This is a genomic window from Anaerotignum sp. (genome assembly GCF_030625865.1).
In the GTDB taxonomy this organism is placed as follows: domain Bacteria; phylum Bacillota; class Clostridia; order Lachnospirales; family Anaerotignaceae; genus Chakrabartyella.
In genome coordinates this window covers 1-57671 of the sequence record NZ_DAOUQB010000017.1, presented here as the reverse complement: position 1 = coordinate 57671, position 57671 = coordinate 1, and the positions used below count along the sequence as shown (strand labels likewise).

Here is a 57671-nt window from a genome sequence, read left to right as displayed (position 1 = left end):
TATCGTAAGCGTTTTATTCCAAATGAAACAATCTGCTTAAAGGATGATGAAATTCTTTATCAAGATGACGAAAAGATTATTACAAAATGGTATGCTTTTCGCCCAAAGGATAACTTTAACCATGGGTTCTCCTGCTATTATTTGAAACAGGGATATAAAGTAAGCAAATTTTTAACTAAAAAAAATGAACTGGCTTATTACTATTGCGATATTATTGATACAGTGTATAATGAAGAGGAAAATTCGTATGTTTTCAGTGACTTATTGGCAGATGTCATTGTTTTTGAAAACGGTTTTGTGAAGGTAGTTGATTTGGCAGAGCTGGCTGATTGCCTTGAAAACGGGACTATTTCCGAAAAAAATGTTAAGGATGCCTTAAGACGCCTAGATGCCCTTTTACAAATCATCTATAATAATGGCTTTGCTGCGTTAATACGATTTTTGGAAATTGAGGGGTAGTTTATGGAAGCGGATATCCATGTGGGACATCGGGAACGAATGAGACAGCGCTTTTTACAAGAGGGCGGCGAAGGCTTTCAGGATCATGAGCTTTTAGAAATGCTTCTCTATTATGCTGTGCCCAGAGGAGATACCAACCCCCTTGCCCATAAAATGATTCAAGAATTTGGGTCTTTACCCACTTTGGTGGAGGCAGAGCCTATTGATATTTCCCGCCTTTGCGGCGTAGGCAAGAATACAGCAATATTGATTTCTTTGCAAAAGGAATTGAGCAGACGCTGCATTCAAGCCCGGTGGCGTGATCGGCCTATGCTAAATTCATTAAGCCTTGCGGTTGAATACTGCAAATCCCTAATGGCATACAAAAACAGGGAGTTTTTCTATGTAGTTTGCCTAGATAACAAGCGTCGGGTAATCAATACGGTGCAAATTGCAGAGGGTACGGTAAATTCTGCGGCAATCCACCCGAGGGTTGTGATTGAGGCTGCTTTAAAATTACAAGCTTCGGCGGTGATTTTTACCCATAACCACCCCGGGGGTAGCAGCAAACCTACCTTTGAGGATATAGAAACTACCACAAAGCTGGGCAAGCTTTTGTATGCAATAGAGGTTCAACTGATTGACCATATTATTGTAGCAGACAGCACAACTTTTAGCTTTTTGGAGAATAAATTATTAAACAGAGAAATTATGGAGGGAAAGTTATGACAAAAAGATTATATCGTTCCAGTACAAATGTAAAAATTTCCGGTGTATGTGGCGGGATTGGAGAGTATTTTGATATTGATCCTACACTGGTTCGTTTGCTTTGGGTGTTGGCAAGTTTATTTACGGTGGTTTTCTTTGGTGTTTTGGCATATGTCATTTGTGTATGTATTATCCCTGTGGATACAGGCTATATTGATGGTGAATATAAAGAAAAAGAGTAAAATAAAGGTGGCACTGGGGAGTTTCCACAGGCCACCTTTTTCATTGTAATGCAGAGAGGAGAAAAATACATGGCAGATGTGAAAAAAAGAATTTTTAGCGGTATGCAGCCTTCTGGGCTGATTACTTTAGGGAATTATTTGGGGGCACTCAATAACTGGACAAAGCTCCAGGACGACTATGATTGCTTATATTGCATTGTAGATATGCATGCAATTACAGTACGTCAGGATCCCGCAAAGTTACGCAAACAAGCAAGGGATCTTTTGACTCAATACCTCGCAGTTGGATTAGATCCCGAAAAAAATATTATTTACTATCAGTCTCATGTGTCTCAACATGCAGAATTAGGCTGGATTTTGAATTGCTATACCTATATGGGTGAATTAAGCAGAATGACTCAGTTTAAAGATAAGTCTGCTAAGCATGCCGATAATATTAATTCGGGGCTATTTACTTACCCTGTTTTGATGGCGGCAGATATTTTGTTGTATCAGACGGACTTGGTGCCTGTTGGTGAGGATCAGCGTCAACATTTGGAAATCACCAGAGATATTGCCACACGTTTTAATGGTATATATGGTGATGTTTTTAAAGTTCCAGAGGCGTACATCGGGAAGGTTGGGGCAAGAATTATGGCATTACAGGAGCCAACCAAGAAAATGTCCAAATCCGATGAAAACAAGAATAATACCATTGCACTGCTGGACGAACCTGCAGTTATTATGAATAAATTCAAACGTGCAATGACAGATTCAGACAATCAGGTGCGTTTTGGTGAAGACAAGCCTGGCATTTCCAATCTTTTGGGTATTTACTGTGCAGTAACAGGGAATTCTCCTGAGGCAGCAGAGAGAGAATTTGCCAATGCCGGCTACGGCTCCTTTAAAATGGCGGTAGGTGAAGCAGTGGTGGCAAAGCTGGAGCCGATACAAAAGCGTGTGAAAGAATTGGAGGCAAACAAGGATTATCTGGATGGTGTGATTAAAAACGGTGCAGAAAAGGCAGGTCGTATTGCCGAAAGAACCTTAACAAAGGTACAAAAAAAGGTTGGTTTTCCCGCTAAAATCCGTTAACCTATGGTTAGAGTGTGACCTTTTCAGGTATACTTTCCGGAAAATAACCATAAAAACATCTATAAAATTATAATATTCGGTTTTCATATTAACGGGGAAGAGGCCTGTTTATCAGTAAAATGCAAAGCCGTTTAGAAATATCCTTTTCTTGATGGCAAAAATTTCTTTCTATAATTCGTTAAATTAACCAATTATTTATTTCTCGTTCATATTTTGTTCAAAAGGATGCGTTATACTCATATCTATAAAAAATGAACGGAGGTTTTTGATATGTTTGAAAATGAAGAAGAGAATTTATACAATAAAAATAAAGAAGTTGAATATTCCAATATGGAAGATGAACAAAGGGAAAGGGAAACAGCGCCTGAAATAATAGATGGTTCTGCAGAGGAGACAACATTTGCAGAAGAAGAACCGGTTATGGCAAACGAGACAGTTGGACAGGAAAGTTCTTTTGAGAATGAGAAGGAAACGGAAGGAACGGGGGATGGCCCCTCTGTTCGGGAGTACCGCTACGAGGAGCAGGTGAAAAAAACACCGAAAAAGAAGAAATACAATTGGAGCAAATTTATTGCTGCTTGTCTAGTTGTCAGTGTTGCAGGTGGTGCAAGTATAGGTGCAGGCTATGGGGCGGCAAAGTATTATTTTGATGATGAACCTACGGTAACGAAAACGCCGGTTGTGGCGCAAACGGTTTCTTCCAGTGTTGCGGGATCATCTGCAGTGGATATTATAAAAAGCGTGAAACCATCTGTAGTCAGCATTTCCACGAAAGTTTCAGGTACAGCAGAATATTTTGGCTCCTTTAGCGTACCCTATGAGTCCAACGGTATGGGTAGCGGCGTTATTTTTTATTCTGATGATGAAAAGATTGCCATTGCTACAAATAACCATGTAGTTGATGGGGCAACGTCCATTTATGTCACCTTTGAAGACGGTGCAAACGTTCCTGCAAAAGTAGTGGGAACAAAGAGCGAGTCTGACTTGGCGGTTATCACCGTTTCTTGGGATGATTTGAAAAGTGCAGGCGTGAAGGACGTCAGCGTTGCTTCTTTTGGTGATTCTGATAGCCTTGAAGTGGGAGATAGCGTAATTGCCATTGGAAATGCAATGGGCATGGGGCTTTCTGCAACGGATGGTATGATTAGTATGACAGAGCAAACCATTACTGTTGAGGGAAATGAACTTACCGTTTTACAGACCAGTGCTGCAATTAACGGTGGCAACAGTGGTGGTCCTTTAGTAAATAGTACAGGCGAAGTAATTGGTATTAATACGGCAAAGTATAACTCTTCCATGGCAGAGGGCATGGGCTATGCCATTCCCAGCAACGTCATTGCACCTATTGTAGAGGATCTATTGGAAAACGGAACCCAGCCGAAACCTTATATCGGTATTAAAGGCACAAGCATTACTACTGACAATGCTGACCTATATAAACTGCCTGTAGGTGCTTTGATTATGGAGGTTACGGAAGGTGGACCTGCTGAAACAGCCGGAATTATGGTAGGCGATATTATTACCAGCTTCAACGGAAATACTGTTATGGATATGGATTCCTTGGTGAAAGTTGTTGGCGAAACGAAGGTAGGGGATACCGTAGATGTCCATGTTGTTAGAGATGGTAAAACGGGTCATGATTTAAAGCTGACGATTGCAGATAAAAATGGTGTAAACTGATAGAGATTTTAGGTATTTGTTTCATTAGTACTTTTTGAGAAAAACCTTATTGCAATGATTTTTTGGAAAACTTGCAATAAGGCTTTTTTTTCATTTCAATTTTTTTGCAAGTCAAAAAAATAGGTTGTTTTAAAAAATTACATTTTGTGTAAAAATAGTGTGATATGATCTTTATTTTTTAACCTTAAGAGAATTTATTTTGTTATAGCACTTTGTAAAAATATCTCGCCTATTGAAAGGAGGGGGACGTAGTGTTAAAATTGAAAAAAGAGGGAAAAAGGGAGGCTGCTTATGAAGAAAAAACGAGGTGCAGCAATATATAAAGGGCTTTTCACAGCCCTAACCAATAAAGATTTTCTTAGAAAGACATTAATTAAAAAAAAGACAATGATTTCATTTTTGGATAAGGAATATTGGCTTGAGGCAATTGGTGAAATTATAAAGGACGAGGAAATTTCCTGTCAGAAAGTCCTTTCCTATTGTGAAAAAGCACTGACCGCTTTGGCTAGAGAAGTGCCCAAAGAGGGGTGGTTGACGTATTGTTTCCGTTTTTTAATCAAAGAGATTTATCCCCATCGAAATGATATTGTCCTTGAAACAAACGAGCGACGGGCAGTGCTTTTTTATTTAGAGGTTTTACGTGTTTTTTTGGTATGTGAAAGAGAAAATTTACCTTTTGGCATTCATAGGGATTTTGCTTTTGCAACAGCGGAGGAAATGGAAAACAGTCCCTACGAAACCCAATATGAAAGGTTTATTCGTTGTTTCCAAGAACAGTATGTTTATGAAATTATGCGAATCGGCCGTGAGGCGACGCCTTTTGATACCCTTGCCCATGTTGCAGGGGTGCATTATATTTCTATGCACATTGGGCGGCAGCTGGCAAAGGCGAAGATTCCTGTTGATTTGGGCTTGATTTCCGGTGCCGCGGCAGGTCACGATATAGGAAAGTACGGCTGCAAGGATAATGAAGTTAAGCGGATTCCTTATTTACATTATTATTATACGGATGTTTGGTTTAAGGACAACAATCTTTCGGATATTGGACATATTGCCGCAAACCATTCCACATGGGATTTAGAGCTGGAAAATCTACCGGTGGAATCTTTGATTTTAATCTATGCCGATTTTCGTGTAAAGAGCAAAGGCTTTGAAAACGGGAAAGAAATTATGGGGATGTATTCCCTGGAAGAGTCCTTTCGTGTTATTTTGGACAAGCTGGATAATGTGGATCAAGCAAAGGAAAATCGTTATCGACATGTGTACTCCCGTTTGATGGACTTTGAACAATACATGCATTCCATTGGTGTGAATACCGATTTAACCCAAGATACGTTAAGTGAAGTTTGCCATAAGGAATTAGCGCTATTGGATATTAATGAAATGGTAGATGTATTTAAAAATATTGCTGTAGATCATAATATTCGCCTGATGCATAAATTAAGCCGAGAGGCATCCTTCGGAGTAATTTTGGAGACGGCAAGAAGTGCCAGAGATTGGAAAAATTCCAGGGCATATTTGAACATTTTCTCTGAATACTTTACTTATATGAATCAAAAACAGAAGCAGATGTCCATTAGTTTTCTTTATGAATTGATGGTGCATAGAGAGGGAGACATTCGTCGTCAAGCGGGAGATTTATTGGGAAATATGATTGCCCGTTACGATATTGAGTATGGCAAGGAGCTGCCTGCGGATGTAGATATTGTTCTTGACGAGGTTTCCAGCTTCGATATGTGGGAAAAATATTTGCATATGATTATTATACCTGATCATAAAATGATTGACAGGCATCGCCGCTGGCTGGGCTATGGTTTGAAAAGGGTAGTTACTTCTTTGTTGGAAAATTGTAAGGAAGAGGCAAGAGACAAATATATTGCCTCTGTTTTAGATTATTATAGAACCACTGATTGGACTGATGATACGGCGTTTATCCTCATTGACACTTTGCCTTCTGTGCCCCAGAGCCTATTGGGGGAGGAGGAACAGGAAATTTTGCTTTCCTTTATGCTAAAATATGCGCATAATGATTCTTTGGAAATTCGTGCAGCGATTCTTCAAAATTTAAAGGATATGTCTGGGGATTTTTCTAAAAATTCCACGCAGATTGACTGTGTAATGCAAATTGTAGAGCGGGTAACAATCAAAGGCAACGTAAGCCTTGAGTTTTTGCTGTATATGATTGGAGAGGCATACGGAATTAAGGATAGTATCAGAGGGGTTTCCTTCCACCGTATTTTTGAGGACGAACGAGTGGTTTCCGATATTTTCTTGGAAAATTTGAAATCTGCAACGCCATGGAAAATAAAGATCGTTAACATGGAACTTTTATATGAGCGCATTCGTTTGGGTATCACTATGCCAAAGCTACATGTGGCAACACATCTTTCCAATCTTTTAAAGGTGAGTGAACAGGTGACCGTTCGCCATTTTGCAGGGGAAACCTTAGTAAAGCTTGCACCGTTACTCTCTTGGGATCAACGAAATGAGGTGGCCATAGAGTTGACAAAGGGCCTTGAAGTTGGTGAGTTTGAATTTTCAAAATATATTCCTCAATATTTGGGGGAATATGTGATGTATTTACACCCTAAGGAATTAAATGAATTTTTGTTGGATATTCACCGTTTGCAATGCAGTACCAACGAGCGCATTGCCAGTGTTGCCTTGGACACTTTAGGCGTTATGGTTCGCCATTATGAAAAATACAGTGCAAGGTTTCCTGAGTATATTTCTATTTATGAAGAAAGAAAGAAGAAGATATTGGGGATGATATTAAGCGGGTTTGCCAGCTATCATACCAACGTAAACCGAGAAGCTTTTTGGGTGGTGGGCCATGAATTGTTCGGCAATAATGAGCTTACCTTGCGAGAAAAGAAAAATATTTTTGCTTTTATCAGTAAGAAGTTGGTTACTTTAACGGAAAAGGTTGAAAACTCGGAACTGGGATTTTTTAATGATACGGCAGGATGGAATGCTATTTATCGTTTTATTAGCCATTATTTGTTTATAAAAGGTAGTTTTTCCTTCAAAGAACCCAATAAGGTTGCTTTTTTTCCAGGCAGTTTTGATCCTTTTTCTTTAGGGCATAAGGAAATTGCTAAGGAAATTCGGGACTTGGGCTTTATCGTTTATTTGGCGATTGATGAATTTTCTTGGTCCAAAAAAACACAGCCCCATATGGTTAGACGGCGGATTATCAATATGTCTGTAGCCAACGAGGAAAATATATATCTTTTCCCCGAAAATGTGCCTGTAAATATTGCAAATCCTGAGGATTTGAAGCGTTTGCGAGATCTGTTTCCCGGGAAAGAGGTGTATATGGTTGCAGGCAGTGATGTGGTACAAAATGCATCTTCCTACAAAATTGAGCCTGCGGAAGACTCCATACAAACATTCCCCCATATCCTTTTCTTAAGGGAAACAGATGATGAAGTTGAAGAAAAGGGGAAAAATTCCTATGATTCTATTCAAAATGAGGTTTTGGAGTTGAAGCTACCTACCCATTTTGAAGATGTCAGTTCCACCAGGATCCGAGAAAATATTGACCATAACCGTGATATTTCTAACCTCATTGATACAGTGGCACAGAATTATATTTATGAAAACAGCCTTTATCTAAGAGAACCTCAATACAAACAGCTTTTGGAAACAAAGGCGGTGGAAATTTCCCATTATTCTCAGGTGGAGGAAGCTGAGGGTGTGATTTTTGGAAGCAGCATTCACCCTGAAGCGGTAACTGCCCTTTTGGATGCACTGCATAGACCGGGAAGTGGCATGACCGTTGTTTTCGACAAATTTGGCTGGGGAAAACCCGATGGAATTATGGTTTACCGCCATATTGCCACCTCCGAACTTTACAGTGAATTTGAAAATATTGACACGGCAAGCTATGTTCGGGAAAATACTTCGGGGAAAATTATTTTGTTTGAGGCTTGCTATACCAGAGATAACTCTAAAATCACGGATTTGGAACAGATTCTAATTACTGAATCCATAGCCAAGGCCTTAAAAGAGGACTATACCTATGGTGTTTTCAGTCTAAGATCGGGTGTTATCACAGAAAAGGTTCGGGATGTATTAGAGCGGCAGGGATTTTTAAAGCTTTTGAAAAATACAGGCAGAGATATTTATGTCGTGGATATGAAAAGCCCCATTACTCTTTATCATAATATTCAAACCGCAATCAAAGAACCCTTTAACAGCAACGAGAGAGTTTTAAAAACCATTCAGGAAACCCATTACCGTTTCCAAAGGGCACTTACAAAGCTGAGACCGGGAGAATTGGTGATTTCCTTTGATGCAGGTATGATGCACAATCGTCTGATTGAGTTAATTACTAAGGCAAACGGCGTGCCCAAGGAGCCTACTTATAAACGTAGCCTGGGGCCTAATATGTGCGTTCCTTTTGGTAAGATTTTAAAGGGAATTATTATTCCTAATACAGTGACAAAAGTTTTGCATACGGAAAAAGAGTTTGACAGAGAGATAAAATCTTTTAAAATCAAAGAGTTTCCTCAATATCTGCCTCTGGATTGTCAGGTGCGTATGATTAAATCTTTCCGCCGTCCTGTTATTTTGGTAGATGACCTTTTGCACAAGGGCTATCGTATTCGTGAGCTAAACCCTCTATTTGAAGAGGAAGCTGTGAGTATTGATCGCATTGTTGTGGGGGTACTTTCAGGGAGAGGAAGAGATTTAATGGAAATCCAAGGTAGGCAGGTGGAAAGTGCCTATTTTATCCCTTGCCTAAAAGCATGGTTCGTGGAGACTTCCATGTATCCATTTATTGGCGGAGACGGCGTGGAAAAGTTAAGAGGTAAAGTCAGCAATATGATAGATTCGGTAAACTTAATTTTACCATATGTGATGCCTGGATTTATTGCAGGTGCATCCAAGGAGGCAATTTACGATTTATCTATGACTTGTCTGCAAAACTCTAGGGACATTCTTCAGGCTTTAGAGATGGAATATCAAAGGGCATTCGAGCGCAGTTTAACCTTAGATAGATTAAATGAAGTAGTCATTTCACCAAGATGCCCTGATCACGGAAGCAGTATCAAATATGATTATCATTTGCCGGCATCGGTTTATGTGGAAAACGATATCGAGCGATTGGTACGACTGAAACATTTGGTGAAGTAAAGAAGGGGTGAAGAAGATGGAAAGATATGAGTTACAACAAGGCGTGATGATTCCGGTGTTATTCCCCGGGGAGAAAAATAAAGGCTGTTTTAAATTTACCCATATGGGTCAGCTTGCCTGCGGAGAGGGTTTGTTTTGCCTTGATCGCAACGCTTTGGAGGAGAAAAGCCAAACCCTTTCCAAAGAAATAAAAGAAAAATTTTCCGCGGATTTGGAAAAAGGAAATGCAACCATTGTAAACTTAAATTGGGGAACGGTATCACAGTGGAAGGATCGTCTGGAAAAAGCTGCTAAAAAGAAAAAAAGGGTACACCTTTTAGCCCTTGGGGATGTGGGGAGTACAGTTTTAACAGCACTAAAGCTATTAGGCGGTGACTGTATTCATACCTTGGGTATTTATGATGTGAATGAGAATGTATGCAAAAGATGGGAAAGTGAGCTGAATCAGGCAGCGTTTCCTTGGGACTATGCTAGACTGCCTGAGGTAGTTATTTTAAAAGAGGAAGAACTTTTTGATTGCGATATGTTCGTTTTTTGTGCCTCAAAAGGGATTCCTCCTGTGGGTTCCCAGGTAAAGGATGTCCGTATGGTACAATTTGAAGCAAACAAAGGGATTGTTTCTATTTTTGCAAAAAAAGCCAGAGAAAGTCGATTTGAAGGATTGTTTGCTGTGGTTTCAGATCCGGTGGACCCATTATGCAAGGCTGCATTTTTGGCAAGCAATACCGATGAGAAAGGCGAGTTTGATGGGAAAGGGTTGCGCCCTGAACAGATCCAAGGTTATGGTTTGGGCGTTATGAATGCCCGTGCTGCCTATTATGCAAAAAAAGAGGAACGTTTTTCTTCCTTTTTAAAAGAGGGCAGAGCCTATGGCCCCCATGGACAGGATTTGGTTATTGCCAATAGCATAGAGGATTATGATGATGTTCTTTCAAGGGAATTAACTCAATTAGCCATTGATGCGAATTTGCGTACCAGAGAGCTGGGGTTTAAACCGTATGTGGCTCCGGCAATTTCTTCGGCGGCAATTTCCTTAATTTTAACCCTGAGGGGGGAATGGCATTACAGCTCAAACTATCTGGGCGGGGTATATATGGGATGTAAAAACCGCACAACACCTTGGGGATTGGAAATGGAAAGTCTGCCGTTACCCAAAGAATTGTATGCTCGGCTGGAAAAAGCCTTCCACGGACTGGAGGGGATTAAATGAAACAAAGGTTGACCTTGGTCTATCCCCGTTGTGAGGATGCCATCAGAACGAAACGTCTTTTTGCCTTGCTGAAAGAAGTTTTGGAGCCCTATGAAGTAGAGGTTATTCAAACAGTAGATGACTTTGGTTCGTTGCAAAACCGTCGTATTATTTTCGCAATCCCTTTGGGTATTTCCGGAATCAACTTGGAATATTATCGTTTTCTAAAGAAAATGCGAACAGACCCTACTTTTTTTGAAGGAAGTGTGGGGGGAATTATTGTTGATGGAGAAAGCGAGTTATATACAAAATCCGTTGCCAGAGTGCTTATGTTTACGGCAAACAAAGGTGGTTGCTCTTTTCCTGGGCGAGCCATGGTGGAGGGAACAAAAGACTTGCTTAACTATAATATTCAGGCCATGAGATTAGAAACGGATAATCTCTCGGCATACCATATTTCCGCAAAAGAAATGGTGAATCGGGTGATGGAGTATGGGTCTTTGCCGAAAAAACAGGCCAAAATCCTTGTACTGCATGCCAGCAATTACAGCACCTCCAATACAGCAGGCCTTTGGAATATGATAAAAGGGCGTTTGGAGCACTGTGAAATTACGGAGATTTCGCTTAGAAACGGGACAATACAGGATTGCAGTGGTTGTCCCTATCGTATGTGTATGCACTTTAGCGAGAAGTCCAGCTGTTATTATGGTGGAGTAATAGCCAAAGAGGTTTATCCTGCAATTCTGGCTTGCGATGGGCTGATGATTCTTGCACCAAATTATAATGATGCTCTGAGTGCTAACATTACGGCGTTTATCAACCGTCTGACGGCATTGTTCCGTAAAAACCAATTTTACCAAAAGTATTTGTTTGCTATTGTGGTTTCCGGCTATAGCGGCGGTGATATTGTAGCGGAACAGCTCATTAGTGCATTAAGCATGAATAAAACATTCCGCTTACCTCCTAGATTTTCTATGGTAGAAACGGCCAACGACCCTGCAAGCATTTTGAAAGTACAGGGGATTGAAGAAAGAGCCGCTATCTTTGCTGAAGAAATGATGGCGGCTTTGGTGACAAAGGATAGGTAAAGGAGAAAATTCATTTCCTGTTCTTTCCTTATTTTATAATCACTCTCCCCCTTGGAAATTAAGGAAACGGGAGAGTGATTCGTTATTTTTATTTTCCGCTTGCCCCATAGTTAGAAAGGACACGAGCGGAGGGATCGTTTACATTGCAGCCCTCCCATTCCTTGTTGGGCATCCAGAAATCTTTTACCATCTTTCCTTGACCGGGATAGTATTTTTCAAAAATTTCACGATACAACAGGCTTTCTTTTGTAAAAGGTGTTGCAAAATCGTATATTTTTCTTCTTTCTTCAAACTCATCATCGGAGCAAATACATTCTGCGTATTCCTTGAGATCATCTACCATGGAGTGTCCAACGGCATCGCTGAATGCTGCTTTTTCACGATATAAAATGGAATGGGGCAGCCAATCTCCTTCGAAAGCATGGCGCAGAAGGTATTTTCCCATACCAAAGGTGTTTTGCTTCATGGCAGGGTCAATAGACATGACATAACGAACAAAGTCTAAATCACCGAAGGGAACCCTTGCTTCCAAAGAGTTCACAGAAATACAGCGGTCTGCACGCAAAACATCATACATATAAAGTTCTTCCACACGTTTTTTTGCCTCTTCTTGAAAGGCTTTTGGAGAGGGGGCAAAGTCTGTATATTTGTAGCCGAAAAGTTCGTCGGAAATTTCCCCTGTGAGTAAAACCCTTACATCTGTTTTCTCATGAATTGCTTTGCAGATAAGGTACATGCCCATACTTGCACGAATGGTGGTAATGTCATAGGTGCCAAGGGTATAAATAACATAATCCAATGCCGCCAAAACATCCTCTCTGGAAATGATGACTTCTGTATGCTCAGAATGGAGATAGTCTGCAACCTCTTTTGCATAGCGCAGGTCGATGGCATCTTTTGCCATGCCGATGGCAAAGGTACGGATAGGTTTCTTCAATACTTTTGCTGCAACGGAGCAAACCAAGCTGCTGTCTAAACCACCGCTTAACAAAAAGCCTAAGGGTGCATCGGCATCCAATCTTTTTTCAATGCCCTTTACCAATAATTCACGAATTTTTGTGCAAGTACCCTCCAAGTCATCTGTGGCATAAGTTTCCACTGTTGTTAAATCGCAGTAGCGAACAAATTCGCCATCGGCATAATAGTGGGCGGGAGGAAAAGGTGTGATTTCTTCGCACAAACCTACCAAGTTTTTAGCTTCACTGGCAAACACAATAGAGCTATCTTTTAAATAACCGTAGAACAAAGGACGAATACCAATGGGATCTCTTGCGGCAATCAAAGAATCCTTTTTGCCATCATAAAGGATCATGGCAAATTCTGCATCCAGCATTTTAAACATATCCAAACCAAACTCACGATACATAGGCAGGATGATTTCGCAATCAGATTCACTGACAAAGGTATATTTTTCAGCCAGCTTTTCTTTCATGGTACGAAAGCCATATAATTCTCCGTTGCAAACCACAGCATCACCGTCATAGGTGAAGGGTTGCATGCCTCTTTCTGTCAATCCCATAATGGCAAGGCGGTGAAAGCAAAGCATTCCACTTCCAACCTTAAGGGTGCGAGACATATCCGGCCCTCTTGATATGGTACGTTCAAAGCATTCCATCACTTTTTCTAAATCTTGTAATTTTTCTAAACCCATAATTGAACACATAAAAAAACACCTCCGAATGTATTATGCAGCTAGTTATCCTAATAAAAAATTAGGACGAATAGCTGCCATCCGCGGTGCCACCTAAATTACTGTAATAAACAGTCTCTTTCTGGGTTCCAATAAACCCGTGTTCCGTAACGAGGAACAAATCGTCTCACCTACTGCTCCCGAAGGAGGTTCAGATTGAGGCTAAGAAGTGTTATTCATATAAAACCCTACACAAAGTTTCCACTATCCTTTGCTCACTGGGGCGGATTTTTTATATTACTTGTCTTCCTCAACGCCGTTTTCGATTTGTGTGTATTTTACACTGCCTTGTTTTTGCTGTCAATAGTTAAATTTTTGGAAGTTAATTTATAAATATTACATGCAATTATCTATTTTTACAAAATAATTTCATCTGGATTGCCTTTTCCACAACAGAAATGGAGACAAAAAAGACAAATGTGCATGTCCAATGGCTGAAAATTGCACAGTGGTTTTTTAAAAATGAAGGGAATCCTTATTCATTCCTGTGAATTTCGTTACGTTTTTTATTTTTTGCAGTTTAATATTTTTGTTGACAGTTACCAAAGCAAAACATATAATGACGTGGTACACAGCGAGGGGGCTGCGGGTGGACGCATTGCCATAAGAGATTTTTTAATATTCTTATGACTGAGCGTTTGTCTGCAGCCCCCTCCAAATAGATGAGGGTTAACAAGACGATAAAGGAGGCTGGAAAGTATGGAAAATAAAGTTCCCGAATTATTTGGCTCAATGGTTTTTCATGAAGGCGTGATGAAGGAAAGATTGCCAAAAAGCACCTATAAAACAATGTGTAAGGTAATGCAAGAAGGAAAGCGGTTAGACAAGGAAGTAGCAGATATTGTAGCAAATGCTATGAAAGATTGGGCCGTTGAAAAGGGCACAACTCACTTTACACACTGGTTCCAGCCTATGACAGGAATTACGGCGGAAAAACACGACAGTTTTATTGCTCCTGTGGGTAATGGTCAGGTTATTATGGAGTTTTCCGGAAAAGAATTGATTCAAGGTGAGCCAGATGCATCCAGTTTCCCTAACGGCGGACTGCGTGCTACCTTTGAAGCAAGAGGCTATACTGCTTGGGATCCAACCTCTTTTGCGTTTATTAAAGATAATACATTATGTATTCCCACGGCATTTTATTCCTATGGCGGCCAGGCTTTGGATAAGAAAACGCCATTGCTGCGTTCCATGGAAGCGTTTAACAAGCAAGCAATGCGTATGATCAGATTGTTTGGTGATACAGAAACAAGCCGTGTGAATACAACGGTTGGTTCCGAACAGGAGTATTTTTTGATTGATAAGGGCGTTTACTTAAAGCGTAAGGATTTGGTTTACTGCGGCAGAACCCTTTTTGGCGCAAAGCCCCCTAAAGGACAGGAATTAGATGATCATTATTTTGGTATCATCAAACCCAGAGTAAAGGCATTTATGGCAGATTTAAACGAAGAACTTTGGAAACTGGGTATTTTGGCAAAAACGGAGCATAACGAGGTTGCACCTGCACAACATGAGTTGGCGCCTATTTTTACAACAGTAAATATCGCCTGTGATCACAATCAGGTTACTATGGAATTGATGAAAAAGGTTGCTGATAAGCATAATCTGGTTTGTCTTTTGCATGAAAAGCCCTTTGATGGCGTAAATGGCAGCGGGAAGCATAACAACTGGTCTATTTCTACAGACAGAGGTGCAAACTTACTGGAACCCGGTGATTCTCCTGCGGAAAATACAAGATTTTTGCTGTTTTTAGTAGCTTTGATTAAGGCGGTGGACGAATATCAGGATATGCTGCGTGTTGCTGTTGCTTCCGCTGGCAATGATCATCGTTTGGGTGCCAATGAAGCACCTCCTGCCATCGTTTCCATGTTTGTGGGCGAGGATTTGCAGGCAGTATTGGATAGCATTGAAAGCGGTGCGGAATATGCAGGTAAGGACAGAGAAATGATGAAAGTTGGTGTTCATGTTCTGCCTAGATTCTTCAAGGATACTACAGATAGAAATAGAACTTCACCCTTTGCTTTTACCGGAAATAAATTTGAGTTCCGTATGTTAGGCAGTTCTGTTTCCATTGCTTGCCCTAACTTTATATTAAATACCATTGTTGCGGAGGAGTTGTCTCAGTTTGCGGATCAACTTGAGGTTGCCAAAGATTTTGCCACTGCTGCCAATGAATTAATCCGTAAGACTGTCATTGAACACAATCGTATTATTTTCAATGGCAACAACTATTCTGATGAATGGGTTGTGGAGGCAGAAAAAAGAGGTCTTTTGAACTTGAAAACAACGGTTGATGCTTTACCTTACTACTTGAAAGAGAAAAATGTTACTGCTTTTACAAAGCATGGTGTTTTAACAAAAGAGGAAATTCATTCCCGCTATGAAATTTTGGTAGAAGGTTATGTGAAAGTAGTGCATATCGAAGCTTTGACTATGTTAGACCTTGCAAAGAAGAGTATTTTACCTGCTGTCAGTGCTTATGTAAAGGAATTGGCAGAGACTGTTGCTTTGAAAAGACAGGTTTCTACTGCAATGAATTGCCAAAGTGAAGAAGGTTTGGTTATGGAGCTTTCTGATTTAAGTGCTGAATTTGTTGAGAAAATCAAGAAACTTCAGGATACTTTGACAAAAGCAAAAGAAATCGGAGACGGTCAGGCAGAGGCAGAACATTACAAGAATGCAGTGATTCCTGCTATGGAGGAGTTGCGTAGGGTTGCAGATCAGATGGAGGAAGAGGTTGGCGAAAAATATTGGCCTTTCCCTACTTATGGTGAATTGTTATTCAGCGTATTATAATAGACGTTTGGGAGGTATAGATTTCTTGTTAGAAACCAGATCCTTTCGAAAGATATAAAAGATACTTAAGGGAGTTCCCTATAGTCAGTACTTTTTGAAATAGCCCGATTACTTCTTGTAAGATTTGCTTTGCAAGGTTTTGGTGATTGGGGCTTTTTCTTTATGCAGAAGGCAATATTTCTAAAAAAGAGATGGGGATTAAACCCTTTTGATTAGAGATACGACATTTTTTGAAAAAAATCCATACTCCAAATTAGTATTTTTTATAAATAGATACTTAGGTTTCCCTTGTTTTATGGTATACTGTATAAATAGGGAGGGGTACAATGTGAATGAAAAACAGAAAGAGATTTTAAAAATTGTGCAAGATCACTGTATCAATGGTAAAGAGTTGGATTTAACGGATATCATGAAGCTGAGTGATTCCTTAACTATGCCAGAATTGTTGGAAGCCATTCCGATTTTAGGAAACCAAGGTTATATTGAAGTAATTGAAATTGATTTATGTTGTGGTGCCGATTACATTGTTACGGGTATTACAGAAAAAGCAATGTTTCTTTTAAATTCCCGATGATGGTATTGTTTTTGAATAATATATTTTTGTACGGATTTTCTTAGAGAAAGTCCTGGAAAATTAAAAGCTGTAAATGTTTTCATTTTGTGGAGTTTTGTTAGACTATTTCTTAAGAATTTTTGAATAAAAAAAGACAAGAGATTGTTCTGACAGCAAAATAGAAGACCGAGTTTATGTAAAACATCCTATTTTTTTGTTAAGAATAGGATGTTTTTTTAAAAATATTTATATTTTATAAAGAAAAATATGATAAAATAGATAATATTTTTTATTTTAGCTTACGAATTATTTTTTGCTTCACCTGATTGGGGAGATGGTTTATGAGAAGGATAATGATTGGGGTTTTATCTGTAGCATTGGCAGTAAGCTTCTTAATTTGTGGAGTTTCTCTTTTGTTTGATAAAAGAAAATTAAACTTAAATCAAGAGAAAATTACTTTTATGAATGATGGATGGTCTTTTGAAGCAGCGGATGGACAAGATGGAGAATTTACCCTGCCCGGCAAAATTCCATATGCTTCGGGAAAGCCTTTTACAATATATAGAACTTTCCAAGAAGAGGTACCGGCAGGTACTTGTTTAGGATTTCGATCTTCCCATCAAGAAGTTTTTGTTTCTTTGGATGATAAAGTTATCTATTCTTTTGAAAAAGCGGAAGATATTCCAACCTTTCCCCAAACCCCTGGCAACGCATGGAATATTGTTACACTGCCACAAATTCAAGCTGGGCAGGTGGTGAAGTTTACAACAGTGTCAGTTTACAAGCAAAATAGTGAGAAGCTGAGTGAAGTAATGATGGGAAGTAAAAGTGCTATATTGTTTCATATAGCAGAAACTTATGTAATGGCAGCGTTTATGAGTGTTTTGGTGTTATTGTTTGCGTTGGTTTTGATTTTTTATGGGATGTATATCTATAAAATTCGCCGTTCTGCAAATTTAATATATCTAGGTCTGTTTGCCCTTTTATTGGGGATTTGGTTTTTGGGTGAAGCTAGGTTTCTTCAATTTTTTTGTGGCAATGTATTAATGAATTATCAAATGGTTTTTCTGTCTGTTGCGCTGATGCCTATTCCGTCTCTATTATTTTTAAGTAATGCCTTGCAACCAAAAAGACAATGGCTTTATAATTTATTGTGTGTGGTAGCCGGAGTTAACTTTTTTGTAATGGTGCTTGTCCAAACTCTTGGTTTAGTTGATTTTTATGAATGGATCCCTGTTTCACATTGTATTCTTTTGTTGGAGATGCTTTTACTTGTGTATACCATGGTGCAATGTATTTGCAACCATTCTTGTAATAAATCCAAATTTTTATTTCTAGGCTTTGGTGTATTTCTTTTTTTTGGAATGCTTAATATTGTTTACTTTTATGTGTCTGATCAGTACGACAGTGCATTATTACTTCGTATTGGAACATTACTGGCTTTGGTGATTATTCTAAAAGGGGAAATGGACAAAAATATGGTGTTGATTCAAATGGGAATGGAAGCGGCGGCATATAAGAAGGCCGCTTACACCGATGCGTTGACACAGCTTGGAAACCGATATGCCTTTGATATGAGGCTTAAGGAATTGGAGCAAATGGAGCCTGATGAAAGAATAGAAAATGCAATCTGTGTTTTGGATGTGGATGGATTGAAATTTGCCAATGATTCCTATGGCCATTGGATGGGGGACCAATTGATTTGTGGTATGGCCGAATGCATCCAAAAGGTTTTTTCAGAAATCGGGAATTGCTTTCGTATTGGCGGTGATGAGTTTGCAGTTGTTCTTAGGGGGGAGCGGGAAGAGCTGGAAAGTTATTTGCAAAGGCTGAATAAGGAAATCACCCATAATAATATGAAAGGGAACTGTAATTTAAGTGCATCTTGGGGAATGGCTTTCCAGGGGGATACACAGGGAAACGATGTTTATGAAGCATTCCAAATGGCAGATGCTTTTATGTATCAAAACAAGGAAGGAAAAAAAGCTGCAAGGGAAGCCAAAATGTATGTTAGTAAAAGAAATTGTGATACATAAGTTTTTGTAAGTGTTACCAAGGTTACCAAGGAATTATAAAGTGATAGCCAAAATGGCATGAATTTGCAATTAAAGCTCTGGTTGTAAGACTTTTTTAACATTCACAGATAACAAAAAGTGCCTATAGACTTGTCTATAGGCACTTTTTATATTACAAAAGCTTTGGATTCTGTGAATATTTTGGTCAAAGAGTTAAATAATACAATTGAATTTTTATTCATTATAACAAGAATGCTTTGTAATAAAAAAGGTTTTTTGCCGAAAAATGAAATAAAATGAATAAAAATAGAAATTTAAAGGGCATAGGTAAAAATATAGGTGCTTTTTTGTATAAAAACTGACTAAAATTTAATAACATTTGTAAAAAAAGGTTGAGTTATGAAGGGTTTGGTGGTATTCTTGTCAGCGGGTGGTATTGAAAAAACTGCACCAGGGCTTTTTGTTTTATCAACGCTGTTTCATGAGGTCACCTTATCTATTCTAGAGAGGCAAGATTTCAAAAAAGAACAGTTCGTTGGAAAAATAGTTTTGATTTTACGGCAACTCATATCTATCGGGAATGAGATTGACACGGATGTTGTACCATGAATTTGGAGGTGGTATGATATCAAAATTGGATTTATTGGGCCCGGAAAAGTAGGGGTAAACCTTGCTCGTTACTTTTTATATCATGGGCTTACGGTAAGCGGCTTTTTCGGCAGAACGTTAGAGCATACCCAAGAGGCTTGCCGATTGACAAATACGAATATTTATACAAGCATAGAAGAAATTGTTCAAGATAACGAAATAATATGGATTACAACTCCCGATGACACAATCTTAGCGATAGATCATGAAATTTCTAAGTTGAACGTAAAAGGCAAATCAATTTGCCATGCCAGTGGATCACTTCCTTCTACGGTATTGCAGCTTTCTAAAAAGGCAGGTGCAACCGTTTATTCAATCCATCCAATCTACGCATTTTCCCATAAAACCGTGGATTTCAAGGAATTGCAGACTGTGAAATTTTCCTTGGAAGGAGATTTTTCACACGGTGATGAAGATGCCATTTTGCAGATGATGAAGAAAATAGGAAATTTCTATTTTATTCGAAGTGCAGAAACTGCGGCGATATATCACCTTGCCAATGTCTTTGTATCTAACCTCACGCTCTCTCTTTTGGATATAGGGGTTTCCTATTTTCTGGATATGGGCCTTTCAAAAGAAGAAGCAATTTCCGTCGTTATGCCTTTGGTAAAGGGCAATATCAGAAATATTGAAGAAAAAGGGTTTCTTTCTTCTCTCACAGGGCCGGTGCTCAGAGGAGATTGGAAAACACTTCAGCGGCATCTTTCTGTGATTAAAAAAGAAGATGAGGAGATTTATAAAAAGCTCTCTCTCCATCTATTAGAACTTGCACGGAAAAAGGAAACTGGGGAAAAAGCGGAAAACTACAATAAGATTGAATTTTGTTTGAAAGGGTTGGAAAAATGAAAAATACTGTTTTGACATTTAAAGAAGCAAAGGTTCAAGGTAAAAAGTTAACGATGCTCACAGCTTATGATTATTCTATGGCGAAGATTATCGACGAAAGTGGGATTAACGCAATTTTAATTGGCGATTCCCTCGGTATGGTAATTAAAGGCGAGGAGGACACTTTATCTGTTACCGTTGATGAAATAATTTATCACACAAAAGCGGTGAAAAAAGGGGCGAAAAGTGCCTTAATTGTCAGCGATATGCCTTTTTTATCCTACCATACGTCAATTGAGGATGCAATTTATCATGCAGGGCGCATGGTAAAAGAAGGGGGCGCTCATGGGGTAAAGCTTGAGGGCGGTGCCAACGTGTTGCCTCAGGTGCGTGCAATTGTGGCGGCGCAAATTCCGGTTATGGGGCATTTGGGATTAACACCTCAGTCAGTGAACGCTTTTGGTGGTTTTAAAGTACAGGGAAAAAGTGAAGAAACGGCAAAGCAGTTAATTGCTGATGCAGTTGCCCTAGAGGAGGCCGGAGCCTTTGCTATTGTTTTGGAGGGGATTCCCGCAAAGGTTGCTGCACTGATTACAAAGGCAGTTTCTATTCCTACCATTGGCATTGGTGCAGGCAAGGAATGTGACGGGCAAATCTTAGTTTATCAAGATATGCTGGGAATGTTTGATGATTTTGTACCGAAGTTTGTAAAGCAATATGCAAATATAGGGAAAACAATGAAAGAAGCAATTGGTATGTATATCGAGGAGGTGGCGGAAGGCCATTTCCCTGAGGAAAAACATACCTTTAAAATAGATGAAGAGCAATTAAAGAAGCTATATTAAAAAACGGGAGATAGAATTATGCTTGTAAAATCAATAAAAGAGATGCAAGGCATTGTGAAAAAATGGAAAAAAGAGGGGCATTCTGTTGGATTTGTGCCAACTATGGGAGCGCTTCACGAGGGGCATCAAAGTCTGATCGAACGAGCTGCTAGGGAGAATGATAGGGTGGTTGTGAGCATTTTCGTGAACCCTACCCAGTTTGGCCCAACGGAGGATTTTGACGCCTATCCAAGAGATTTGGAAAAGGACTGCAGTCTATGCCAAGGTGTTGGCGTTCATGTTGTTTTTTCTCCGGATGCAAAAGAACTGTATTTTCCAGATCAATCCACAATGGTTCATGTTTCCGGTTTAACGGATGTGCTTTGCGGTAGCAAAAGACCGGGGCATTTTGATGGGGTTTGTTTGGTGGTATCTAAGTTTTTCAATATCATTCAGCCAGATAAGGCGTACTTTGGTCAGAAAGATGCCCAGCAGGTGACTGTGATCAAGAGAATGGTGCGGGATTTGAACCTTGATGTGGAGATTGTTGTTTGCCCTATTGTCAGAGAGTCAGATGGCTTAGCAAGAAGTTCAAGGAACGTGTATTTATCTCCAGAGGAGCGGCAAGCAGCCCTTGTTTTAAGCCGGAGTTTAGAAGTGGCGAAAAATGCATTGAATAATGGTGAACGCAATGCTTCTGTTTTGAAAGCAGCTTTGCTCTCTTGCATTGTGCAGGAACCATTGGCAGAAATAGACTACGTTGAAATTGTTGACAGCGAAAGTCTCCAGGTGTTGAAAGGGAAGATTGCAAACTCTATTTTGATTCCTGTAGCGGTGTTTATTGGAAAAACTAGATTGATCGACAATATTGCTTATAAGATATAAGCTATCTTTTGCTAATAAAAGACTTAAAATGATGTCCTTTAAGAAATTGTTTCGTACGTTTCTTTAAAGGGCATCTTTTTATGCAGCAAAATTATTTTGAAGGATTTTTAAATATTCACATTTATTTTTTCAAATAGAGTTACAATCTTCTATTTGCAAGCGTATGTGTTTGGCAGCAATACCTATGGGTCCATTTTATTTAAAAGATCAAAATAATTTTTTTAATGACCATCATTTTAAATGAAAAAAATGAATACAAGGGCGCATCGCTTTATGATGACGCCCTAAAATAATTTATATTAGTTTTTTGCATCAGGCTTTTTTTGCCGTATCTGGATAGAGAGGCTGACCTTGGTACAGAACAAATTTATGGGTGCGACGCTTTGTAGTTTTGTATTTCAGTACAATTTTGGTTATTCCTACTAGGGCATTGTCTATATCATCCATATCAAAAACTTGGGAAACTGAAATGATTTCTCTGGGATTGACATTAAATGCACTTTTGTCACATTTGGGGTTAGCTTCTAGAACCAGACTACTGCCTTTATAAAATGCCAGAGAAAAATCATGAGCCAGCTTGGGGATATTGCCGCAATTATAGATATCCAAATCATAGCCCAGTCGAAAAGGTTGCTTGATGTCTTCATATAAGGAATTGCTAAAACTGCTGTTTAAGCGGTACTTAAATCGTATGTCTCGTAGGAAAAGTTTTACACCACCCATATGACGAATTCCTTCCATAACAAGCAGTGTACTAACAGAACCAGCTACTGCACCGATCATACCTATGTATTCACTAAGCATGGCTACACCTCTTTTCTTTAACGTGAATTTATTAGAAAAAATAATAGGATTATTTCATTGAAAAAGCGCAAGGAATATTTTGAAAAATTTTCGTTTTATGAAAATATTTTACATTTTGTTATTTTTTTAATTATACCATAGAAGAACATAAAAACCAACGGATTTTAGTAAAAACAATAAAAAAACGAATTCTAATAAATCCAAGAAAAGTTTAATATAAATTTTTTTTTGGTTTTATTAAATAATTACAAAGTGCTTTCAATCAATGTAATTTTTGCATGGAAAGTTGATAAAAATGTTGCAAAATGAAAAATACATGTTATAATTTTTGTAAAGTTGTTAAAATTTGTTAAAATTAAAATCTGATTGATGTGCTTTAATACTTTTATTTTTAAATTATAGTTTTTTGGCACGGAGGGTGAATGGAGGGGCTTTGTGAAATCACTAAAAATTAAAACAAAAATGTCAATTTTAATGCTTTTGGTTGTTCTTTCAGGTATTTGTGTGGCGGGGACATCTATTTTTAGAATGGAGACACAGAAAGATCTTTTTTTGCAAACCATGGAACAAGAAATCAGAAGTGAATTTGATGAGAAAATCAAAGAACAGGTGGATTGTGCAGTATCGATGCTGCAAAGTGTATACAATGCCCACGTAGAAGGTGCTTATACAAAGGAAGAGGCGGAAAAAATAGGGTTGGATGCACTCCGTAATATGAGATATGGTGGGGATGGCTATTTCTGGGCTGATAAAACGGACGGAACTTGCGTGGTTTTGTTGGGAAAGGATACAGAGGGTACTAATCGAGCAGATGCCACGGATGTTAACGGATTTCCTTTTATTCAAGCTATTAAGGAACAGGCTTTAAATGGTGGGGGATATACGGATTTTGCTTTTCAAAAACCAGGGGAAACAGAGGCATCCCCCAAAAGAGGGTATTCAGCATATTTTGCTCCTTTTGATTTGGTTTTGGGAACGGGAAACTATACAGATTATATTGATAATTATATTGCGGAGGAAAATGCTGTTGTCCAGGCAGGTATCAGGGATTCTGTCATTGGCCTGCTTATCATTATCCTAATTTGTGTTGCCATTTCATGTTCCTTGGGTTTTTATATTGTTATTAGCATTGTAAAACCCATTAAAAAACTAAATAAAATAACACAAGCCCTTTCTGAAGGGAATTTGGATGCGGAAGTGGATATAAATACAAACGACGAGATAGGTCTTTTGGCAAAATCTATGACCACTTTAATTAATAGGCTGAAAATCTACATAAAATATATTGACGAAATTTCCTATTTGCTTCAAGAAATGGGAGATGGAAACTTGAATTTGGCGTTTCAGAATTCCTATGATGGGGATTTTGCAAAAGTAAGGTTTGCCTTAACAGGAACTGCGGATATGCTGAATGAAACCCTTTGCCGGATTCATATTGCAGCCCAACAGGTGTCTAGTGGTTCGGAACAGGTTGCATCAGGTGCGCAAGCCCTTTCCCAAGGGGCCACGGAACAAGCAAGCTCAATTCAGGAATTATCTGCATCAATAAATGAGGTTTCTAACCATAGTAGTCAAACAGCCAAGAATGCTGAGAAGGCAAAGGCAATTTCCAGTGAGTCTATGGTTGCAATTTCTCGTGGAAATGAGCAGATGAGTCAGATGGTTCGTTCTATGGAGGAAATCAGCAAAACTTCTGAGGAAATAGGAAAAATTATCAATGCTATTGAAGATATTGCTTTTCAAACCAATATTTTGGCGCTAAATGCAGCCGTAGAAGCTGCAAGGGCAGGCGAAGCAGGAAGAGGTTTTGCTGTAGTTGCCGATGAAGTGCGCAATTTAGCAGGAAAATCTGCGGAAAGTGCAAAGAGCACAGCAGTTTTAATTGAGAAGTCTATTTTGGCTGTGGAACAAGGGGTAAATAATGTAAATGAAACAGCCAAAGCTTTAGCAGAGGTTGTAAAAAAAGTGGAAAAAAGTTCTCAGATTATTCAGTATATTGCGGAGGCCAGTGAGGAGCAAGCCGATTCTATTGCGCAGGTAAATATTGGAGTTGAACAAATTGCCGCGGTTGTTCAAACAAACTCTGCAACTGCCGAGGAAAGTGCAGCTGCAAGCGAGGAACTCTCCGGACAATCCTTGATGCTGAAGGAATTGATTGGAAAATTCAGACTGAAAGATGAGGAGAATGAGGAGCATACAGCCCCCCAATCTTTCCCACAGGAGGCTTCAGAATTTGAGTTAGATAGTTTTGATGGTAAATATTAAAAGCTTTGCGTGAAAGGAAGTCTTTGCATCTAGAAAAGATTTTTTTGGAAAAATACCGACAATCAAAATTGATTTTCTAAGAATGGTATAGCTTTTAAAATAAAAAATCCTCTGAAGCATTTGTATGAATTATGCTTCAGGGGGTAATTTATTTTCGCAGATTTCTTTCATTAATATAGACAGAAACTGTTCGGTTACGGTGCGCTCTAAAGGATGCAGTTGAAAGTTATGATATAGAATTTCCATACGTTTTGCCCTGATTTGCGCTGATTGCACGCTGATATTACATAAGGTGGAAATTTTCTCGGGTGTATGTACTTCCAGTGCAGTTAGGATTGCAGAGGGCATCAATAAATCTCTCGCAAAAATATTTGCCTGGGTTTCTTGTTCATTTGTTTCTGAATCAAATTCACTTTTGCGGTAAAAGGGAATTGCGTCAACGTGCCCCAATAAGATGTGACCTATTTCATGTGTTATGTTAAAACGGATTCGTCCCAGATGATGGATGGAGTCGTTAAAAACGATGTAATATTGATTTTCAAATTTTAAAAAAACCATTTCCTTCTTTAGCATGGGGGTCTGCCATATTGTATAAAGTAAATTTGAAATAGGGGCTGGTTTAAATCTTGTAATGTTTACAAAAGCAAGTAAATAATTGAAGATGCCAAAAAAGACTAAGCCTTTATGAAAAATTTTGTTTCCATTGGCTTAATTGCATATTTATGGTAAAAAAAGCCCGATTGTTTTGCTTTTTGCAGCATTACAATACGGGCCTTTTTTAATTTAATTTTCATGAAAATTTCAATTAATATCATAGATTTTAAAAAGTTTCCTCACCGAAAAAAGTTTTGATACCTTTCGCGGAAAACCTTCTGAAAATGAATTTGAATGCTAAAAATCAATATCCTCGGCAGCTTCAGCAAGACGTTTTTTGATTTTTTGAGCAGCCAGGTTGCTTTCTTCGCTCACTATAGTTTCCTGAAATCCCCTGGTGGCAATTTTTCCTTGTAGAGGAACCCCGCTTTTTGCAGAGATACCTAAAATTCTGTCAACCGCAGGTTGCATATTTATCTGATTGCGATATGCTAGTATTACCTCCAGTTCGTGTTCCGTTGGAGTAAAAGTTTCTTTTGTTTCTAAGGCGGGTATCCCATCCTTATCCGTCGTGGGAGAACTGTTTTCTGTCCAACCCATTAAATAGGCGGGAGAGGTGTCTAATGCTTTTGCAATTGGTTCCAATATGGTGATTGGAAGATTCTCGATGGTGCCGTTTTCGTAGCGATAAACGGTTGCACGATTTTTTTCCAATCTTTCCGCTAGCTCATCCACGGTTAATCCCCTTTTTTTTCTACAGGCTCTAATTCTTTGACCAACATCCATTTGATTACCTCCTTTCTAATCTAAAATATAAGTTAAGTATATCAGAAAATCGCATATACGCAATAGTATAGAGTGAAAATGTTGCGTAAAATGCGATAAATAGCAAAAAATTACAAAAAAGGTTGACTTTTCTACTAGAGTTCGCTAGTATTAAATTGTCGCATAATATGCGACAAAAGGAGGTGATTTCATGATTAATTCAAATCAATTTATGGATGAGGTTTTAAAACGGGGTTATACAAAAGAAAAGCTTGCGAAAAAAATAAACATGAATCCCCAAGTATTTAACAAAAAGCTGTATGATTCTTGTAATTGCTTCACGATAAAAGAAGTTCTTATGCTGGTAGATATTTTGAATCTGGAGGGAGGAAAAGCAGAAAAAATTTTTTTTGCATAAATGTCGCATAAAATGCGATTTTACGCAAATGCAAAATTTATATTTTTATTCATGGAAAAGAAGCAGTTATTTTACCCAAAGCCATAAAATAATTAAGACTGTAGTGTTGACTTAAGGTTTGACAAGGGATTATATGCAAAAAAAGGCGTTTTTCCTCTGCAAATGAAAAAAGGGAGGGGTGATCATGTCATTTCAATGTAGGCTTATGGACAAGGAATGTGATGGGTGTGGAAATTGTCAAGGGGATTTTGAATCATGCCCGAATTGCGGAGAGTGCGATTATGAAGTCCAATATTTCATGGAAAATGAATGGATTGGCTGTGATCGATGTATCAAGCGAAGGTTTCCATAACTTTAGCTTAAGGAATAAAAGCAGTGAAAGAATGATAAACTTGCTGAATGATAGTAAAAAGGTTCTCTACATAACTATGTGGATATGCAAAAAAGATTTAAGTTTTATTGCTCGTTTTTTTATGCAAATTGACGGTCGTTGCTTTTGGTTCAATTCAAAGGAATATGGTGCTATGAAGGGGCGTATTTTGCAATAGGGAGGGGTTTATATGAATCATAAAATAACTTGTTGTTATTGTTGCCAAGAGCGTCATCCACTTTGTCATGCCAGCTGCATGCGTTATCAACAGGAACGGGAAAAATTGGATCAGTTGAAAGCGGCACGGATTGCAAATAGCGATGAAGTAGAACTATATAAACGTCAAAAAAGAAATAAAGTTAAGAGGTGACGCCATTGGCAAAGGAGCGCAATTTACAGCTTTCAAACTATGATATTTCCGATAACCGCTATCGTGAGCTGAAATATTTTTGCAGGCAATATAAGGAGAAGCAGAAAAGACTTTATTCTATAACGGAGCTGTCGTCACCCCAATTACAATCGACAAGAGGGAATGGCTTGTCAGATAGAACAGGAAGAATTGCCACAAAAAAGGTGCAGTTGGAGCATGAAATAAAAATGATTGAGCAAGCTGCGATGGAAGCGGACGGAGAATTATATGTTTGCCTTTTAAAGAACGTTACGGAGGGAGTACCCTATGAATATTTAGACATTCCAACCAGCAGAGCTGGATTTTATGCCCTCAGAAGGAGGTTTTTCTACTTATTGGATCAAAGAAGATAATCGTAAACTGTTTAAAAAAGCCCGATTGCTTTGTACAACCGGGCTTTCGAATTTTATAAAGAGAAATCCGCTTTAAAAAATAGAAGAAAGAGAATTGAAACATCAATTTACATAATAACTAATTTTGGGTATAACAAATTTATTGAAAAATTATTTTTATAGAAAATTTCAGGGCGTTTGATAAGAATAATTGTCTAAAATCTTGTCCTGTATTTTTTGAAGGAAGTTAGATATGGTTGTAAATTTACTTGTAACGGCGGTCATAATCATTATGCGTGTGTTGGGGAATAAAATTTCAAACAAACTGGATATGCCTATACTTTTAATATTTAGTTTGTTAGGTATAATTTTTGGCTCTGATAGGATTGTGAAAATCAAATTTGATGATTGTATTTTTGTAGAGCAGGTTTGCTCCATAGCCCTCTTGTTTATTATATTTTTCGGTGGTGTTGATACAAAATGGGGCGAGGCAAAGCCCATTGCTGTAAAAGCAATTTAACGGTTGTGACGGCAGGACTTGTAGGCTTGTTTTGCTTTTTAATTTTGCGGATTTTTGTATTAGAGAGATTTTTAATGGAAACGGCTATCCTAGTGCCGATATCAAAGGGATTATCCTTAGGAACAGCAAAATAGAGGATAAAGCAGAGCTTGTTTATTCTTTTGATGGAGTAAACAGCTTACTTATGTAAATTCCATTACAAATTTGTTTCGTGTGTAGGGTTTTTGGGTTGCGCATAAAATTGAGTTTTGGTTTTATAAAAGGTGCCCAAAAGGATGATTGCCATAATTAAACTTAGCAAACCAAAAATTACGGATAATCCAGGTATCAATACCGGGATAGTTGATAAAGCGGTAAAAACAGCCCACATTTTCCATGTGAAAAAAAGATTTTCTCCAAAAAGATCTATTTTTTTTGAAATCTCAATATCTAAAACTCCACGGACTATCTGGTAGATCGTATATAAGGCCAAGGCCGTAGTAATCATCCCTAAAGGGATGGCCAGGAATCGGGAAGTAGTGGTGATGGATAACACATCCATTGCATAAAGTACTGACATAACCGCTATCATTATTTTTGAAAGGGGCAGGGCTTGTTGAAAATGGGGACTTTCTTGGGTTAATTCCAAAAGACCTTTATATATGAAAATATACCCCACAAAATCGGGAATTAACCCGATGACAGCAGTATTAATATTAATAGAAAAATCGATAAAAATGAATATCATTCCAGTAAATAACAGTTGCATAATATCCCTCCCTGATAACGTGTAGTGTTAGTATAGCAAAATTTAGAAAAAAGAGCAAAAGATTTCATGATTGATTGTGCAAGGAAAAAAGGTGCAACATCAATTGATGTTGCACCCAAATAATATAGTGTTTAAAAATGATATTTAATAGGAAAGAACGGTTCCCTTTTTATATATGAGATAGAACTGCCTGACCCATCTCCTTTGTACCCAAAAGGGTAGCACCCTCCGAGAAAATATCGGGGGTACGCATGCCTTCCTCCAGAACAGCCTTTACCGCATTTTCAATGTCCTCGGCTTCTTTTTCCAAATGGAAAGAGTATTTTAACATCATTCCTGCGGATAAAATGGCAGCAATGGGGTTTGCCTTGTTTTGCCCTGCAATATCAGGGGCAGAGCCATGAATGGGCTCATACATACCAAAGGTTCCTTTTCCTAGGCTTGCCGAGGGGAGTAGACCGATGGAGCCTGTAATCATACTGGCCTCGTCGGACAAAATATCACCAAACATGTTGGAGGTTACAATAACATCAAATTGCTTTGGATTACGCACCAGTTGCATTGCCGCATTATCTACATACATATAGGAAAGAGTAACTTGGGGGTAGCTGGCTTTCATTTCCTCTGCAACTTTTCTCCAAAGGCGGGAAGTTTCCAAAACATTTGCCTTGTCTACGCAGCAAACTTTTTTCTCTCTCTGCATGGCAACGGTAAAGGCGTTTTTCAAAATACGTTGGATTTCTACTTCACTATATGTTTCCACATCATAGGCCTCTACACCATAGTTTCCTTTTCGATAACCACGCTCGCCAAAATAAATACCTCCTGTTAATTCCCGCACAATAAGAATATCCAAGCCCCCTGCAACGATTTCTGCTTTTAAAGGGCAGGCATCTGCCAAGGCGTCATAAATTTTGGCAGGGCGTAAATTGGAGAACAACCCCAATTGTGAGCGCAAGCCCAAAAGAGCCTTTTCGGGTCGTTGTGCATTGGGTACGTTATCCCATTTTGGGCCACCAACGGCACCTAGCATGACGCTGTCTGCGCCTTTACAAATTGCCAAGGTTTCCTTTGGCAGGCATTGTCCGTAAGAGTCAATGGCACAACCTCCTGCAAGGGCATATTCAAAGGTAAAATGGTGCTGATATTTTTTGCCTACTGCTTTTAATATGTTGATGGCCTCCTGTGTGACCTCGGGGCCGATGCCGTCCCCTTGAATGACTGCAATTTTATATTCTCCCATAATCCTCACCCCTTTATCTTTTCCTTTGTCTGTTCCACCAAACCGCCGATTGCCATAATCTCTTTAATAAAAGGAGGAAAAGGCTGTGCTTGATAGGTTCGGTTTTTTGTATGGTTTGTGATGATGCCGCTGTCAAAATCAATGCTTACTTCATCACCGTTATCGATATCCTTTGCTGCCTTATCGCATTCTAAGATAGGCAGGCCGATATTAATAGCATTACGGTAGAAAATACGAGCAAAGGTACTTGCAATGACACAGCTGATTCCGGCGCATTTAATTGCCAGAGGAGCGTGTTCTCTGGAGGAGCCGCAGCCGAAGTTTTTCGTTGCCACAATAATATCACCGCTTTTTGCTTTTTGGGTGAAATCGGGGTCGATATCAATCATGCAATACTTTGCCAATTCCTCCCCGTTGGATACATTTAAGTATCTAGCGGGGATAATTACGTCTGTATCCACGTTATCCCCATATTTCAAAACATGTCCTTTTGCATTCATTATTCATGACCTCCAATCTTTCTGGGATCCGCAATTTTACCTGCAATTGCGGATGCCGCTGCAACGGCAGGGCTTGCCAGATAAACTTCGCTTTCCACATGACCCATACGTCCCACAAAGTTTCTGTTTGTGGTGGATACGCAGCGTTCTCCCGAAGCTAAAATACCCATATGCCCCCCTAAGCAAGGGCCGCAGGTTGGCATGGAGAAAATTGCTCCGGCTTCTATAAAGTCTGATACATATCCACGGCGGATACATTCCAGATAAATTTCCTGAGTAGCAGGGATGATAATGGTACGCACATGTTCCGCAACCTTTTTTCCACGAAGAATATCTGCCGCAATGGCCATATCATCCATTCTTCCGTTGGTACAGGAACCGATTACCACCTGATCGATTTTCACATCTCCAACATGGTCGATGGTTCTTGTGTTATCAGGCAGGTGAGGGAAGGAAACGGTTGGCTGAAGGGAAGAAAGGTCAATGATGATTTCTTCATCGTATTCAGCGTCAACATCAGCTTCATAAATATCGAAAGGCTTTTGGGAATGCTCCTTTGCATAGGCGATACAAGCTTCGTCTATGGGAAAGATACCATTTTTCGCCCCTGCTTCAATTGCCATGTTGGCGATGGTAAAGCGGTCGTCCATGGTAAGTTCTTGAATGCCTTCTCCGGTGAATTCCATGGAGCGATACAATGCGCCGTCCACGCCGATTTTGCCGATGATATGTAAAATAACATCCTTGCCGCTGACATAAGGCGGTTTTTTACCAATGATATTAAACTTAATTGCCGAGGGAACTTTAAACCAGCATTCCCCTGTAGCCATACCAATGGCCATATCTGTTGAACCAATGCCTGTGGAGAATGCACCCAGTGCCCCATAGGTACAGGTATGGCTGTCAGCGCCGATAATCACCTGACCGGGGACAACAATGCCTTGCTCAGGTAATAGGGCGTGTTCGATGCCTGCCTTACCCACGTCGAAGAAGTTTTTGATATTCATATCATAGGCAAAGGTACGACAGCTTTTATATTGTTCTGCCGCCTTAATATCTTTATTTGGTGTAAAGTGATCCAAAACGATGACTACCTTTTCTTTATCGAAGACCTCAGCTGCACCTGTTTTTGCAAATTCCTTTAGCGCAACAGCGGTTGTAATATCATTTCCCATTACAATATCTAATTTTGCTTGGATTAACTGGCCCGGAACCACGTGATCTAATCCAGCATGCTTTGCCAGTATTTTTTGTGTCATTGTCATTCCCATATAAAATACTTCCTTTCATTTTTGTTTTTTATGACTTTAAGACCTTGGGCGTTGCCCAAACCCGTAGACCTTAGGGACGCTGTCCCTAAAACTCTGCAAGGGAGTTTCTCCCTTGACCCTTTATTGGGTACAGACGTTGTCTGTACCCTAGGAATTAAGATGATTGTCGTTAGGCTTTATAGGTGTCCTAGAATGTAGTCCCCTTAGCTAAGAGCCTTAAGCAAGTATTAAAGTTTAGGTCAAGCCTTTTCAAAGGGCTTGTGGGGTATTGGGGCAAAGCCCCAAGGTCCTGTCTTTAAATCAGCATTTTGTTGATCGTGCTTACCACTGCTCTCAGTGAGGATTTGCCAACACTGGAGGATGTACCTGCACCGTAATACCGCTTTCCTGTGGCGTCCTTTGTTTCGATGTAGGAGATGGCTCTTGAGTTTGTTCCCAGTTCCATGGAATGACCACGATAGTTGACAATATCAATGGGCATATTGATAAAATCATTCACTGCATGGCAGAAAGCTGAAACAACGCCGTTTCCTTCACTTTGAATAAAATGTCGTTCTCCACGATATTCAATTTCTGCCTCTATGGCAAGAACATCTCGCTCGGGGTCTACTGTTTCTGTACGGTATTGGATCAACTTTAGAGGGCTGCGAATGTCAACATATTCTTGATTGAATATTTCAAAAATCTTTTCGGGGCTTAACTCACATTGCATCTCGTCGGAGACTCGGGTGATGACTGCACCCACATCCTTCTGGAATGCCTTTGGCATGTGTAAGGAATAATGTTGTTCCAGAATAAAGGTAACGCCGCCTTTGCCCGATTGGCTGTTGATACGAATAATGGGGTCGTAAGTTCTTCCCACATCCATGGGGTCAATAGGCAGATAGGGTACTTCCCAATGTTCGGGATGGTTCTTCATTCCTTCCATGCCTTTGCGGATGGCGTCTTGATGACTTCCGGAGAAAGCGGTGTATACCAACTGCCCTGCATAGGGATGACGTGGATGCACATTCATGTTAGTGGAGCTTTCGTATATCCCCACAACCTCATCAATCTTTTCAAAATCCAGCATAGGGTCAATGCCCTGAGTGAACATGTTCATGGCGATAGTCATAATATCTGCATTGCCTGTGCGTTCCCCATTTCCAAATAAAGTGCCCTCCACACGGTCAGCTCCGGCGAGTATTCCTAATTCTGTTGCTGCAACGGCAGTGCCTCGGTCGTTATGGGCATGAAGGCTTACCAACACGTTTTCCCTGTTTTTTAAATTTCGGCACATATATTCTATTTGGTCTGCGTACAGGTTGGGGGTACTCATTTCCACAGTTGCAGGCAAATTAATGATTACTTTTTTGTCCTCTGTAGGTTGCCAAACGTCAATTACTGCATTGCAAATTACTGCGGCAAAATCCATTTCCGTTCCTGTAAAGCTTTCCGGTGAATACTCAAATCGGTAATTTGTTTCGGGATAATCTTCCGCTATTTCACGAATGAGCTGTGCGCCGTAAACGGCCAAATCAATGGTAGCCTCCTTGGAATTCCCGAAAACAACATCTCTTTGTAACGTAGATGTTGAGTTATACAAATGCACAATGGCATTCTTTACACCTTTTAATGCTTCGAAAGTTTTTTGAATGATATGCCCGCGGGATTGGGTTAAAACCTGAACTGTAACATCATCGGGAATCAAATTATTTTCAATCAAAGTTCTTGTAAATTCATATTCCGTTTCCGATGCGGCAGGAAATCCGATTTCAATTTCTTTAAATCCCATTTTTACAAGAAAACTAAAAAATTCCAATTTTTGTTCTAAACCCATGGGAGTCTCCAGAGACTGATTGCCGTCCCGAAGGTCAACACTGCACCACATAGGTGCTTTGGTTACCCGATTGTTTGGCCAAGTTCTGTCTGACATTTTCACTGTTTCGTAAGCTCTGTACTTTTGATAATTTTTCATTGCTCTCTTCCTCCTTAATTCTTTTCTTTTCCAATTACTCTTACTGCAATAAGAAAAGAGGTTGCTTCGCACTTTTTCCCCACGGAAGTGCTTTGATAAGATTGATGAATACCATTTACGAATATTAAAAAAAGCCTTTCACCTATTTGCAGATTTGCAAAGAGGTGAAAGGCTTAACTTCCACGGTACCACTCTTATTCGTCAAAAAAAGACGCACTTTTAGGATACAAACATATCCTTTTCCGTGTAACGGCGGAAAATTCCGGGAACACCTACCGACTGTAGTCTTTTCAGTGTCCTGCTCCAAGGCGAGTTCGGTTTTTATCCTACTACTGCCTCACACCAAACGGCAGCTCTCTGGAAGTATCAAAAAACCTACTATTCCTTTTCTTTGCATTTATTTTAATACAATTTAATGTGTACTCTAACAGATATTTATATTTCTGTCAATACCTTTTTTGAAAAATATTTTTAAAACAAATTAGTTCTGGAAGCTTTTATGCGTATGGCTTTAGAATATAGCCATTTATAAGTTTTCAAAAAAGTTCTTTTGCAATACAAAAATTTTTCCAGTAATCTAACAACTACGTATTCCGTATCTTTGTTTTTTTAGGAATTGTTTAAGTCACGAATTCCTTTGGAAAGATGATAGTGCATGGCCATGGCCGCACCATCGGCATCGCCCATTTCAACAAATTCGGCAATTTTTGCGTGGTAAGTTAGGGCATTGTCAATGCTTTTTACATCTGTGCCGATTTGCGTTGCGGTAATGATGGAATCCTTAACCGCCGTAGCAAGGGAGGGCATAATCAGCTGAATGATGTCATTATGGGTGGCGGTTGCAATGGCAATATGAAAAATCTGATCTTCCTTGATTACCTCTTCTTTTGGAATTTCCCTGTTGTCTTTTAAAGTAGTCATTCGGTTGGCGGAAGCGATGATGGCTTGTAATTCCTGGGGGGTACCATTTTGAATGGCCAAGCGGATGCAGGAAGGCTCCAAAATTAAACGGAATTCAAACCAACTGTTTACCAATTTCACCTTATCCTTCAAATAGGTCAAGCCAAAAACATCTGCCGCTTGCTCTTCAGGAACGGCTACAAAGGTACCGCTACCACGTTTGATGGTCAAAATACCTTTTCCGGCCAAAAGCTTAATTGCCTCTCTCAGCGTAGCACGACTTACCCCCAGTTGGGCGGAAAGTTCATGCTCGTTTGGAAGTTTTTCATTAGGTTTATAACGCTTTTGTAAAAAAATCATGTCACTCAGCTCATTGGCAGCAACCTGAGAGGCAGGGATAAATTCATTTTTCATGCATTCTCCTCCTTGTCCTAGTTTTTCTGGAAAACTGGCTCTTTATTTTTAAAGTCAGTTATTTTGCTTATTTAAGAGTTTTGAAAATCAAATAGCATTGAAGGTTAAAGTTGGTGATTGGTTTTTAAAATGATTTTTTCATCCGTTCCAACTCTTCCAGTTGTTTTCTTAAAATGGACTCATTTTCTGCTTTTGTTTTTGTGGGATCATATGCTTGGGTGTAAAGGTCGCACGGCAAGTGATCACACTGTCCGCAGTGATGCAGGCCTTTTTTTTCGATACAGCAATGATAGATGCTGCAAATGTGTTCCCCGATAAATTTTAACCAAAAGGGTTTCCCTTCTATTTTGGCACAACCTTGGCATTTCCCTGGAAAATGCTCACATATAGTGCAAACAACTCCGCAACAGCTTGTGTTTTCATTCATTTTTTTCGCTCCTTCTGAAAAAAGAGTTTTTTTCCTAAAATCAGCCATAAATTTAGTGAATAGGCGCAATTTTTTTCATTGAAATCCCGGCTGCATTATATCGAAAGGTTTGCGCATTTTTATAATTAAGTTGTATGACCAATTATAGCATTGTTTTTTTTGCACTGTCTATGACTAATTTCACAAATCAGAAAAATAGATATTTTTTTTATTGACAATCCATAAAAAATGCTTATAATTTTTTGTAACAGAGAAAAGTTGTCTGACCGATTTTGCGGCAGACAAGTATAAGCAACAAGAAAAGCTTGGGTAATTTATGAAAAAAGAAGGAGGATTGTATAATGAGAAGTGACGCAATGAAAACAGGTCCGACCAAAATTCCCCACAGGTCTTTATTTAAGGCCTTAGGGCTGACCGACGAAGAAATCAGAAGACCCATGATTGGTGTGGTTTGTGCGAAGAATGATATCATTCCCGGTCACATTCATTTGGATAAAATTGCAGAGGCAGTCCAGGCGGGAATTCGTATGGCAGGAGGCACACCCTTTGTGTTCCCTGCAATTGGTGTTTGTGATGGTATTGCCATGGGGCATAGCGGCATGAAATATTCCCTCATCAGTAGAGAACATATTGCCGATTCCGTTGAAATTATGGCAATGGCACACCCCTTTGATGCATTGGTTTTTATTCCCAACTGCGATAAAATCGTGCCCGGTATGCTTATGGCGGCATTAAGGCTGAATGTCCCCAGTATTTTTGTAAGCGGCGGACCTATGATGCCCGGTAGAACCGTAGACGGCAACAAAATTACCCTTTCCAATGCTTTTGAAGTGGTTGGTGCTATTGGAAAAGAGGGGATTACTCAGGAAGTTTTGGATGATGTTGAAAACAATGCTTGTCCCGGTTGTGGCTCTTGTGCAGGGATGTTTACTGCAAACTCCATGAACTGTATGACAGAGGTAATCGGCTTAGGTTTGCCTGGAAATGGCACGATCCCTGCAATCAGCGCAGCACGCATTCGTTTGGCGAAGGAAGCAGGCATGAAAATCATGGAACTTTTAGAGAAGAAGATCTGCCCCAGAGATATTGTGACAGAGAAAACTCTTAGAAATGCATTACACGCAGATATGGCATTGGGTTGTTCTACAAATACCATTTTGCATTTGCCTGCCATTGCGCATGCGGCGGGGCTTCAGGTTGATTTTGAAGAAATTAACAAAATCAGTAAAGAAACCCCTCATCTTGTAAAATTGAGCCCTGCGGGTGTAGACTGTCTGGTTGATTTAAATGAAGCTGGCGGCATCAGCGCTGTTATGAAAGAATTGGCGAAGAACGATCTGTTTGATACGAATGCAATTACCTGTACCGGCAAGACGGTTGGGGAAAACATTGCAAACGCAAGAATTTTGGATGCGAATGTGATTCGTTCCAAAGAAACAGCATATTCTCCTGATGGTGGCTTGGCAATTTTATGGGGGAATATCGCCCCGGATGGTGCAGTTGTAAAAAAAGGCGCAGTGTTGCCTGAAATGCTGGTGCATGAAGGCCCTGCAAAGGTATTTAACAGCGAGGAAGAATCTATCGAAGCGATTTTGAACGATAAGGTAGTTGCCGGAGACGTTGTTGTGATTCGTTATGAAGGACCAAAGGGCGGCCCTGGTATGAGAGAGATGCTGGCACCTACAGCTTCACTGGCTGGAAAGGGCTTGGATAACAGCGTTGCGTTGATTACGGATGGTAGATTTTCCGGCGCTTCCAAAGGTGCATCCATTGGTCATGTTTCTCCTGAAGCCGCAGCTGGCGGTGTGATCGGTCTGATCCAAGATGGGGATATTATCAGTATTGATATGCTGAACAATAAGTTGGAGCTTCAGGTGGATGATACTGAAATCGAAAAAAGAAAAGCTGACTTTAAGCCGATTTTGAAGGAAGTACCCGAAGGTTACCTAAGAAGATACAGAGATATGGTAACCAGTGCAAATACGGGAGCTGTATTTAAATAATAGAAAAATGAAAACCTTCGCTCAATAATTTGTTTTTGCGGTTTTTTTAAGGGATTTTAAAATCTTTTTAAAGGACAAAGAAAAACGAAGGGTTCAAAAAAATTTAATTATCTAGGAAGGGGTAATAGTATGAAACGTTTTTTGTCAATGGTTGCCATGACAACCGCACTTGTTGTAGCTTTGACCGCCTGTGGCGGCAGTTCCACCCAACCCGCAGCAGAAGGAGCGGGGGATTCCGCATCTGCGGAACCTGTAATCATTAAGCTGGGTACCACAGTAAATGAGCAGGATAGTTTTCAGATTGCAGCCGAAAAATTTAAAGAACTGGTTGCGGAAAAAACAAATGGGGCGTATGAAATCGAAATTTATCCTAATGGCTCCCTAGGAGATGAAAGAACAATGCTTGAGAGCATGCAGATGGGCACCCTGGATATGGGTATTATCACCAGTGGACCTTTTGTAAACTTTATTCCTGAAATGGGCGTATTGGACATGCCATTCCTTTTCCCGGATAATGCCTCTGCTTATAAGGTGTTGGACGGTGAAATCGGACAAGGTTTGTTGGATGAGTTTGAAGGTGCAAACCTGAAAGGTTTGGCTTATGCAGAAAGAGGTTTCAGAAATTTAACAAACAATGTGAAGCCTGTTACTTCTGCCGCTGATTTGAACGGATTAAAGATTCGTGTAATGGAAAACGAAGTTTATATCTCTACATTTGAGTCTTTAGGGGTAAATGCAGTACCTATGGCTTGGTCTGAGGCTTTAACAGCTTTGCAGCAGCATACAATTGATGGGCAGGAAAACCCTGTAAACGTAATTCATTCCTTCAAATTATGGGAATCTCAGAAATATTTAACCATGACACGTCATGCATATGCATCTGCCATCATCACCATGAGCCTGCAGAAGTTTAATGCGTTGCCTGAAGACGTACAGGTTGCTTTCAAGGAAGCTGCACAGGAAGCAGCAGAATATGAACGCCAGTGGGTTGCAGATAATGAAGCAAGCCAGTTGGAGGATATCAAGGCAAACGGTGTAGAAGTAGTGGAGAACCCTGATATTGAATCCTTTAAAGCTGCTGTACAGCCTACATATGATAAATACGGCGAACAGTATGCAGATTTGATTGCGCAGATTCAGGATGCACTGAGCAAGTAATATATTGCTTGAGCTGAAGGAGGGCTACTTATGTCAGTCATAACATTATTTAGAAAGCTTAGCGATACCATTAACAAAGTTTGCTTGACAATTTGTGTAGCCCTTCTGGGCGCAATGGTAGTGGTTACGTTTGTTCAAATTATTTGCCGTGTGTTTTTTACAGCCCTTTCTTGGAGCGAGGAATTGGCCAGATATTTTTTAATATGGGCATCTTTGCTTGGGGCAGGCTGTGTTTATAAATCCGGCAGCAATATAGCTGTTTTATTTGTGCAGGGTTTACTGCCTGAGAAGCTGAAAACCTTTGCAAGAATTTTAGTGCATGTTCTTTGCGGTATATTTTTTATTCTTGTAATTTATCATGGTTTTCGCTATATGGGAATGATGGGTACGCAAAAATCGGCAGCTTTACATGTGCCCATGAAATATATGTACATGGCAATTCCATTGGGTTGCGGAATTATGGGAATACATGCCCTTGACGCTATTTTAGGTGAAATATTCCAAAAGGGGGATGAAAAACAATGAGCCTTGTATTATTCGGTGTTTTCTTTCTATGCTTAATTATTGGCGTTCCTGTTGCATTTTCCATTGGGATTGCAGCTGTGGCAGTACTTTTTACCGGTGGCGTTGATAGATTGGTGGTTGTACAAAGGATGTTTGCGGCTTCGGATTCCTTTTCATTGATTGCCATTCCCTTTTTCATCTTTGCCGGAGATTTATTGGCAAGCGGTGCTATTAGTAAGCGTCTGGTTGCCTTTGCGGAGTCTTTGGTAGGGGGTATTCGTGGCGGTCTTTCTATAGTTTCTGTGGTTGCGGGTATGTTTTTTGCCGCAATTTCCGGTTCGGGGGCAGCCACCACAGCGGCGGTTGGTGCAACTTTGATTCCTGAATTGAAGGACAGAGGATATCGTGCAGAGTCCTCGGCGGCTCTGATTGCCTCTGCGGGTACGATTGGCGTGGTTATTCCGCCATCGGTTCCCATGGTCTTATATGCTGTTGTTGCAGAACAAAGTGTAACAAAGCTGTTTCAAAACGGTTTTTTGCCAGGCGTCTTAATGGGGGTTGTTCTTATTGTCATTTCTTTATGGCAGGCTTATAAGTTTGACTACCCCAAGGGAACTCCATTTTCCTTGAGGAATGTATGGGAAACCCTGAAACGCTCCATTTGGGGATTGTTGATGCCGTTGATTATTTTAGGTGGTATTTTCTCAGGCTACTTCACACCATCGGAAGCTGCGGTTATTGCCGTTGTATATGCGCTAATCGTATCTGCTTTTGTATATAAGGATTTGACTTGGAAATCCTTATATAACATTATGGTGGGGAGCATAAAAACCTCAGCGATTATTATGATAATTATTGGTTGCAGTGGTGTTTTCGGGTGGGTTTTAGCAAATTGGAAGATACCTGAATCTATTGCTATGGCAGTATTGTCCGTATCTGAGAATAAATTTGTAATTATGTTTTTGGTTTCTGTGATTGTTCTAATTGCCGGAGTATTTATGGAAACCTCCTCGGCGGTTATTATTTTAACCCCTGTATTTTTACCACTGATGAAGGCACTGGATGTAAACTTGGTTCATTTTGGTATTCTCTTTACTGTGGGGATTGCCATTGGTATGGTTACGCCACCGGTTGCAATTAATCTTTTTGTGGCATCCAGCATTACGGGCATGCCCATTGAGAGAATTTCAAAGGCTGTTATCCCATATTTGATTGGATTGATTACCATTTTCTTTTTGATTGTTTACATTCCTGTTTTTATACCGAGTATCATTTTCTAAGAAAATATAAAAAACAAAAGAGAAAGCCCCCGATATATATCGGGGGTTTTCGTGTGCAGGGAAAGTTCCCGATAATAAAGGATTTTTTATTGGGATACTTTCTTATTATTTTCTAAGCAATCTTCAACTTTTATGGTAATTGCCTTCCATGTCCCTCCGGGGAATCTACGGTACTGGGCAACCTCAAGATCTGTACCGTTTGTTAGTCTGAAAAAAACGATACAATACTGATAGCCGTCAGTTCCGTCAAATTGGATGCGAATAATATCGTCGGTTTGGGTTTTTTGAACATCTCCCTGAATGAGCTTGCACCAATCGCCGTAGCGAATTTGAACATTCGATTCAGCATCCCATTGCCATCCATGATAGGGTGCACATAAAAAGTTTTCGCCAAAATAATGAATGTTAGTGATTCTATACTGATTTTCTTTCTTTTCCAAATCAACGTATCCGTAATAGTAGGCAAAAACGCCTGTATCCTTCTCTGTTCCTTCAATGGTTTCCAGTTCCACAAAATATCGTTTGCTACCTTCATTGCTTCTTTCCGGTGGTACCTGATGATATTTGATTAAATTGATATGTAATATATTTTTATAGGTTTCCAAATAAGCATCATAGGGTAAATTCCTTTGATATTCCTGGGAAAGAAATTGATATGAAACGGGGTAAGGGATTTTGTCATCCCCTAAAGTACCACAGCCTGCCGATTTTCCTTCCACTGGGTTTGCAGCGTCACGCAAAATACTATAATAATTCAAGATGGTATTTTCGGGGGTATCCAAAAGGGTATCCGGCAAGGAGATTTCCTGGGGTTTTTTCTGGAAATATGGGTCAAAAAAGTCAAAAGAAGAGATTCGGGTATTTAAGGATGGAAGCCGGGAAGGCCGAAAATATGTTTCAAAATCTGTGGTGCAGCTATCCAGAAAGTCTTCGCATACAATTGCTTGCGTTTGTAGAACACCACCCATGACCATTCTGGCAGGCTCTTCATTTCTATTTTGTAATAAAGCACAAGATAGGCCAACGCAGAGGCAAAGAAGAAATAAACCTGCAAGTCGTTTTTTCTTTGTGGCAAAGTGAAAAATTTCTGATTTCCGAAGTATTGGTTTCATAGACATTCTCATTTCAACGATTTATTTTATTATATTCATGAATTTTTACCAAATATGCTCTTTTTTCAGAAGGGGTTGTCGTTGAAGCCAAAAATATGAGTTTATGACAAAGCAAGTATCAAGAACGTAAGAAAATAAGGCACAAGCAAAAAGTCCGTATTAAGGGAACTGAGTTCTCTTGTAATACGGACTTTTGAGTGATTTCTTACTTTGGATCTTTTCGCTATAAACTGGCGTAATGATATGTTGCGATTTTTTTGGTTACCCTAATTCGATGCGGATACCATCGTAAATTGCTTGAGCAAAATCAAATTGATTGTTTCGCAGCTTTTCTGCATCCTGGGGATTGGTAATAAACGCTAATTCTACTAGGAGGGAGGGCATTGCTGTTCTTCTTAAAACGTAAAGTCTTGGATTTATATTAACGCCATTATTTTTCGTTCCTAGTTCTGCTACAATCTGCTGCAATATAGCTTCAGCCAAAGGGAAGGATTGGGATAAATTGCTGTAAATTAATACCTCGCTGCCGTTATAACTGGGATTGGTTGAGGCATTGGCATGAATGCTGATAAAGTAATCTGCGCCCCAATTTGTTGCGTCGGCAACTCTGGCGGCAAGGCTGGTCGTAGCGTTATACCCCAGGACTGTGTCGATGGTTGGTCGGGAAACTTTTGCCTCATACCCAGGGGTATTATTCAAAAGATCTGCCAAATACATGCCTACTTGCCAAACAACATCTTGTTCGTATAAACCAAATCCTTCAGCCCCGGCATTTACGCCACGGTTATGACCTTGATCTATATATATTTTAATTGCCATAGAAGCACCACCTTAATATGGTTTATTAATAATATAATATTATTCAATGGAATGATAGTGAATAAAATGCAAAAAAAGTACAGGTAAGTAGATGTGGGAATGATATAAACTATGATGAGACAAGGTGGGGAAAATCTTGTGTTACGATTGTGGTATTTGAAAATGGGATAGAATAAGTTGATTTTTGCTGGAGAAAAGCATAATATGATTATATTATATGAGTAAATTGTTGCTAATTTAAAACCTTGCGATATCTATTTGGTCGGGAGAAACATTTCAAAATCTTTTCAAAAATCGTTTCCATTTAAAGTAAGTTTTCAACTGATCGTACATGAAATCATGCCTGGATATAAATAGGAAAAGGGTTGGATTTAAACAAAAGAATGGGGGGAGCAAATGAAACTGAAAGGAATTATACCGGTTTTCATTGTTTTTGGCGTTTTCTTTGCTTTATCAAATCCTGTATTTGGGGAGGAAGATCAAAATATTGTTCGGGTTGGATACTATGAATTCCCTTATTTTCAAGATGTTGGGGATGATGGGAGTTATTCGGGGTATAGTTATGATTATTTACAGGCCATTTCTCAGTATACGGGATGGGAATACAAATATGTGTTAGGAAGCACGTTTAGCGAATGCCAAGAGATGCTAAAAAATGGGGAAGTTGACATAGTAGGTCTTTTGCAAAAAACACCGGATAGAGAAAATATATATGATTTTCCGGATGTCCCTTCGGGAATCAGTATGTCTTTGTTAGTTACGGGCATAGAAAATCCAAGCCTTGCTTATGAGGATTTTCCTGCTTTTGATGGGATAACTGTTGGGCTTCAAAAAAACTTTGCAAGAAATAAAGGCTTCCGGGAATTTTGCGAGAAGAATAACTTTACGGTTCATACTGTTACCTATGATACAGTTGAAGATATGTTTGGTGCAATTCATAGAGGAAAAGTTGATGCTGCTCTTATTAGCAGTGATCAGCTTACGCCGTATTTGCGGAGTATTGCAAAATTTGATACAACCAATGTATATTATGCAACTACAAAAGGAAATGAAAAAGTTTTGGACGGGCTAAACGAGGCCTTAGGAAAAATGAAGGCGGCAACCCCTAATTTTGATAATGAATTGTACTATAAATATTATGATTTTTCCAGTGGACAGATGATTGTGCTATCGAAGGCAGAAGAAGCTTTTATTAAAGAACATCCCACTATCCGTGTTTTATATGATGCCGAAAGGCTGCCTTTTGAGGGGGTTGGGGATGATGGAATAGCCCATGGAATCACCATTGATGTTTTGGAAGCGGTTGGTAAAGCCATTGGTGTGAATTTTGAATATACTTTTGCGGAAAATCGTGCAGAAAAAAAAGAAATGTTCCGAAGTGGAGATTATGATTTGCTGTCTGCTATTACCTATAATTATCAATGGGCAAATGCGTATAAAGCTTACCTTACACAACCCTTTTTAGATGTGGATTATTTGGCAGTAACCAAAACCGGTAACACCAAATTAAATTGTCTCGCTTTGCCCGAAGGTTTTTTTATAACGGAAAATATAAAAAAAAGATTTGGTGATATACCACTAATTTTATATTATGATACAGTGGAGGATTGTCTTGAGGCGGTGAACAATCAGGTGGCTGACTGTACCTTTGTCAATACATATGAGGCAGAGTATTATTTAACAATTCCCAAATACCGTGCATTGCAGTTTCGTACGGTGCAGGGGTTTTCTCAGAATATATGTGTCGGGATTTCGAAGGAAGTGGATCCCATATTATTTTCTATTATGAGTAAGGGCTTAGCAAGTATGTCCCAAGAGAATCTTCGTGAGATTATTCGTACACATTTAAATCATCCGAAGCAGAGTGGTTTTTTGGATTTGATGTATACAAATCCTGTTCACTTTGCAATTTTAATGATATTGTTGGGATTTTTGATTACGTCGTATTTTATTGTTTTTGTTCAATATCGAAATAAACGTAGAGAGAATGAGATTTTACAGACGGCAAATAGGGCAAAAGCTGATTTTTTATCTCACATGAGCCATGATATGCGCACACCTATTAATGCAGTTATCGGAATGTCTTCTTTAGGCGTTTCCTGCGCAGATTTAGAAAAATCCAAGGATTATCACGAAAAGGTCAATCAGACGAGTAAGTATTTGTTGACGCTTATCAATGATACCCTGGATATGAGTGTTATTGAAAACAATAAGTTAAAATTGCATCCGAAACCTTATTGTTTCCATGACTTTTTGCAGGCCATTGAGACCATCATTTGTGCAAGGGCAATGGAAAAAGAAGTTATGTTTCATATGCAAATCCTTAGAGATTTTCAGCAGTTGTTAAGATTTGATAAGCTACGACTACAACAGATTTTTATAAATCTTATTAACAACGCTATTAATTTTACGCCGCCGGGGGGGATTGTTGAATTTATTGTTGATGCCGAAAAGGTCGATGAAAAGCGATTAAATTTGATTTTTATTGTTCGGGATACAGGAATCGGCATGAGTGAGGAGTTTCAAAAGAAAATGTTTGAACCTTTTGAACAGGAGGACAGAACTCTCCAGAATGAAGGCGGCACGGGCTTAGGCCTTGCCATTGCAAAGCAGTTAATTGATTTGATGGGAGGACGGATTGGGTGTCATAGCCAGTCGGGAATGGGAACTGAATTTACGGTGGAAATTGAAATAGATATTTGTGAAACTGAAGTTGAAAATAAAAGGGTTGAAGATGTTTTCCATAAAGGGAAAATTTTGGTGGGAAGACGAGTTTTATTGTGCGAGGATCACCCCATTAATGCCCAAATCAGTAAGGCACTTTTGGGGAAAATGGGTTGTATTGTGGATCATGCAGAAAATGGGCAGGCTGGGATAGAATTATTTCTAAAATCCTCTGTGTGGTATTATGATTTGATTTTAATGGATATCCGAATGCCTTTGGTAAACGGGTATGAGGCGGCAAGGCGTATTCGTTCCTTAATGCGAAAGGATGCGAAAAGTGTGCCTATCATTGCCATTAGTGCAAACACATCCTCAGAGGACGTCAGAATGAGCCTTGAGGCAGGAATGGATGCACATATTTCAAAGGCGATAGATTCCGAAGAATTTTATCAGACTTTGGAAAAATTGATTGAAAATAAAAAGGAATAAAACAGAAAACCGTCATTGGTGAAATTAAGTGCCAATGACGGTTTTTAATTGCTTAAATTGCAAATCATTTTATTAGATTTTGCTGGATGATTAGAAAATAGTCAGTTCCCGGTTTTGACAATTTTCATTGAAAAAACTGATTTTATGACAGTTGTTTTTGTCTTATTTTATAAAATAACATGTAACAGTATCTAAAATATAATTTTTTTAATTAAACGAAAATTGTTGATTATCTTTCGCAACAGTGATATAATACCAGGCAGGAAAAGCATGGTAGAAACGGAGATGGTCTTAGAAAACGGAACGAGACTATTTTAGAAAGGATGGGTACCATGAAAGAGGAAAAAATTGATCGAAGGATTAAAAGAACAAAAGCAATGATGCGAGAGGCACTAATGGATTTAATGGATGAAATGCCTTTCGGTAAAATTACAGCGAAGGATATTACGAACCGTGCTGATTTAAACAGGGCTACGTTTTATTTGCATTATAACAACGTATATGAACTTTTAGATGAACTGGAAAACGAAATTGCGGCAGGTTTTTCTCGGATGCTGGAACAAATTGAAATAAAGCGGGGAGCAGAATGGGAGTATCCTGTGGTTGGGCAGATTTACAACTATATTGTAGATAATCAAAGGTTGTGCCGCTGTCTTCTGTTGAACCCAAGAAGTGACCGTTTTGCAAGAAAATTGACAGAAATTATGAAGCGAAGGGGGATGCAGGTTAAGGAGGAAATGGGAAAAGAGTGCGATCCCATGAGGGAGGAGTATATTCACCAATTTATCGCTTGTGGTGCTATGGGCATGGTGAAGCAATGGCTGTTAGAGGGGTTGCCCATGTCTAAGAAGGAAATGACGGATTTTACAATGCTGATTATTCGTCCTATTTTTGATATTTTGTTAATATAATTAAGATTTTGAAAATTGAAAAGGAGTTTGGGAGAATATGCTGAATAAAAAAAGATTTTTACTTGCTTTAATGGTGGCAGGCTGCTGTGCGGTAAGTGGATGTACGACGGATCATGCGGATGCTGCTGAAACAGTAGTTGAACCCAATATGGTAACGGGCACCGTAGAATGCAAAGAGGTTTATATTCGTGCAAAGATTCCTGGTTATTTGACGGATATTCCTGTTGCAGAGGGGCAGGAGATTAGCAAGGGGGACTTGCTTTTTACCTCTGACCAGCGGGACATTTTAGTAAAACAAACGCAGGCTACCGGCACCTTAAATGCGGCAAAGGCGGTTATGGAAAAGGCACAGGCAAATGTGGCGCTTTTGGAAGAGGAATACACCAAGTATCAGGAACTATTCGAAATAGAGGCGGTTGCACAGGATACCATGGATAAACTGACAACACAGTTGGATGCAGCAAAATTAGATGTACAGGCGGCAACATCGCAGTATGAGGCTGCCCAGGGGGTTCTTGCGGAGGTAAATTTGAATTTAAGTCAGACAGCTCAATATGCCCCCTGTAATGGTACAGTTACGTTGGTATCCTCCTCTGTGGGAGAATTGATAGGCAGTGGTACAACCATTGTAACTTTGACAGATTACGGCGATCGTTGGATTAATGCAAACGTTGACGAGTATGAGGTGGGTAAGTTAAAAGTGGGGCAAACCGTTCCTCTAACCAGCAAAGCCTACCCGGATACAACTTTCCACGGAACCATTGTAAATGTAAGCAAAAATCCGGATTTTGCTATTAAAAAATCCACAAACGAGCTGAATGACCAAGACGTTGTTACATATAAAGTGAAAATTGCCCTTTCCGGGGAAGACGATATTATGCTTTACCCTGGTATGCTTGTGAGCGTTAACCTGGATGAAGTGGGTGAGGCAGAATGATAAAAATTTTTCTCAAGGGATTTGGAAGGGAGATCAAAATGCTTTGGCATGATAAGCGTATGCTTTTTATGTTTCTGGTTGCGCCCCTTGCTTTAAGCATTGTGGTTTGCAATGCTTTTGGCGGCCATATTGTAAAAGATATTCCTTTGGCGGCAGTGGATGGAAACTCGTCGGCTCAAACAAGAGCCTTAATTGATGCTTTTGATGAAACCGACCGATTTAATGTTACGTACGTAGTTACGGATCAGGATGAAGCCCTTCAACTTTTGGAGGAAGGCAAGGTGCTTGGAGTTGTGGTGATTCCCGCTGATTATGCACGCTCCCTGCAACTGGGACAGCAGGCTGAGGTTTTGATTGGTGTAAACAGTGCGAATAATATTATTGGGAATAGTGCTGTGGTATCTGCTATGCAGGTGGTGAAAACCGTTTCTGCCCAAATTGCTGTAAAAAGCTTTGTAGCGGCAGGAAGTACTGTGGATGATGCTCTTGCGAAGGCTGCACCCATTTCTACGGTATTGCGCCCTTGGTTTAATTCCCAGTTCAGTTATTTAACTTATTTGGGTTTGGGTTTAACGGGTTTGATTTTTTATCAGCTTTTTTTAATGACGGTTTCCACGGCTTTTGCTGAAGAAAAGAAGGAAGGTATTCTTTCGGGAAAAACGACAGTCAAAGAAAGTGTGATTCATTTCTTTAATAAATATATTTTTTATGGCGTTACGGGCTATTTGAATATTTTAGTAAATTATTATGCAATTATAACGATATTTGATTTTCCTATGCGGGGAAACAAGGAAGATTTGGCAATTCTTTGCGGATGCTATGTTCTTTGTATGCTTGGCGTGGGTGCACTGTTTGGCACACTTTGTAAAAATACCATTCACTGCATTCAGTGGCTTATGGCACTGACGTATCCCCTTTTTATTCTTTCGGGTTTTTCGTGGCCTCTTACGGAGATGTCGGATACACTGGTGAAAGCAGCACAGTTCTTGCCTCCAACCCATTTTCTCTCTCCCATTCGGAATATTGTGTTGATGGGTGTTGGGTTTGAAACCGAAAATATTGCCTATAGCAGAGATATGCTTTTATATCTTGCCTTGGCAACCTTTTTTCTCAGCTTTCTTGCTTTCTTATGGAAAGTTTATCGTGCAGGAAAGAAAGAAAAACCTCAAATGGCAAAAAAGGAGGTCGTTCAGGCATGATAGCAGCTTTTCGTTTGTTTTTTCGAGAATGGTTTTACTTGTTGAAGCGTCCTCGTTCCTTGATTATTTTGATTTTAATTCCCATTTTTGTGACTGGTATTTGCGGAGTCAGCTTTGAGAATGGGAGTTTTACCCATTTAAAGATGGGCATTGTGGATTATAGCTATAGCGCAAAAACAAGGGAAGTAGTTGATGCGTTTCAGCAATCCGAATATTTCGATGTTATAGGTTACTATGAAAATGAAGATCAGGTGGAAACAGCCATGAAAGATGGGGAAATTGTAGGCTGCATCATTTTCCCGGCAGATTTTACAAAAAACGTAATGCAAGGCAGACAAGCACAGGTTCTTCTTGGTTCTTGTGCTGTAAATATGGGTTATGGAAGCACCATAAATTTAAGGGGTGCGGAAATTTTGGGAACATTGTCTACGCAAATGGCGGTAAAAGGCTTGGTGGCAAAAGGCTATACCGTGGATGATGCAGTTGCAAAAATGAACCCTGTGAGTTTTTATATCCGCCAGTGGTATAATCCTACAAACAATTTTGGTTATTTTTTGACCTTCGGTTTTGTGATTGCCACATTACAGCAGGTGTTGGTTTATTTTGCTGCAATTTCTCTGGCCCGTGAAAAGGAAAGCGGTAAGCTTGGGGAGATCAAAGGTGTGAATCCTATTTTCCAAGTAATCATAAAGGCTTTGGTTTATTATATTATTTCCATGGGTGTTTGGATGGTGTGCGCTTGGATGATGGTGAACAAATTTGGTATCCCTATGAAGGGGAGCTTTGATGTTTGGTTTGCTTATAGCTCTTTGTTCATACTATCCATTATAGCCATGGGACAATTTTTTTCCGCTGTTATGCCAAATCCTGTGTTTGCAACCTCTGTATCATTGGCGTTTACTTCGCCTTCTTTGGTATTCAGTGGGTTTACATGGCCAACAATGGCATTTACAGGATTTTATCAAAAGCTGGCACAGGTATTTCCGCTAACTCATTTTGTCATTGGCTATCGGAATGTGGCTTTAATAGGCTGTGGGTTTGATGCAATTCGTGAGGAAATGATTGGATTAGCCGGTATCAGCGGGGGATGTCTGTTTTTAAGCTGTGTGGTATGGTACATAAAGCTGAAACTTATTGAAAAAAAACAACAAGCACTGGAAACACCTGTGGATCAGGAAACAGCACAAGCTGTTGCCCAGTGATTTTGAGAGGAGAGCATAGATATGGGAAAATTCAAGTATCAAAAAGGTAGTGCTTTGCTTTTGGCAGGTGTTCTGACGTTTACCTTGGCAATACCGGCTTATGCCAAAACCACCGTGGCCAAAGATGACACGGCAAAGGATGAAACCGTAAAAGACGAAACATCAAAAGATGAAGTTTCAAAGGACGAAGCATCAAAAGATGAAGCCACCCAAGAAGAAACTGAGGAGCATGAAGTTGAGGCAATGACATTGGAAGAAATTCAAAAAGAAGTACTGGAGAACAACCGTATAAAAACAACGTTGGCGTTAAATTATAAAAAAGTCCTTTCTGGGTTGGATGCCATTGATGATGGCTTAAGCGATCTGAAGGATGCCCAAGATAGTGCTGCCCATGCCAGAAAAGAGGCTGGGGAAGCGGCATCTTCCGGGAAATCTGCAATTAATGGGGCGTTGAGTTATGATGAAGATGCCGGACTATCAGAGAATACCTTAGGTGCTGTAAGCAGTGCACTGCTTTCCGGTAGTGCCAAAATTGCCAGTGCCATGGAAGATATGACTGACAGCATTGCAGACACACAGAGGGACGAATTGGAAGATCAGCAAGAGGAATTGAAAAATACAAAGCAGGATTTAAATAAAACTCAGGAAGATTGGAATAATCAGGCTTTATTGGTTTCCCAGCTTTTGGTTGAAAAAACAGTTCAGGTAGAACAGGGTATCGCTCTGCTTGAAAAAAAACAAGAGTTAATGGAGCGCCTTTACTCTATTGAAGAAAAGAAAAAAGCATTAGGCTTTAGTATAGAAATCGACTTAACCCAGGCAAAGCTTTCTGTAACTCAGAATGAAAAAGACATTCAGGATGCCCAAAACGGTTTAACTTTACTGAAACGTCAACTGAATGACTTGATGGGTAGACCCATTGATGATGCCCTGGAAATTGAAGCACCTGAAAAGACAAGGAAGATTGAGTATGCCCCGGAATACAGCGAGGAATTATTAAAAGAGGCCACTGATAAGAATTATCAACTAAAAACTTTGCGCCGGGATTATCAACAGGCAGAGAAAAAATCTAATGATACCACTCTTTATGATGGGCAAATCAAGGTTCATGAGACAGATATGGATATTGCCAATGTTTCTATGGAAGACCAGAAAATTGCTATTGCCAACGATTTAAAGAAAAAACTGGATAGCATTAATAAAGCGGCAGCAGCTTACCAGATTCAAAAGGATACCTATGATAAGGCAAAAACACAGTGGGAGCAGCAGCAAAAATCCGCGGAATTGGGTCTGGTGTCTGCTGTTGAAATACAGGCGTTAGAGTTGCAGTTTGAGCAGAATGATCTGGCAATTTTGGAGGCGGCATATGATTACGATTTAGCTTGGGAAGAATATCATTTATTGATGGATGGTACTTCTTTGGATATTTATGATACCTATAAAGAGCAGATTGCCGGATAAAAAGAAACAAGATTATGGCATGTGTTTTTCTTTAAATAAGCTTAGAAAAAAGTGTTATTACTTTATAAAAAAGCAAGTATCCATTAAGGGTACTTGCTTTTTTCAGATCTGATTTATTTTGCTTCCGTTTCCAAGGCTTCAGCAGCATGGTAGGAGCTACGCACAAACGGCGCAGAGGCAACAAAATCAAAGCCCTTTTCTTTTGCAATTTGGCCGTAACGATCAAATTCTTCGGGGGTTATGTATTCCTGAACGGGATAATGTGCCGAGGAGGGGGCGAGGTACTGACCTATGGTCAAGAATTCGCAGCCAACAGTTCTTAAATCATCCATTACCTGATAAACTTGCTCCGGCGTTTCTCCAAGACCAAGCATAATGCCGGTTTTAGAACGGGTTTGGGGAGCCAGTTCTTTAATGGATTTCAACACATCCAAGGATCTTGCATAAATTGCTTGGGGGCGTACTTGATCATAGAGGTCTTTTACGGTTTCAATGTTGTGGCTGATCACCTCGGGATTTGCATCCGCAACGATTTTTAAAGCATCTTTATTTCCCTGGAAATCAGGAATTAAAACTTCAACGGCGGTATGGGGATTTGATTTATGAATGGCACGAATTGTTGCCGCAAAGTGCCCGGCCCCGCCGTCAGGCAAATCATCTCTGGTTACGGAAGTGATTACCACATATTTCAATCCCAGCTTGGTAACTGCCTCTGCAACTCTGTTTGGCTCATCGGCATCAACTTTTTGGGGTTCACGATTGATTACGTTACAAAAACGGCAATTTCTGGTACAGTTTACCCCTAATATCATAAAGGTTGCTGTTTTTTTTGAAAAGCATTCTACATAATTAGGGCACATTGCCGCATCACAAATTGTGTTTAATTGAAGTGCACTTAGCATTTCACGAACATAGTTTAAATTTGAATTATCTCTATAGGTTCTTTTTAACCAGTGGGGTTTTTCTAACATGTTACCATCCTCCAATTTATTTATATTTAAAAATTTATACTCTTTTCTTAATACTACACCAGGTCTGCTTAAGAAAATAAAACAGATAAAAATTCATCAGCAGTAATTCCACCAAGATAGGGGAGTAAATCAGTATTGTTTACACAAGCCATGAGTGTACCCTTATCAAACGCTTTATGGGTAAGGTGTTTTTCTAATTCTTCTATGGGTTTGATAGAGAGAAAATCACCACGTATGGAGCAGGATGCAATCATACCGCCCTTAATATCCAAATAAACCTCGACTTTGCCCAAAGGGAAACGTTTTTCGTTAGAATGGGTAAAGTTATTGTTGGTTCGATAGATCCAAAGAGGATTTGCATATTTCTCTTTTCGAATTTTTTCAATGGCGCCAAGCTCCTCTTGGGAGAATGTGTATGTATCCATAGGAATAAGCTCCGCTAAAGCCTGTATCAAATGAGTTTTAAATTCCTGAGTTGCATATTTTTCTGGAAGATGTTGATAAATATTGGTAACACGACTGCGTACAGAAGCAATTCCCTTGTTTTTTATTTTCGATTCATCCACAGTCAATATTTTTTCCAAAATAGAAAGGTCGGTATCGAATAAAAGGGAACAGTGACTGCAAAGACAGTTCTTGCCCAAACGTTGTGCCAAGCCGGAAAATTTTTTGCCGTCTATCAGCATATCGTTTCTCCCTTTTATTTCTCCATGAATCCCCATTTTTTGTAAAGCGGAAATCAATGGCTCCGCTAAGCGGTTTCGCCCGATTTCCTTTGCATCGTCCCCTGAGGAAAAAGGGGTGATTAGGGTGCAAAGCAAGGTGCCTTCATCAGTGTAAATGGTTCCTCCTCCGCTGGAACGGCGAACGATTTGCACATCGTTCTGTTTCGCAAGGGCGAGGTCAATTTCGTCTTGCGCAATTTGGTTACTGCCCAGCATAGCACAGCGATCTGTTTGCCAAAGCATGAAGATGTCTTGTTTTTGCCCCAAGGCGGTCATACAATATTCTTCCGTCGCAAAATGCAGTGCAGCATCAGTGGTTTTTGGCTGAATAAAAATCATTTTAGCCCTCCTTATCATTTGTAAAATATATTTTTTAGTATACTAAATTTATAGGGTGCAAGCAAGGGAAGAATAAAGAAGTACACTTTCTTCGTTTGGTGAAAAAGAAGTTTTTTCGAGAAAAAAATGAAGGGAGTAAGCCTTTTTTTGGTGAGATGTTATAAACTGTCCTGAGAAAATACAATCATTTTTGTTGTGTCTTTGGAGGATTTTCGCTATACTGAAATAAGAAGAGGTGAGCGATGTGACAGCTTTAATGAAAATTCAAACCTTTATACAGGCCTATGCCCAAGCCATTTCGTCTATTTTGGAATCTGATGTTACCGTGGTAGATAATGAGCTGATTCGTGTGGCGGGAACAGGAAATTACGCCGCTGAAGTTGGGACTACCATTGCCCATGCCAAATTTTTTAATCGAATTTTAGAAACCGGCGAAAGTGGGATCATTACAAATGTGGAACAAGATCCCAATTGTATTGATTGTGAAAAACGGGCTTTTTGCAAAGAATTGGCAGATTTAGCTTATCCCATTTTTAAAAACGGGGCAGTGGTAGGGGTGATTTCTATTGTTGCGTTTGAGGAAAAGCAGCGGGAGAACCTGTTGAAAAACCGTGCAAAGCTAGAGGAGTTTTTGAAATACATGACAATGCTCTTGGAAAGCAAGCTGTATACCGCAGAGGCTAGAGATCGTTTGGAGCAGCAATTGCAAGTTGTCAACGACGACAAAAAAGGGTGGTCATTCGTAGGCAAAAGCAAAAAAATGCAGGAGGCTATTGCCATCGGGCGCAAGGTGGCAAAATCTGATTCAACCGTTTTTTTGCGTGGAGAGAGTGGTACCGGCAAAGAAATTATGGCAAAAATGATTCATGATCTAAGCCAAAGACGGGATAAGCTTATGATTTCCATTAACTGTGCAGCAATCCCCGAAAATTTGGTGGAAAGTGAACTGTTTGGCTACGAGGAGGGGGCTTTTACCGGGGCAAAGAAAAAAGGAGCTATCGGAAAGTTTGAGTTGGCAGATAAAAGCACCATTTTCCTAGATGAAATTGGAGATATGCCTTTGCATGTGCAAACAAAGCTGTTGCGGGTGTTACAAGAGAGAAAGCTGGAACGTATTGGAGGACACAAACCCATTCCCATTGATATCCGTGTAATTTGTGCGACGAATAAGGATATTGAGCAGATGGTGAAGGAGGGAACCTTTCGAGAAGATTTGTATTACCGCTTGAATATTATCCCCATTGAATTGCCGCCTTTACGCAAGCGAAAGGAAGATATTCCGGCTTTGGTGGAGTATTATATCCCGTATTACAATCAAAAGCTGAATAAACATATCCAAGGGGTATCCACTGAGGTTTTGCAGACGATGGTTAACTACAACTGGCCGGGGAATGTGAGGGAATTAAAAAACATTGTGGAATATCTGTCGAATATAGTGGAAGAAGATGAGGTTCAGCTTTCAGATTTGCCGGATCACATTGTCTTACGTTCTGCAAAGGGATATGATGCATGGTCATTAGAAAAAATCATGGAAGAGTATGAAAAGCGAGTGTTATCTAATATGCTGAAGGAAGAAACTTCTTTGGAAGATAAGGAGAGGCTTGCGGATACCCTGCAAATCAGTCGTGCTACGCTCTATCGAAAACTAAAAAAACACCATCTGCTTTAATCTCATTTTTGAGAAATTATCTCGTTTTTGAGAAGAAAAGATATAATTGTATTTGTCTATAAGAAAGGCCTTTTTTAAAACATGAACGGTTGTGTTTTAAGAAAGGTTTTTTTGTAAGGATGAAAGAAAGGAACTTTTAGAGACTTCAAAATAATTCAGTGATTGCCACTGGAACAGGGATATATTTGTATGAAATTAAAAAATACTAAATTTTTTTTCATCCTAAAATTTTTTATAGTTTTTTGTTTTTAAAGTGATACTACGTAACAACAAATTTACCCATTTTTTCATTTAACCAAAGCGTCTATAGTTATGGAGAAAGGGGAGTTTATAATAAGATTTTTTTATGAAATGGAAAATGTTCAAAGGGCTTTCTCAAGGTTGAGAATTGAGAGGGACAATTTTTCTTATAATTCGGGAGTTTTCTCATTGGCATTAAACTTGCTCTTATTTATAGATAAGATAAAAAGAGGGGTTATATACAAGGAGGAAATAATTATGGATATGAATCTTGTGTTTGATGCGTTGAAAAGTGAAATGAAACCCAGTATGGGCTGTACAGAACCGGTAGCCATTGGACTGGCAGTTTCCAGAACCTGCGAATTGTTAAAAAAATCCGCTACCCATTTGGATATGGTTATTAGTTCTAATATTTTTAAAAATGCTTATAGCGTACAAATTCCAAATACAGGAACCAATGGAATCGAGCTTTCCTGTGCTTTAGGGTTTTTACTGAGCAAGCCCGGAAACACCATGGAGATTTTTGCTGAAATACATCCTGAACAGGTAGAGAAAGCGAAAAAATTGGTACAAGAAGGATTCGTTTCTGTAAAGGTACTTCCGAGCAGTGAATTTTATATTGAATGTATCGCTATAAATGAAGAAGAAAAAGGCCATACTATTACGGAAAAGGCTCATGATAATATGATATTTGCGGAAAAGAACGGAGAGGTTGTTTTGGACAAACGTACACTCTCAGCAGCAGAAGCAACCACGAAAGCCTTTGATGTAACGAAATATACTTTTGCTGATTTTTATGAGTGGACAAACACTGTGGATGCAGCTGATTTGGCGTTTATCAAGGAAGGCATTGATATGAATCTTTCTATCGCTGAAATTGGTATGCAGAAGAAATATGCCCTGGGCATTGGGCCTGCTTTAAAGAATTTAGCAGGAAAAGGTCTTATTTCCAATGATATGCTTACGGAAATTAAGCAATTTACTGCGGCAGCCAGTGATTTTCGTATGAGTGGCGGCAACGGCTCTGTTATGACGTTTTTAGGCAGCGGCAATCAAGGAATTGAAACCATGGTGCCTATGGCAGTTTTTGCAAAGCATAGGAATGTTTCGGAAGAAAAGCTTTTGCGGGCTGAATTTTTGGGTATGCTGATTATTATGTATATGAAGTATCATGTTGGACGTCTATCCCCTATTTGTGGAGCGACCTTAGCGGCATCAGGCGCTGCAGCAGGCATGGTGTATTTGATGGATGGGAATCTCAAGCAAATTTCCGGCGCAGTTCAAAATATGATGGGCGGTATCGCAGGCATGTTCTGTGATGGAGCAAAGGGCGGTTGTTCCTTGAAGCTTTCTGTTTGTGCAGGTGAGGCGGTATATTCTGCTATGTTTGCCATGGATGACAGTGTGATTCAAGATACAGATGGATTTATCGGCGAAAAAGCAGAAGATACGGCAAAGAACTTGGCAAGACTTTCCCATGAGGGATTAGCGGATGTAGATATGAAAGTCATTGAGATTATGATGGCAAAGTAACAGAACATCAACAGTTTATGAAGCTTTGCCATTGAAATCTATACTCATGGGGTAAGACCACTGAAAAAACACGAATGATTGTTTTATAGTATCTCTATTTTTGTACAATGGCGTGCAAAAAAGGGATATAAAAGGATGCAAATAACGTTTTTAACATAGAATCCCCTGAAAAAACTCCTTATATTTTTGTAAGGAGTTTTTTCATATCTTAAGAGACTCTTAAATCCCTGAAAATGCATTGTAGCATATATTCATATATGGTAAACTGTTACAGGAAAAAAATTGAAATTAAATAGTAAGTGATTCTTTTTGCTAAGCTTAAGTTTTATCATAGGGAAGTTGTTAAAAAAGGATTTCTGTTTCGAAGGTTATTTCGTAAAAAAGAGAATCAGGGAAGCTTTAAAAGGGGGAAAAGTATGACAAAGGACGAAATCAGTGCGGCTTATGGGGTGGAATTGCTTACCATTGAGCGTTTCCGTAATATAGGTCTGGTTACGCCAAAACGTATGGAGGATGGGTCGCTGGTTTATTATGAAGCGGATGGAGAGAAGCTTCAGAGGTTGTTGCTGTTGGAAAAAATGGGATTTTCAGAGAATAATTTTGTTATGTTAAGAAGCAAAGAGAGAACCCTAAAGGCATTACTGCAAAGGTGGTTTGATGGGCTGGAAGATGGTTGTGTGGGAAAAGAAATATGCAGAGAACTTTTGGAGGAGGAGGCTGA

Annotated in this window: 50 protein-coding genes and 2 other annotated features (1 of these 52 running past the window's edge); of the genes, 35 read left to right on the top strand and 15 right to left on the bottom strand. The window is 39.5% G+C overall.

Annotation, left to right across the window (positions count from 1 at the left end; genetic code table 11):
• The 8 genes from P9Q65_RS06710 to P9Q65_RS06675 all read left to right on the top strand — a co-directional run.
• Positions 1-459: the 3' portion of a DUF402 domain-containing protein gene (locus P9Q65_RS06710; protein ID WP_304508598.1), read on the top strand. 18 nt of this gene lie to the left of the window's left edge; the window shows 459 of its 477 coding nt (coding positions 19-477); its start codon lies beyond the left edge, outside the window; it ends in the stop codon at positions 457-459.
• Between the two features lie 3 nt (positions 460-462).
• Entirely contained in the window at positions 463-1167 is a 705-nt protein-coding gene (gene radC, locus P9Q65_RS06705; protein ID WP_304508597.1) for a RadC family protein, read from the top strand.
• Positions 1164-1388 carry a PspC domain-containing protein gene (locus tag P9Q65_RS06700; protein ID WP_304508596.1) on the top strand — a complete coding sequence of 75 codons (225 nt, stop codon included), beginning with the start codon at positions 1164-1166 and terminating at the stop codon, positions 1386-1388. Before radC ends, P9Q65_RS06700 begins: the two co-directional genes overlap by 4 nt.
• A 69-nt stretch (positions 1389-1457) precedes the next feature.
• The gene (gene trpS / locus P9Q65_RS06695) at positions 1458-2462 is read left to right on the top strand and encodes a tryptophan--tRNA ligase (protein ID WP_304508595.1); all 1005 of its coding nucleotides are present in this window, start codon (positions 1458-1460) and stop codon (positions 2460-2462) included.
• 270 nt (positions 2463-2732) lie between these two features.
• Positions 2733-4142: a S1C family serine protease gene (locus P9Q65_RS06690; protein ID WP_304508594.1), complete on the top strand. Its 1410-nt coding sequence runs from the start codon at positions 2733-2735 to the stop codon at positions 4140-4142.
• 291 nt (positions 4143-4433) lie between these two features.
• Positions 4434-9284 carry a nicotinate-nicotinamide nucleotide adenylyltransferase gene (locus tag P9Q65_RS06685; RefSeq protein ID WP_304508593.1) on the top strand — a complete coding sequence of 1617 codons (4851 nt, stop codon included), beginning with the start codon at positions 4434-4436 and terminating at the stop codon, positions 9282-9284.
• A 16-nt stretch (positions 9285-9300) separates the two neighbouring features.
• Complete coding sequence (locus tag P9Q65_RS06680; RefSeq protein ID WP_304508592.1) at positions 9301-10494, top strand: lactate dehydrogenase; 1194 nt, start codon at positions 9301-9303, stop codon at positions 10492-10494.
• Positions 10491-11561 carry an NAD(P)H-dependent oxidoreductase gene (locus P9Q65_RS06675; protein WP_304508591.1) on the top strand — a complete coding sequence of 357 codons (1071 nt, stop codon included), beginning with the start codon at positions 10491-10493 and terminating at the stop codon, positions 11559-11561. Before P9Q65_RS06680 ends, P9Q65_RS06675 begins: the two co-directional genes overlap by 4 nt.
• 88 nt (positions 11562-11649) lie before the next feature.
• On the opposite strand, the gene asnB is transcribed toward P9Q65_RS06675, so the two are convergent.
• Positions 11650-13224 carry an asparagine synthase B gene (asnB, locus tag P9Q65_RS06670; RefSeq protein ID WP_304508590.1) on the bottom strand — a complete coding sequence of 525 codons (1575 nt, stop codon included), beginning with the start codon at positions 13222-13224 and terminating at the stop codon, positions 11650-11652.
• Positions 13225-13271: 47 nt separating this feature from the next.
• Positions 13272-13514 (bottom strand) — a binding site (T-box leader).
• A 436-nt stretch (positions 13515-13950) separates the two neighbouring features.
• Between asnB and P9Q65_RS06665 the strand changes: the two genes are divergently transcribed.
• The 7 genes from P9Q65_RS06665 (at position 13951) to panC (ending at position 21797) form a co-directional block, all read left to right on the top strand.
• Positions 13951-16047 carry a glutamine synthetase III family protein gene (locus tag P9Q65_RS06665; RefSeq protein WP_304508589.1) on the top strand — a complete coding sequence of 699 codons (2097 nt, stop codon included), beginning with the start codon at positions 13951-13953 and terminating at the stop codon, positions 16045-16047.
• A gap of 328 nt (positions 16048-16375) precedes the next feature.
• Entirely contained in the window at positions 16376-16621 is a 246-nt protein-coding gene (locus P9Q65_RS06660; protein ID WP_304508588.1) for a hypothetical protein, read from the top strand.
• 320 nt (positions 16622-16941) lie between these two features.
• Positions 16942-18636: a GGDEF domain-containing protein gene (locus P9Q65_RS06655; protein WP_304508587.1), complete on the top strand. Its 1695-nt coding sequence runs from the start codon at positions 16942-16944 to the stop codon at positions 18634-18636.
• 378 nt (positions 18637-19014) lie between these two features.
• Positions 19015-19224 carry a hypothetical protein gene (locus P9Q65_RS06650; RefSeq protein ID WP_304508586.1) on the top strand — a complete coding sequence of 70 codons (210 nt, stop codon included), beginning with the start codon at positions 19015-19017 and terminating at the stop codon, positions 19222-19224.
• Complete coding sequence (locus tag P9Q65_RS06645; protein WP_330695272.1) at positions 19225-20109, top strand: Rossmann-like and DUF2520 domain-containing protein; 885 nt, start codon at positions 19225-19227, stop codon at positions 20107-20109. It abuts the gene before it with no gap.
• Positions 20106-20933: a 3-methyl-2-oxobutanoate hydroxymethyltransferase gene (gene panB / locus P9Q65_RS06640; RefSeq protein WP_304508585.1), complete on the top strand. Its 828-nt coding sequence runs from the start codon at positions 20106-20108 to the stop codon at positions 20931-20933. Before P9Q65_RS06645 ends, panB begins: the two co-directional genes overlap by 4 nt.
• Before the next feature lie 15 nt (positions 20934-20948).
• Positions 20949-21797 carry a pantoate--beta-alanine ligase gene (gene panC / locus P9Q65_RS06635; RefSeq protein ID WP_304508603.1) on the top strand — a complete coding sequence of 283 codons (849 nt, stop codon included), beginning with the start codon at positions 20949-20951 and terminating at the stop codon, positions 21795-21797.
• Positions 21798-22109: 312 nt separating this feature from the next.
• Here panC and P9Q65_RS06630 read toward each other — a convergent pair whose 3' ends face one another.
• Positions 22110-22601, bottom strand: coding sequence for a hypothetical protein (locus P9Q65_RS06630; protein WP_304508584.1), 492 nt, complete (start codon positions 22599-22601; stop codon positions 22110-22112).
• Positions 22602-23036: 435 nt separating this feature from the next.
• Here P9Q65_RS06630 and P9Q65_RS06625 point away from each other — a divergent pair, with 435 nt between their 5' ends.
• Positions 23037-24866, top strand: a complete 1830-nt coding sequence (locus tag P9Q65_RS06625; protein WP_304508583.1) for a methyl-accepting chemotaxis protein — start codon at positions 23037-23039, stop codon at positions 24864-24866.
• A gap of 129 nt (positions 24867-24995) precedes the next feature.
• Here the strand turns inward: P9Q65_RS06625 and P9Q65_RS06620 are convergent, their stop codons facing one another.
• Entirely contained in the window at positions 24996-25439 is a 444-nt protein-coding gene (locus P9Q65_RS06620; RefSeq protein ID WP_304508582.1) for an ImmA/IrrE family metallo-endopeptidase, read from the bottom strand.
• 318 nt (positions 25440-25757) lie between these two features.
• Positions 25758-26246, bottom strand: a complete 489-nt coding sequence (locus tag P9Q65_RS06615) for a helix-turn-helix domain-containing protein (RefSeq protein WP_304508581.1) — start codon at positions 26244-26246, stop codon at positions 25758-25760.
• Positions 26247-26436: 190 nt separating this feature from the next.
• On the opposite strand from P9Q65_RS06615, the gene P9Q65_RS06610 reads away from it, so the two are divergent.
• The 6 genes from P9Q65_RS06610 to P9Q65_RS06585 all read left to right on the top strand — a co-directional run bounded on the left by P9Q65_RS06610 (position 26437) and on the right by P9Q65_RS06585 (position 28464).
• Positions 26437-26643, top strand: coding sequence for a hypothetical protein (locus P9Q65_RS06610; protein WP_304508580.1), 207 nt, complete (start codon positions 26437-26439; stop codon positions 26641-26643).
• A 281-nt stretch (positions 26644-26924) separates the two neighbouring features.
• Entirely contained in the window at positions 26925-27191 is a 267-nt protein-coding gene (locus P9Q65_RS06605) for a hypothetical protein (RefSeq protein WP_304508579.1), read from the top strand.
• Between the two features lie 12 nt (positions 27192-27203).
• Complete coding sequence (locus P9Q65_RS06600) at positions 27204-27383, top strand: hypothetical protein (protein WP_304508578.1); 180 nt, start codon at positions 27204-27206, stop codon at positions 27381-27383.
• Between the two features lie 5 nt (positions 27384-27388).
• On the top strand, positions 27389-27775 hold the full coding sequence (locus P9Q65_RS06595; RefSeq protein ID WP_304508577.1) for a hypothetical protein: 387 nt from the start codon (positions 27389-27391) through the stop codon (positions 27773-27775).
• 232 nt (positions 27776-28007) lie between these two features.
• Positions 28008-28274 carry a hypothetical protein gene (locus P9Q65_RS06590; protein WP_304508576.1) on the top strand — a complete coding sequence of 89 codons (267 nt, stop codon included), beginning with the start codon at positions 28008-28010 and terminating at the stop codon, positions 28272-28274.
• A gap of 31 nt (positions 28275-28305) precedes the next feature.
• Entirely contained in the window at positions 28306-28464 is a 159-nt protein-coding gene (locus P9Q65_RS06585) for a hypothetical protein (protein WP_304508575.1), read from the top strand.
• Between the two features lie 6 nt (positions 28465-28470).
• On the opposite strand, the gene P9Q65_RS06580 is transcribed toward P9Q65_RS06585, so the two are convergent.
• From P9Q65_RS06580 to P9Q65_RS06550, 7 genes are all read right to left on the bottom strand, one after another.
• Positions 28471-29022, bottom strand: coding sequence for a hypothetical protein (locus P9Q65_RS06580; RefSeq protein ID WP_304508574.1), 552 nt, complete (start codon positions 29020-29022; stop codon positions 28471-28473).
• A 169-nt stretch (positions 29023-29191) separates the two neighbouring features.
• Positions 29192-30265 (bottom strand): 3-isopropylmalate dehydrogenase, encoded by a 1074-nt coding sequence (gene leuB / locus P9Q65_RS06575; RefSeq protein WP_304508573.1) that lies wholly within the window; start codon positions 30263-30265, stop codon positions 29192-29194.
• A gap of 5 nt (positions 30266-30270) precedes the next feature.
• Positions 30271-30765, bottom strand: a complete 495-nt coding sequence (gene leuD / locus P9Q65_RS06570) for a 3-isopropylmalate dehydratase small subunit (protein ID WP_304508572.1) — start codon at positions 30763-30765, stop codon at positions 30271-30273.
• Complete coding sequence (gene leuC / locus P9Q65_RS06565; protein ID WP_304508571.1) at positions 30765-32036, bottom strand: 3-isopropylmalate dehydratase large subunit; 1272 nt, start codon at positions 32034-32036, stop codon at positions 30765-30767. Before leuC ends, leuD begins: the two co-directional genes overlap by 1 nt.
• A gap of 295 nt (positions 32037-32331) precedes the next feature.
• On the bottom strand, positions 32332-33993 hold the full coding sequence (leuA, locus tag P9Q65_RS06560; protein ID WP_304508570.1) for a 2-isopropylmalate synthase: 1662 nt from the start codon (positions 33991-33993) through the stop codon (positions 32332-32334).
• Positions 33994-34150: 157 nt separating this feature from the next.
• Positions 34151-34394, bottom strand: a binding site (T-box leader).
• A gap of 208 nt (positions 34395-34602) precedes the next feature.
• The gene (locus tag P9Q65_RS06555; protein WP_304508569.1) at positions 34603-35307 is read right to left on the bottom strand and encodes a FadR/GntR family transcriptional regulator; all 705 of its coding nucleotides are present in this window, start codon (positions 35305-35307) and stop codon (positions 34603-34605) included.
• Between the two features lie 124 nt (positions 35308-35431).
• Positions 35432-35734: a DUF3795 domain-containing protein gene (locus P9Q65_RS06550; protein WP_304508568.1), complete on the bottom strand. Its 303-nt coding sequence runs from the start codon at positions 35732-35734 to the stop codon at positions 35432-35434.
• Between the two features lie 341 nt (positions 35735-36075).
• On the opposite strand from P9Q65_RS06550, the gene ilvD reads away from it, so the two are divergent.
• The 4 genes from ilvD to P9Q65_RS06530 all read left to right on the top strand — a co-directional run bounded on the left by ilvD (position 36076) and on the right by P9Q65_RS06530 (position 40679).
• Positions 36076-37737 (top strand): dihydroxy-acid dehydratase, encoded by a 1662-nt coding sequence (gene ilvD, locus P9Q65_RS06545; protein ID WP_304508567.1) that lies wholly within the window; start codon positions 36076-36078, stop codon positions 37735-37737.
• A 129-nt stretch (positions 37738-37866) separates the two neighbouring features.
• Positions 37867-38895 (top strand): TRAP transporter substrate-binding protein, encoded by a 1029-nt coding sequence (locus P9Q65_RS06540; protein WP_304508566.1) that lies wholly within the window; start codon positions 37867-37869, stop codon positions 38893-38895.
• 30 nt (positions 38896-38925) lie between these two features.
• Complete coding sequence (locus tag P9Q65_RS06535) at positions 38926-39420, top strand: TRAP transporter small permease (RefSeq protein ID WP_304508565.1); 495 nt, start codon at positions 38926-38928, stop codon at positions 39418-39420.
• Positions 39417-40679 (top strand): TRAP transporter large permease, encoded by a 1263-nt coding sequence (locus tag P9Q65_RS06530; protein ID WP_304508564.1) that lies wholly within the window; start codon positions 39417-39419, stop codon positions 40677-40679. The genes P9Q65_RS06535 and P9Q65_RS06530 overlap by 4 nt, the downstream gene beginning before the upstream one ends.
• A gap of 86 nt (positions 40680-40765) precedes the next feature.
• Here P9Q65_RS06530 and P9Q65_RS06525 read toward each other — a convergent pair whose 3' ends face one another.
• On the bottom strand, positions 40766-41791 hold the full coding sequence (locus P9Q65_RS06525) for a hypothetical protein (RefSeq protein ID WP_304508563.1): 1026 nt from the start codon (positions 41789-41791) through the stop codon (positions 40766-40768).
• A gap of 261 nt (positions 41792-42052) precedes the next feature.
• A complete protein-coding gene (locus P9Q65_RS06520; RefSeq protein ID WP_304508562.1) occupies positions 42053-42610 on the bottom strand; it encodes an N-acetylmuramoyl-L-alanine amidase family protein in 558 nt (185 codons plus the stop codon).
• Positions 42611-43006: 396 nt separating this feature from the next.
• On the opposite strand from P9Q65_RS06520, the gene P9Q65_RS06515 reads away from it, so the two are divergent.
• The 6 genes from P9Q65_RS06515 (at position 43007) to P9Q65_RS06490 (ending at position 51473) form a co-directional block, all read left to right on the top strand.
• The gene (locus P9Q65_RS06515) at positions 43007-45763 is read left to right on the top strand and encodes an ATP-binding protein (protein ID WP_304508561.1); all 2757 of its coding nucleotides are present in this window, start codon (positions 43007-43009) and stop codon (positions 45761-45763) included.
• A gap of 332 nt (positions 45764-46095) precedes the next feature.
• Positions 46096-46674, top strand: coding sequence for a TetR/AcrR family transcriptional regulator (locus P9Q65_RS06510; protein ID WP_304508560.1), 579 nt, complete (start codon positions 46096-46098; stop codon positions 46672-46674).
• A 37-nt stretch (positions 46675-46711) separates the two neighbouring features.
• A complete protein-coding gene (locus tag P9Q65_RS06505; RefSeq protein WP_304508559.1) occupies positions 46712-47611 on the top strand; it encodes an HlyD family secretion protein in 900 nt (299 codons plus the stop codon).
• 38 nt (positions 47612-47649) lie between these two features.
• A complete protein-coding gene (locus tag P9Q65_RS06500; protein WP_304508558.1) occupies positions 47650-48810 on the top strand; it encodes an ABC transporter permease in 1161 nt (386 codons plus the stop codon).
• On the top strand, positions 48807-50012 hold the full coding sequence (locus tag P9Q65_RS06495) for an ABC transporter permease (RefSeq protein WP_304508557.1): 1206 nt from the start codon (positions 48807-48809) through the stop codon (positions 50010-50012). The genes P9Q65_RS06500 and P9Q65_RS06495 overlap by 4 nt, the downstream gene beginning before the upstream one ends.
• 21 nt (positions 50013-50033) lie before the next feature.
• On the top strand, positions 50034-51473 hold the full coding sequence (locus tag P9Q65_RS06490; RefSeq protein ID WP_304508556.1) for a TolC family protein: 1440 nt from the start codon (positions 50034-50036) through the stop codon (positions 51471-51473).
• A gap of 113 nt (positions 51474-51586) precedes the next feature.
• On the opposite strand, the gene lipA is transcribed toward P9Q65_RS06490, so the two are convergent.
• Both lipA and P9Q65_RS06480 read right to left on the bottom strand, forming a co-directional pair.
• A complete protein-coding gene (gene lipA, locus P9Q65_RS06485) occupies positions 51587-52459 on the bottom strand; it encodes a lipoyl synthase (protein ID WP_304508555.1) in 873 nt (290 codons plus the stop codon).
• A 53-nt stretch (positions 52460-52512) separates the two neighbouring features.
• Entirely contained in the window at positions 52513-53508 is a 996-nt protein-coding gene (locus P9Q65_RS06480) for a lipoate--protein ligase (protein WP_304508554.1), read from the bottom strand.
• A 244-nt stretch (positions 53509-53752) separates the two neighbouring features.
• On the opposite strand from P9Q65_RS06480, the gene P9Q65_RS06475 reads away from it, so the two are divergent.
• From P9Q65_RS06475 to P9Q65_RS06465, 3 genes are all read left to right on the top strand, one after another.
• Complete coding sequence (locus tag P9Q65_RS06475; RefSeq protein ID WP_304508553.1) at positions 53753-55177, top strand: sigma-54 interaction domain-containing protein; 1425 nt, start codon at positions 53753-53755, stop codon at positions 55175-55177.
• 498 nt (positions 55178-55675) lie between these two features.
• Entirely contained in the window at positions 55676-56950 is a 1275-nt protein-coding gene (locus tag P9Q65_RS06470) for an L-cysteine desulfidase family protein (RefSeq protein ID WP_304508552.1), read from the top strand.
• Between the two features lie 416 nt (positions 56951-57366).
• Positions 57367-57671, top strand: a 305-nt coding sequence (locus P9Q65_RS06465; protein WP_330695260.1) for a hypothetical protein, incomplete at its 3' end; no start/stop codon positions are given.

Bases quoted from the DNA above. Each gene is read 5' to 3' on its own strand.
- P9Q65_RS06535 (WP_304508565.1), top strand. From the start codon at position 38,926: ATGTCAGTCATAACATTATTTAGAAAGCTTAGCGATACCATTAACAAA.
- P9Q65_RS06490 (WP_304508556.1), top strand. From the start codon at position 50,034: ATGGGAAAATTCAAGTATCAAAAAGGTAGTGCTTTGCTTTTGGCAGGT.
- ilvD (WP_304508567.1), top strand. From the start codon at position 36,076: ATGAGAAGTGACGCAATGAAAACAGGTCCGACCAAAATTCCCCACAGG.
- P9Q65_RS06680 (WP_304508592.1), top strand. From the start codon at position 9,301: ATGGAAAGATATGAGTTACAACAAGGCGTGATGATTCCGGTGTTATTC.
- P9Q65_RS06555 (WP_304508569.1), bottom strand. From the start codon at position 35,307: ATGAAAAATGAATTTATCCCTGCCTCTCAGGTTGCTGCCAATGAGCTG.
- leuC (WP_304508571.1), bottom strand. From the start codon at position 32,036: ATGGGAATGACAATGACACAAAAAATACTGGCAAAGCATGCTGGATTA.
- P9Q65_RS06620 (WP_304508582.1), bottom strand. From the start codon at position 25,439: ATGCTAAAGAAGGAAATGGTTTTTTTAAAATTTGAAAATCAATATTAC.
- P9Q65_RS06685 (WP_304508593.1), top strand. From the start codon at position 4,434: ATGAAGAAAAAACGAGGTGCAGCAATATATAAAGGGCTTTTCACAGCC.
- P9Q65_RS06665 (WP_304508589.1), top strand. From the start codon at position 13,951: ATGGAAAATAAAGTTCCCGAATTATTTGGCTCAATGGTTTTTCATGAA.
- P9Q65_RS06520 (WP_304508562.1), bottom strand. From the start codon at position 42,610: ATGGCAATTAAAATATATATAGATCAAGGTCATAACCGTGGCGTAAAT.
- leuB (WP_304508573.1), bottom strand. From the start codon at position 30,265: ATGGGAGAATATAAAATTGCAGTCATTCAAGGGGACGGCATCGGCCCC.
- P9Q65_RS06510 (WP_304508560.1), top strand. From the start codon at position 46,096: ATGAAAGAGGAAAAAATTGATCGAAGGATTAAAAGAACAAAAGCAATG.
- P9Q65_RS06495 (WP_304508557.1), top strand. From the start codon at position 48,807: ATGATAGCAGCTTTTCGTTTGTTTTTTCGAGAATGGTTTTACTTGTTG.
- P9Q65_RS06470 (WP_304508552.1), top strand. From the start codon at position 55,676: ATGGATATGAATCTTGTGTTTGATGCGTTGAAAAGTGAAATGAAACCC.
- trpS (WP_304508595.1), top strand. From the start codon at position 1,458: ATGGCAGATGTGAAAAAAAGAATTTTTAGCGGTATGCAGCCTTCTGGG.
- P9Q65_RS06505 (WP_304508559.1), top strand. From the start codon at position 46,712: ATGCTGAATAAAAAAAGATTTTTACTTGCTTTAATGGTGGCAGGCTGC.
- P9Q65_RS06550 (WP_304508568.1), bottom strand. From the start codon at position 35,734: ATGAATGAAAACACAAGCTGTTGCGGAGTTGTTTGCACTATATGTGAG.
- P9Q65_RS06655 (WP_304508587.1), top strand. From the start codon at position 16,942: ATGAGAAGGATAATGATTGGGGTTTTATCTGTAGCATTGGCAGTAAGC.
- P9Q65_RS06600 (WP_304508578.1), top strand. From the start codon at position 27,204: ATGAATCATAAAATAACTTGTTGTTATTGTTGCCAAGAGCGTCATCCA.
- P9Q65_RS06580 (WP_304508574.1), bottom strand. From the start codon at position 29,022: ATGCAACTGTTATTTACTGGAATGATATTCATTTTTATCGATTTTTCT.
- radC (WP_304508597.1), top strand. From the start codon at position 463: ATGGAAGCGGATATCCATGTGGGACATCGGGAACGAATGAGACAGCGC.
- P9Q65_RS06515 (WP_304508561.1), top strand. From the start codon at position 43,007: ATGAAACTGAAAGGAATTATACCGGTTTTCATTGTTTTTGGCGTTTTC.
- P9Q65_RS06650 (WP_304508586.1), top strand. From the start codon at position 19,015: ATGAAGGGTTTGGTGGTATTCTTGTCAGCGGGTGGTATTGAAAAAACT.
- leuA (WP_304508570.1), bottom strand. From the start codon at position 33,993: ATGAAAAATTATCAAAAGTACAGAGCTTACGAAACAGTGAAAATGTCA.
- panB (WP_304508585.1), top strand. From the start codon at position 20,106: ATGAAAAATACTGTTTTGACATTTAAAGAAGCAAAGGTTCAAGGTAAA.
- P9Q65_RS06675 (WP_304508591.1), top strand. From the start codon at position 10,491: ATGAAACAAAGGTTGACCTTGGTCTATCCCCGTTGTGAGGATGCCATC.
- P9Q65_RS06690 (WP_304508594.1), top strand. From the start codon at position 2,733: ATGTTTGAAAATGAAGAAGAGAATTTATACAATAAAAATAAAGAAGTT.
- P9Q65_RS06630 (WP_304508584.1), bottom strand. From the start codon at position 22,601: ATGCTTAGTGAATACATAGGTATGATCGGTGCAGTAGCTGGTTCTGTT.
- P9Q65_RS06500 (WP_304508558.1), top strand. From the start codon at position 47,650: ATGCTTTGGCATGATAAGCGTATGCTTTTTATGTTTCTGGTTGCGCCC.
- leuD (WP_304508572.1), bottom strand. From the start codon at position 30,765: ATGAATGCAAAAGGACATGTTTTGAAATATGGGGATAACGTGGATACA.
- P9Q65_RS06540 (WP_304508566.1), top strand. From the start codon at position 37,867: ATGAAACGTTTTTTGTCAATGGTTGCCATGACAACCGCACTTGTTGTA.
- P9Q65_RS06700 (WP_304508596.1), top strand. From the start codon at position 1,164: ATGACAAAAAGATTATATCGTTCCAGTACAAATGTAAAAATTTCCGGT.
- P9Q65_RS06530 (WP_304508564.1), top strand. From the start codon at position 39,417: ATGAGCCTTGTATTATTCGGTGTTTTCTTTCTATGCTTAATTATTGGC.
- P9Q65_RS06480 (WP_304508554.1), bottom strand. From the start codon at position 53,508: ATGATTTTTATTCAGCCAAAAACCACTGATGCTGCACTGCATTTTGCG.
- asnB (WP_304508590.1), bottom strand. From the start codon at position 13,224: ATGTGTTCAATTATGGGTTTAGAAAAATTACAAGATTTAGAAAAAGTG.
- P9Q65_RS06615 (WP_304508581.1), bottom strand. From the start codon at position 26,246: ATGGATGTTGGTCAAAGAATTAGAGCCTGTAGAAAAAAAAGGGGATTA.
- P9Q65_RS06610 (WP_304508580.1), top strand. From the start codon at position 26,437: ATGATTAATTCAAATCAATTTATGGATGAGGTTTTAAAACGGGGTTAT.
- P9Q65_RS06605 (WP_304508579.1), top strand. From the start codon at position 26,925: ATGAAGTCCAATATTTCATGGAAAATGAATGGATTGGCTGTGATCGAT.
- P9Q65_RS06525 (WP_304508563.1), bottom strand. From the start codon at position 41,791: ATGAAACCAATACTTCGGAAATCAGAAATTTTTCACTTTGCCACAAAG.
- P9Q65_RS06590 (WP_304508576.1), top strand. From the start codon at position 28,008: ATGGTTGTAAATTTACTTGTAACGGCGGTCATAATCATTATGCGTGTG.